The 57671-nt window shown below is 52.6% G+C and carries 49 protein-coding genes, 1 tRNA gene and 1 pseudogene (2 of these 51 only partly in view); 20 read left to right on the top strand and 31 right to left on the bottom strand.

The genetic code is table 11. From position 1 onward, the window contains the following. A protein-coding gene (locus VE954_RS03125; protein ID WP_324949563.1) for a hypothetical protein crosses the window boundary here: on the bottom strand, window positions 1-693 show its 5' portion. It extends 588 nt beyond the left edge of the window; 693 of the gene's 1281 nt are visible here — the first part of the coding sequence; the start codon lies at window positions 691-693; its stop codon lies off the left edge, out of view. Between the two features lie 127 nt (window positions 694-820). Further along, window positions 821-3640, bottom strand: a complete 2820-nt coding sequence (locus VE954_RS03130) for a 7TM diverse intracellular signaling domain-containing protein (protein ID WP_324949565.1) — start codon at window positions 3638-3640, stop codon at window positions 821-823. A 181-nt stretch (window positions 3641-3821) separates the two neighbouring features. Between VE954_RS03130 and VE954_RS03135 the strand changes: the two genes are divergently transcribed. The 5 genes from VE954_RS03135 to frr all read left to right on the top strand — a co-directional run bounded on the left by VE954_RS03135 (window position 3822) and on the right by frr (window position 7828). Then, complete coding sequence (locus VE954_RS03135; RefSeq protein WP_324949567.1) at window positions 3822-4385, top strand: DUF177 domain-containing protein; 564 nt, start codon at window positions 3822-3824, stop codon at window positions 4383-4385. Window positions 4386-4544: 159 nt separating this feature from the next. Continuing rightward, complete coding sequence (gene rpsB, locus VE954_RS03140) at window positions 4545-5336, top strand: 30S ribosomal protein S2 (RefSeq protein WP_324949569.1); 792 nt, start codon at window positions 4545-4547, stop codon at window positions 5334-5336. 198 nt (window positions 5337-5534) lie between these two features. Continuing rightward, window positions 5535-6431, top strand: coding sequence for a translation elongation factor Ts (tsf, locus tag VE954_RS03145; protein WP_324949571.1), 897 nt, complete (start codon window positions 5535-5537; stop codon window positions 6429-6431). 100 nt (window positions 6432-6531) lie between these two features. Continuing rightward, window positions 6532-7248 (top strand): UMP kinase, encoded by a 717-nt coding sequence (gene pyrH / locus VE954_RS03150; protein ID WP_324949573.1) that lies wholly within the window; start codon window positions 6532-6534, stop codon window positions 7246-7248. A 25-nt stretch (window positions 7249-7273) separates the two neighbouring features. Continuing rightward, window positions 7274-7828, top strand: coding sequence for a ribosome recycling factor (frr, locus tag VE954_RS03155; protein WP_324949575.1), 555 nt, complete (start codon window positions 7274-7276; stop codon window positions 7826-7828). Between the two features lie 241 nt (window positions 7829-8069). Here frr and VE954_RS03160 read toward each other — a convergent pair whose 3' ends face one another. Further along, the gene (locus tag VE954_RS03160) at window positions 8070-9233 is read right to left on the bottom strand and encodes a sigma-54 interaction domain-containing protein (protein ID WP_324949577.1); all 1164 of its coding nucleotides are present in this window, start codon (window positions 9231-9233) and stop codon (window positions 8070-8072) included. A gap of 329 nt (window positions 9234-9562) precedes the next feature. Here VE954_RS03160 and VE954_RS03165 point away from each other — a divergent pair, with 329 nt between their 5' ends. Then, window positions 9563-10654: a glycosyltransferase gene (locus VE954_RS03165; RefSeq protein WP_324949579.1), complete on the top strand. Its 1092-nt coding sequence runs from the start codon at window positions 9563-9565 to the stop codon at window positions 10652-10654. Continuing rightward, a complete protein-coding gene (locus tag VE954_RS03170) occupies window positions 10651-12066 on the top strand; it encodes an undecaprenyl-phosphate glucose phosphotransferase (RefSeq protein ID WP_324949581.1) in 1416 nt (471 codons plus the stop codon). Before VE954_RS03165 ends, VE954_RS03170 begins: the two co-directional genes overlap by 4 nt. A gap of 60 nt (window positions 12067-12126) precedes the next feature. On the opposite strand, the gene VE954_RS03175 is transcribed toward VE954_RS03170, so the two are convergent. Continuing rightward, the gene (locus tag VE954_RS03175) at window positions 12127-12651 is read right to left on the bottom strand and encodes a matrixin family metalloprotease (RefSeq protein ID WP_324949584.1); all 525 of its coding nucleotides are present in this window, start codon (window positions 12649-12651) and stop codon (window positions 12127-12129) included. Between the two features lie 479 nt (window positions 12652-13130). Between VE954_RS03175 and VE954_RS03180 the strand changes: the two genes are divergently transcribed. From VE954_RS03180 to VE954_RS03195, 4 genes are all read left to right on the top strand, one after another. Beyond that, window positions 13131-13850 (top strand): response regulator transcription factor, encoded by a 720-nt coding sequence (locus tag VE954_RS03180; RefSeq protein WP_324949586.1) that lies wholly within the window; start codon window positions 13131-13133, stop codon window positions 13848-13850. Between the two features lie 23 nt (window positions 13851-13873). Next, window positions 13874-14254 (top strand): Hpt domain-containing protein, encoded by a 381-nt coding sequence (locus VE954_RS03185; RefSeq protein ID WP_324949588.1) that lies wholly within the window; start codon window positions 13874-13876, stop codon window positions 14252-14254. A gap of 95 nt (window positions 14255-14349) precedes the next feature. Next, window positions 14350-15162, top strand: coding sequence for an N-formylglutamate amidohydrolase (locus tag VE954_RS03190; RefSeq protein WP_324949590.1), 813 nt, complete (start codon window positions 14350-14352; stop codon window positions 15160-15162). Next, window positions 15159-16550, top strand: coding sequence for an amidohydrolase family protein (locus tag VE954_RS03195; RefSeq protein ID WP_324949592.1), 1392 nt, complete (start codon window positions 15159-15161; stop codon window positions 16548-16550). The genes VE954_RS03190 and VE954_RS03195 overlap by 4 nt, the downstream gene beginning before the upstream one ends. On the opposite strand, the gene VE954_RS03200 is transcribed toward VE954_RS03195, so the two are convergent. The 17 genes from VE954_RS03200 to lipA all read right to left on the bottom strand — a co-directional run bounded on the left by VE954_RS03200 (window position 16540) and on the right by lipA (window position 38223). Beyond that, the gene (locus VE954_RS03200; RefSeq protein ID WP_324949594.1) at window positions 16540-16893 is read right to left on the bottom strand and encodes a hypothetical protein; all 354 of its coding nucleotides are present in this window, start codon (window positions 16891-16893) and stop codon (window positions 16540-16542) included. The genes VE954_RS03195 and VE954_RS03200 overlap by 11 nt on opposite strands. A gap of 23 nt (window positions 16894-16916) precedes the next feature. After that, window positions 16917-17177: a hypothetical protein gene (locus VE954_RS03205; RefSeq protein ID WP_324949596.1), complete on the bottom strand. Its 261-nt coding sequence runs from the start codon at window positions 17175-17177 to the stop codon at window positions 16917-16919. A 9-nt stretch (window positions 17178-17186) separates the two neighbouring features. Next, entirely contained in the window at window positions 17187-18485 is a 1299-nt protein-coding gene (locus VE954_RS03210; RefSeq protein ID WP_324949598.1) for a tetratricopeptide repeat protein, read from the bottom strand. Between the two features lie 17 nt (window positions 18486-18502). Next, on the bottom strand, window positions 18503-21652 hold the full coding sequence (locus VE954_RS03215) for a tetratricopeptide repeat protein (protein WP_324949600.1): 3150 nt from the start codon (window positions 21650-21652) through the stop codon (window positions 18503-18505). A 31-nt stretch (window positions 21653-21683) separates the two neighbouring features. After that, window positions 21684-23300, bottom strand: a complete 1617-nt coding sequence (locus VE954_RS03220) for a hypothetical protein (RefSeq protein WP_324949602.1) — start codon at window positions 23298-23300, stop codon at window positions 21684-21686. A gap of 32 nt (window positions 23301-23332) precedes the next feature. Further along, the gene (locus VE954_RS03225) at window positions 23333-24031 is read right to left on the bottom strand and encodes an outer membrane beta-barrel domain-containing protein (protein ID WP_324949604.1); all 699 of its coding nucleotides are present in this window, start codon (window positions 24029-24031) and stop codon (window positions 23333-23335) included. A gap of 275 nt (window positions 24032-24306) precedes the next feature. After that, window positions 24307-25518 carry a proline dehydrogenase family protein gene (locus VE954_RS03230; RefSeq protein ID WP_324949606.1) on the bottom strand — a complete coding sequence of 404 codons (1212 nt, stop codon included), beginning with the start codon at window positions 25516-25518 and terminating at the stop codon, window positions 24307-24309. 68 nt (window positions 25519-25586) lie between these two features. Further along, window positions 25587-26351, bottom strand: coding sequence for a slipin family protein (locus VE954_RS03235; protein ID WP_324949608.1), 765 nt, complete (start codon window positions 26349-26351; stop codon window positions 25587-25589). A gap of 2 nt (window positions 26352-26353) precedes the next feature. Continuing rightward, window positions 26354-27679: a nodulation protein NfeD gene (locus tag VE954_RS03240; protein ID WP_324949610.1), complete on the bottom strand. Its 1326-nt coding sequence runs from the start codon at window positions 27677-27679 to the stop codon at window positions 26354-26356. 181 nt (window positions 27680-27860) lie between these two features. Beyond that, a tRNA-Val gene (locus tag VE954_RS03245) sits at window positions 27861-27937 on the bottom strand. Between the two features lie 45 nt (window positions 27938-27982). Further along, window positions 27983-31051, bottom strand: a complete 3069-nt coding sequence (locus tag VE954_RS03250; RefSeq protein WP_324949612.1) for a hypothetical protein — start codon at window positions 31049-31051, stop codon at window positions 27983-27985. Window positions 31052-31060: 9 nt separating this feature from the next. After that, on the bottom strand, window positions 31061-32473 hold the full coding sequence (locus VE954_RS03255; protein ID WP_324949614.1) for a hypothetical protein: 1413 nt from the start codon (window positions 32471-32473) through the stop codon (window positions 31061-31063). Window positions 32474-32617: 144 nt separating this feature from the next. Further along, window positions 32618-32905: a hypothetical protein gene (locus VE954_RS03260; RefSeq protein WP_324949616.1), complete on the bottom strand. Its 288-nt coding sequence runs from the start codon at window positions 32903-32905 to the stop codon at window positions 32618-32620. 332 nt (window positions 32906-33237) lie between these two features. Further along, window positions 33238-35547 (bottom strand): tetratricopeptide repeat protein, encoded by a 2310-nt coding sequence (locus VE954_RS03265; RefSeq protein ID WP_324949618.1) that lies wholly within the window; start codon window positions 35545-35547, stop codon window positions 33238-33240. Between the two features lie 194 nt (window positions 35548-35741). Then, complete coding sequence (locus VE954_RS03270; RefSeq protein WP_324949620.1) at window positions 35742-36449, bottom strand: hypothetical protein; 708 nt, start codon at window positions 36447-36449, stop codon at window positions 35742-35744. Beyond that, complete coding sequence (locus VE954_RS03275; protein ID WP_324949622.1) at window positions 36377-37300, bottom strand: lysophospholipid acyltransferase family protein; 924 nt, start codon at window positions 37298-37300, stop codon at window positions 36377-36379. The genes VE954_RS03270 and VE954_RS03275 overlap by 73 nt, the downstream gene beginning before the upstream one ends. After that, window positions 37297-38223, bottom strand: a complete 927-nt coding sequence (gene lipA, locus VE954_RS03280) for a lipoyl synthase (protein ID WP_324949624.1) — start codon at window positions 38221-38223, stop codon at window positions 37297-37299. The genes VE954_RS03275 and lipA overlap by 4 nt, the downstream gene beginning before the upstream one ends. Before the next feature lie 158 nt (window positions 38224-38381). Between lipA and VE954_RS03285 the strand changes: the two genes are divergently transcribed. Beyond that, the gene (locus VE954_RS03285; protein WP_324949626.1) at window positions 38382-39785 is read left to right on the top strand and encodes a small ribosomal subunit Rsm22 family protein; all 1404 of its coding nucleotides are present in this window, start codon (window positions 38382-38384) and stop codon (window positions 39783-39785) included. Between the two features lie 42 nt (window positions 39786-39827). On the opposite strand, the pseudogene VE954_RS03290 reads toward VE954_RS03285, so the two are convergent. Together VE954_RS03290 and VE954_RS03295 are read right to left on the bottom strand one after the other, a co-directional pair. Continuing rightward, window positions 39828-40691, bottom strand: a pseudogene (locus VE954_RS03290) (RluA family pseudouridine synthase); the annotation flags it as partial. Window positions 40692-40821: 130 nt separating this feature from the next. Further along, complete coding sequence (locus VE954_RS03295) at window positions 40822-41961, bottom strand: transposase (protein WP_324949628.1); 1140 nt, start codon at window positions 41959-41961, stop codon at window positions 40822-40824. Between VE954_RS03295 and tnpA the strand changes: the two genes are divergently transcribed. Then, on the top strand, window positions 41924-42322 hold the full coding sequence (tnpA, locus tag VE954_RS03300; RefSeq protein WP_324949630.1) for an IS200/IS605 family transposase: 399 nt from the start codon (window positions 41924-41926) through the stop codon (window positions 42320-42322). The two genes, VE954_RS03295 and tnpA, sit on opposite strands and share 38 nt — an antisense overlap. On the opposite strand, the gene VE954_RS44060 is transcribed toward tnpA, so the two are convergent. Beyond that, on the bottom strand, window positions 42319-42579 hold the full coding sequence (locus tag VE954_RS44060) for an abortive infection family protein (protein ID WP_414698962.1): 261 nt from the start codon (window positions 42577-42579) through the stop codon (window positions 42319-42321). The genes tnpA and VE954_RS44060 overlap by 4 nt on opposite strands. Window positions 42580-43551: 972 nt before the next feature. On the opposite strand from VE954_RS44060, the gene hrpB reads away from it, so the two are divergent. The 3 genes from hrpB (at window position 43552) to VE954_RS03315 (ending at window position 49101) form a co-directional block, all read left to right on the top strand. Next, on the top strand, window positions 43552-46101 hold the full coding sequence (gene hrpB, locus VE954_RS03305; RefSeq protein ID WP_324949632.1) for an ATP-dependent helicase HrpB: 2550 nt from the start codon (window positions 43552-43554) through the stop codon (window positions 46099-46101). A 140-nt stretch (window positions 46102-46241) separates the two neighbouring features. Beyond that, window positions 46242-48269 carry a methionine--tRNA ligase gene (gene metG, locus VE954_RS03310; protein WP_324949634.1) on the top strand — a complete coding sequence of 676 codons (2028 nt, stop codon included), beginning with the start codon at window positions 46242-46244 and terminating at the stop codon, window positions 48267-48269. 16 nt (window positions 48270-48285) lie between these two features. Further along, on the top strand, window positions 48286-49101 hold the full coding sequence (locus tag VE954_RS03315; RefSeq protein ID WP_324949636.1) for an RNA methyltransferase: 816 nt from the start codon (window positions 48286-48288) through the stop codon (window positions 49099-49101). Here the strand turns inward: VE954_RS03315 and VE954_RS03320 are convergent, their stop codons facing one another. Beyond that, complete coding sequence (locus VE954_RS03320) at window positions 49102-50646, bottom strand: serine protease (protein WP_324949638.1); 1545 nt, start codon at window positions 50644-50646, stop codon at window positions 49102-49104. 172 nt (window positions 50647-50818) lie between these two features. On the opposite strand from VE954_RS03320, the gene VE954_RS03325 reads away from it, so the two are divergent. Then, window positions 50819-51424, top strand: a complete 606-nt coding sequence (locus tag VE954_RS03325) for a tRNA (adenine(22)-N(1))-methyltransferase TrmK (protein WP_324949640.1) — start codon at window positions 50819-50821, stop codon at window positions 51422-51424. Between the two features lie 34 nt (window positions 51425-51458). Here VE954_RS03325 and VE954_RS03330 read toward each other — a convergent pair whose 3' ends face one another. The 4 genes from VE954_RS03330 to VE954_RS03345 all read right to left on the bottom strand — a co-directional run bounded on the left by VE954_RS03330 (window position 51459) and on the right by VE954_RS03345 (window position 54674). After that, a complete protein-coding gene (locus VE954_RS03330) occupies window positions 51459-51695 on the bottom strand; it encodes a hypothetical protein (RefSeq protein WP_324949642.1) in 237 nt (78 codons plus the stop codon). 208 nt (window positions 51696-51903) lie between these two features. Next, the gene (locus VE954_RS03335; protein ID WP_324949644.1) at window positions 51904-53307 is read right to left on the bottom strand and encodes an aldehyde dehydrogenase; all 1404 of its coding nucleotides are present in this window, start codon (window positions 53305-53307) and stop codon (window positions 51904-51906) included. An 87-nt stretch (window positions 53308-53394) separates the two neighbouring features. Then, window positions 53395-54147, bottom strand: coding sequence for a PilZ domain-containing protein (locus VE954_RS03340; RefSeq protein ID WP_324949646.1), 753 nt, complete (start codon window positions 54145-54147; stop codon window positions 53395-53397). Between the two features lie 299 nt (window positions 54148-54446). Continuing rightward, window positions 54447-54674, bottom strand: a complete 228-nt coding sequence (locus tag VE954_RS03345) for a hypothetical protein (RefSeq protein WP_324949648.1) — start codon at window positions 54672-54674, stop codon at window positions 54447-54449. Between the two features lie 200 nt (window positions 54675-54874). On the opposite strand from VE954_RS03345, the gene VE954_RS03350 reads away from it, so the two are divergent. Together VE954_RS03350 and VE954_RS03355 are read left to right on the top strand one after the other, a co-directional pair. Then, window positions 54875-55369 (top strand): hypothetical protein, encoded by a 495-nt coding sequence (locus tag VE954_RS03350; RefSeq protein WP_324949650.1) that lies wholly within the window; start codon window positions 54875-54877, stop codon window positions 55367-55369. 152 nt (window positions 55370-55521) lie between these two features. Then, the gene (locus VE954_RS03355) at window positions 55522-55908 is read left to right on the top strand and encodes a hypothetical protein (protein WP_324949652.1); all 387 of its coding nucleotides are present in this window, start codon (window positions 55522-55524) and stop codon (window positions 55906-55908) included. Window positions 55909-55911: 3 nt separating this feature from the next. Here the strand turns inward: VE954_RS03355 and VE954_RS03360 are convergent, their stop codons facing one another. After that, on the bottom strand, window positions 55912-56133 hold the full coding sequence (locus VE954_RS03360; protein ID WP_324949654.1) for a hypothetical protein: 222 nt from the start codon (window positions 56131-56133) through the stop codon (window positions 55912-55914). Between the two features lie 81 nt (window positions 56134-56214). Between VE954_RS03360 and VE954_RS03365 the strand changes: the two genes are divergently transcribed. Next, window positions 56215-56637 (top strand): ATP-binding protein, encoded by a 423-nt coding sequence (locus VE954_RS03365; protein WP_324949656.1) that lies wholly within the window; start codon window positions 56215-56217, stop codon window positions 56635-56637. 4 nt (window positions 56638-56641) lie between these two features. Here VE954_RS03365 and VE954_RS03370 read toward each other — a convergent pair whose 3' ends face one another. Next, a protein-coding gene (locus VE954_RS03370) for an MFS transporter (protein WP_324949658.1) crosses the window boundary here: on the bottom strand, window positions 56642-57671 show its 3' portion. It continues 371 nt past the right edge of the window; only the last 1030 of its 1401 coding nucleotides appear in the window; its start codon lies beyond the right edge, outside the window; its stop codon occupies window positions 56642-56644.

The raw sequence follows: 57671 nt of genomic DNA on the forward strand, positions 1-57671 counted from the left end.
CCGGTTTTTACGATCCTGCGCCACACGGCGACTGTTGGCCATGCGGGCGAGTTCATTCATGACCTTGGAAGACGGGCTGCCCACACCGATCTGCTGGGGAATGCGACCATCTTCGGCCAGTTCTTTCAGGCGATCGCCCGAATAGCTCGATATAAACTGGGCAATCGGTATGGTCTTCTCACTGCCGATCTTTTGCACCCGGACTTTTTTATTGAGCATGCTGCGATTGTAAAGGGATTGAATTTCAAGGGCGCTCAGCGGCCCCAGAACCTTTTCGCGATCGATCAAATAATAGCGTTTGGCTGAGTTGCGTGTGCCCGTATCGTTGCGATGAGCAAAGTCCTCGGGGTCATCCGATTCCTCATCATCATTATCGGTCGTGGGCTTGGGGTTGGCCTTGGAACCTGTTCCTGCCGATTTGCCGACATTCATCGCGTCCATTAGAGGATTGCGTTCGGCGACAACGGTACCTTCAGGTTCAGGACTATGGTCTGGCGCGCTTTCGGCCGGACTTTCGGCTCCTTCGCGGAAAATTTCATCAACTTCGATCAAATCTTCACGAATATTGGAACCTTCGCGGGATACTTTGTCGAACGGATCGAGGGTGCCTTGACGCAAAGCCTCCCTTATCTCCTTGGCCGTCTTGAGGCCTAGGTAGTCATTGCCGTGGTAAACGTTCCAACGTTTTTCCATACGGATCGACCGTCTCCATCCCTGGATCGTTTTGATTCCGGTCTGTCATCGGCCGCTCCGTAAGAAAGTAGAGTCCTTTCTTGTATCATTCGGGAAATAAAGAACTTATCCCCCCAAAGGGGTCGCCCTACGCGGGCTTACCCAGGGCCCAGGGCATGAGGCCCGCCTCTTCAAACAGGACAAAGGGCAACTGGATCACCAAACGGAAAGCGGTATGATCCGGTGCGGTTCGCGCATGCGGGTCGAGTTCGACGGCGATGAATCCCTGATTGTCCTCGATAAACGCCTGCACCGCATTCATACCGATGCCACGGCCCGAGATATCACTCAGCTCGCGAGCTGTGGTCATGCCGGGGTGGAAGATAAGAGCCGCGACGGCCTGGGGATTGTTAACCGCAAGGTTGGGCAGAGGTCCGCCTTGGACCGCCACATCCTGCAGACGCCGCAGATTCAGGCCGCGCCCGTCGTCATAGCAGCGAAGCTCCAGATGATCACCCATCCTTTGCATGTGCACATAGATGGTGCCGACCGGATTTTTGCCCAGCAGCTTGCGTTCGTCGGCTGTCTCCAAACCATGATCCATGGCATTGCGTATGAGGTGAATGAACACCTTCCGGAAAATCTCCTCGGCCCGTCGACTCAGGAATATGTTGCGCGTATCCAGTCGAATCTGTGGGTTTTCCTTGCCCAGATCCCTGGCCAGAAGGGGAATGGAACTGAAGAGATCCTCGAAGACAAGGCGCGCATCCTTAAAGATCTTTCCGTAAAAGAGCGCCCGGACCTTCTCAACCACCGACGCCGCGGGTCCTGAAAATGCCTTGAGTTCGCGATAGAGGGGCTCGATGTCCTCAATGCGATACTCCACCATGTGAGCCTGCTCCGGGTTGCGCCCCAGACGATGCTGCGCAATAAACTTATAAAAATCGAGCAGCTTTTGCACATCCTCGATCTGCCGCTGCATGGTGCTGATATCCCAAGCGGTGTTGTCTTGCAAAAGAACGTAGCCCTGCTCCACTTCATGAAACATCTGGCTGAGCTGCTTGAGATAGAGACTGCGCGCGGAGCCTTTTAAGGTATGCATGTTGATAAAGAGCAGCTTGAGGATTTTGCTGTTCTGACCCTTGCGCCTGGCGCTATCGAGGAGCGAGCGGCTTTGGTCCAGCAGTTCGTCACTGGTTTCGAGGAAATGCTGAAACCGATCCGCTGGAATATTGATGATCTCAGCAATGTATTCCAATTCCTTCTGCTGGTCGCGGCTGCGTTCCTGCAGTTGGCGCAGATCGGTGACGTCGCGCATGGTTACCAGAATTTTATCAATGCTATTGTCCGCGGCTACGATCGGGTCCCAGGTCAGTTCCACGATTCTTTGCCGATCAGGCCCATCTTGGCGCAATATTTCCGAGGGGAGGAGATGCTGATTCATGACGAAATTCACAGCATCTTCGCCGAGACTGGCGCTGAGGCAGCTCACGGCCTGGCTGATTTGCTCGGACTCCAGGTTGGACGCTGCAAAAACCAGATCGGTGGCTTCCGCCGTTTCCAACTTGGAGCGGTCGAGGAACTCATAAATTCGCTTGGAATGATCCTTATGAACCTTGCGATTCCGGTTGATCATCAGGATGCCGAGCGGGATGTGTTCCATGATGGAGCGGATATCGCGGATTTTTTCTTCAACCAATTTTTCCAAATTGTTGTTCAGAGCTTTTAAATCTTCTGACAGGGTTCGAATCTCTTTTTCAGACTGCTTGACTCGCACGAAAGCATTGGAGAAGCGGCGGGCCAGGAAAAAGGATTGGAAGAGGATAAAGGCAAACACACCTCCCGCGGTTATCAGCGGTGAGGAAATAATTTCACGAATGGCAAGAAAGTCATGAAGAGCCGCCGCTATAGGGATGCCGATGCCCATCAGCATGAGTTGGGAACCTTCTTCACGCCGGCGCCAGGCACGAATCACGGTATACATGGAATAGAGCATGATCAAAACCGAGAAGAAATGAAAAATGTTCGCGAGGCTCACGAATATGCGTGGTGACGTGACCGCCATGACAGCCACGAAAGCAAGCGTGATAGCCGAGAAGCTCCAGGCAACCCAGCGTGCGAAAAGGTTACGGAAAATAAAATGAAAGTACCAGGCAAAGGAGCCGACTCCGACGATCCACGCCGCATTATAAACCCTGAGACGGGTATCGAATCCCAAATCAGGAATGAACAGCATGGCCAATCCATTGCGGGATGCTGCATGCCACAGAGCTGTGCCGCAGCACACGGCACCGAACCAGAAAGTGGAAGGGTCTTCACGCCGTAAGAGGAACAAACAAAGATGATAGATGCCCATGATGATGAGGGCTCCGACCAGAAACACATCGATCGCAATTTTCTGGTTCCGGTCCCGAACCACAGTTTCCAGCGTTCCAAATTGCGGCGCGATCGTGATGCCGCAAAGAAAGATTTCAAAATTACTGACCTGGATGATGAGGTCGAACTCCGGGGCCTTGGGTTGGAATTCAAAGGTTCTGGTCGCCACGCCACCGGCCGATGTCTCAGGCGTGGTTCCCACTTTCCCAAGTTCAGCCACCTCTTCACCATCGATGAAAATGCGCGACGCTGACCAGGTCGAGGCATCGGTGAAGAGGGCCAGTTTTTTGCCCGGATCGACCAGCACGCGAAGGCGATAGGTCGCATAACCCATCGTTGGGTATTTCCTGGAATCCTGGGACCATAGACCGGGGACTTTAATGGATTCCTTCGGCAGATCGGGATGACTCAGGTCAGCCGGTGTGAGCAGCTGATTCCAATAAAAATCCCAGATGCCGTCGGCACGGATAGGCTGCTCCAGATTCTGGCCGCGCAGATCGAGAACCCCATCACGGGCTGTGACGTTGCCCAGGGCCTGCGGTGTTGCCGGACAAAACCACAAAAGCATGATGATGGCCAAAACGCTTTTCACGGTGCCTCCCGTTGGAATCCAATCAGTATTTGAGACTCTATATTATATTGACTTAGCCAGGGTCGTCATGCTCCTTCTGCCCGAGTACAGTCTTTTTTACTTATTGCCCCGGCCGCCAGTCCGGGCATATAGATTCAGCCAGCGATCGGCCACAAGGGGCTTGGAGTAAGGAGTTTTATTCATGAAGCTGAAGGCAGAAGAACTGAGAAGCCCGCTAACCGTTACAATTTCCGGTGACGAGCCCTGGCTCGGCCTTATTTATCAGTCTTTCGACATGAAGGGCCCAGCGCCGTCAGAGCGCCGTATTACGGGTTCTTTGAAAGTAACTCCCACTAACTACGGGCTGTACGATATCGAGGGCGACGTTCAGTTTACCCCCAGCGTCTCGTGCAGCCGCTGTGAAGACCAGATTGCCTGGCCCATCCAGCGCAAAATCAAGGTGCGGTACCTGGAACAGACGCCCTTGGACGAAGAGGAAATCAAAGAGGAAATCGAACGCGACCTGGAACCGTCCGATATGGATGCCTATTACATTGATCCGCAAGGCATGATTGATCTGGAAGTGGTCGTGAATGACTTTATCCAAACGGCTTTACCGACACGTTTGGTGAAAACTTCGGCCGATGGCAAATCGTGTCTGATATGCCATAAGGATGTGAGTGAGAAGACTGTGTTCAAGGATGCGGTAAAACCAGAACATAGTCCTTTTGCCGTGCTTAAGAATTTAAAGTTGCCAGAGGAATAAAACCCCTTGCCCTGAAAGGCCTGCGGGTATAGCTTAGTTCAGCTTTTTTCGAGGGAATTCGTTCCCCAAAAAACAGGTAGCGAAAGCTGGAAGGTCAGTCCAATTCGGACTGGAGTTGTTCGCTTCCGAAGTAAAACCTTCTCACTTTTTGGAGTCCCCATGTCTGTTACGATCAACATGAAGCAGCTGCTCGAAGCTGGTGTCCACTACGGTCACCAGACCCGTCGTTGGAACCCTAAAATGGCTCCCTTCATCTTCGGTCAGCGCAACGGCATCCACATCATCGACTTGCAGAAGACGGTGAAAATGTTCCAGCGCGCCTGTGACTTCCTTGAAGCCACAACCGCTCGCGGCGGCCACGTGCTGTTCGTTGGCACCAAGCGTCTGGCTCGTGACCTTGTGCAGGAAGAAACCCGTCGCACCAATCAATTCTTTATCAATCACCGTTGGCTCGGCGGCACGCTGACCAACTTTCAAACCATTCGTGTTTCCATCCACCGCTTGCGTAAAATCGAGCGTATGTCTCAGGACGGCACCTTCGCGAAGCTGACCAAGAAGGAAGCTCTGAACCTGACCCGCGAGAAAGAAAAACTTGAGTTGGTTCTTGGCGGTATCAAAGACATGCCTGGCCTTCCTTCGGCTCTTTTCGTTGTGGACGCCCACAAGGAAACGATCGCGATCAAGGAAGCCAAGCGCCTTGGAATCCCTGTGGTGGCCATTGCTGATACCAATGCTGACCCCACTCTGATCGACTATCCTATCCCAGGTAACGACGACAGTCTGCGTTCGCTGCAGCTCTTCATTGGCACAGCGGCACAAGCTTGCGCCGAAGGCAAACAGCGCGGCAAGGACAAAGACTACGACGGTGAAAAACCAGAACGCGGCTTTCACGTTCAGGAAGGCAGCTTCCGCGACGACAAAGGCAACCGCGTCAACGTCGAGAAGAAGTAATCTGCACCCAGGCTGCTCCGCAAGGGGCAGCTTTTGTACGTCCTCCCGCACCCAGACGCGTGCCCTAAAAATGTCATAATGGCATTTGTCCTGACCTCTGACTTGAGCTAGGATGCCGATGCGCTAAAGAGGGTGCGGGCCATTCGGTCTTCATAAACTGCGATTTTAATCTTCAAAATATTTTTGGGAGGTTTCCCCGTGACAATTTCAGCGAGTATGGTGAAAGAGCTGCGCGAAAAAACAGGCGTCGGCATGATGGAATGTAAAAAAGCGCTGGAAGAAAACCAAGGCGATTTGGAAAAAGCCATCCTTTGGCTGCGTGAGCGCGGCCTGTCACGTGCGGCGAAAAAAGCCGATCGCGTGGCTTCGGAAGGTGTCGTCAAGGTCCTGGTCAGTGAAGATCAGCGCAGTGGTGTTGTGATCGAACTCAACGCTGAAACCGACTTTGCCAGCAAGAATGCAGAATTCATCAAATTCGCTGATGATCTGGCGAAACTCGCTTTGCAAAATAAAGTGGGCGACCTGGATGCACTGAATAGCCTGAAAATGGGCAGCGACACCGTTGATAACAACCTGAAAGGCCTGATCGCCAAGATCGGCGAGAATATGCGCGTGCGCCGCGTGGCTCTCTTGACCACCAACAAAGGGACCGTTGCTGGTTATACCCACATGGGTGGCAAAATCGGTTCGCTGATTCTTTTGAACGGCGCTGAAGGTCCTGAAGTTCAGGAACTCGGCAAGGATCTCGCGATGCATGCCGCTGCTGCCGCGCCGCGCTACCTGAAGTCGGATGAAGTGAGCCCTGAAGAAATCGAAACCGAAAAAGACCTGGGCCGCAAAGCTTTGCTCGAGCAAGGCAAGCCTGAAAATATGCATGAGAAAATCCTGCAGGGTCAGATCAATAAGTTCTTTAAAGAGATCTGCTTGACCGAGCAGGCCTTTATTAAAGACCCTTCGACCACCGTCAGCAAGCTGGTCGCGGAAAAAGGCAAAGGCGCGACCTTGTCTTCGTTCCACCTCTTCAAACTCGGTGAAGGCATCGACAAGAAGAAGGAAAACTTTGCGGATGAAGTGGCCGCAGCTCTTCGCTCTTAATGAATGAAACCCCGAGGATATCGGGGTTTTTTTTGCCTTCTGTCTCTTTCTTTTCATCGTATTTTTTCCCCGCAATGAAAACCTGCCGCAAGAGGCGTCCATGAGTGAAGCACAGTACAAACGAGTCATGCTCAAACTTTCCGGTGAAATGTTGGGTGGCGAACGTGGATTTGGCATCGAGGGCGACGCTCTGCAATTTGTCGCGCGTGAAATCGCTGATATCCAGAAGCTGGGCATCGAAGTCGCTATCGTGATCGGTGGTGGCAACATCTGGCGAGGATCGCGAGCAGCCGGCTGGGACATGGATCGCGCCAATGCCGATTACATGGGGATGCTGGCGACTGTCATCAACAGTCTGGCATTGCAGGGTATTCTGGAAACCAAGTACAACGTCTACAGTCGGGTGATGACAGCCATTCATATGCAGGAGCTGGCGGAACCCTATATTCGTCGGAAAGCGATCAAGCACCTGGCCAAGGGCCGCGTGGTGATCTTCGCTGGCGGGACCGGCAACCCTTATTTTACCACCGACACGGCAGCCAGCTTGCGGGCGCGTGAGGTGAGCGCAGAGGTTATTCTGAAGGCGACCAAGGTTGACGGTATTTATGACCGCGACCCGCACAAAGATGCCAATGCCGTGAAATTCGATGAGCTGACCTACTTCGATGTTCTCAGCAAGAAATTGAACGTCATGGACGCCACAGCGATTACGATGTGTATGGAAGCCGGAATTCCGATTCGAGTGTTCAAACTCGGTGAAGTCGGCTGCGTACGTCGAGCCATCACAGGTGAGCTGAACGGAACCCTGGTTCGTTGATCATTTTGTATTCGAGGATGATGATATGAGTGAGTTTATTACCAAATGCAAAGACGAGATGCAAAAGCGCGTGGTGGGCTTTGAGAAGGACCTGACCCGCGTGCGGACCGGCCGTGCTTCCATCAGCATGCTGGATAACGTGAAAGTCGACTATTACGGCACGATGAGCCCTCTGAATCAGGTGGGAACGCTGTCCACGCCGGACGCGCGGACGATTCTGGTGGCGCCTTTCGAGAAAAAGCTGATCGGCGAAATCGAAAAGGCCATCATGAAGGCTGACCTTGGCGTGCAGCCGAACAGCGATGGTGTGGTTGTTCGGATTCCGATTCCTCAGCTGACTGAGGAGCGGCGTAAGGACATCGTGAAAAGCTTGAAGAAGATGTCGGAAGAAGCCAAGGTTTCGATTCGTCTCATCCGCCGTGATTTGAACGATGAAGTGAAGAAAGCGGAGAAGGATAAGAAGGTCACGGAAGACGAAAGCAAACGCATTCTGGATGAGGTTCAGAAGCTGACCGACAACTTTATCAAGGCTGTTGATGAGCGTCTGACGAAGAAAGAGAAAGAAGTGATGACGGTGTAACGTCATCGTGGTCGCGCTTCGTGCCCCCCTGCGGGGGTAAAGCGCGGGGCTGCTTGATGCTGGTGCGCGGGCTGCTTGATGCCACACCTGCATTGGGGCGGAGCAAGGGGCCTTTTGGCGCTGAAGCAAGGGGCAGTTCGATGGCGGCCCCTTCGGGCTGATGTGAGAACGTACGAATGACGCAAAAAAGCCCTGTCATCCCCCGCAGGGGGACAGGGCGTTCAAAACGTCAAGACGAGTCTTAAAGTTCTTTGGAAGGCAGGTTCAGAGCCACGAGCTTGCGCTTCTTGATCCGTTCCACCAGCGTGGTGCGGTTCAACCCCAGAAGTTTCGCGGCTTGATTCTTATTGTTTCCGGTACGTTCCAGGGCCTGCATGATCAGGCTGTTTTCCAGCCGTTCGATGTAGGTCTCCAGATCGATGCCTTCCACGGGCAAAAGTTCCATCGCGATGTTGGGCGCGATATCCTGACTCCAATCCGGTTCCACCGCGTCCTTTGGTACTTCGACCAAGAGCTCGCGATCGCGGACCGTGGCGCCCGCTTTGAGGCGACGGTATTCGGGTGGCAATGAGTCCAGCGTGATGGCTCCACCGCCGCTCATGACGACCAGACGTTCGATCAGGTTCTGCAATTCACGAACGTTGCCCGGCCAAGGGTATTGCTCCAGGCACTGATACACTTCGCCCTGGAAATAACAAAGATGATTCAGCTCATGCAACTGGTTGGAACGCTGCAGGAAATAATCAAGGAGCTGGCGGACATCACCCTTACGCTCCCGTAAAGGGGGCAAGGTAATCGGCAGTACGTTCAACCGATAAAAGAGGTCCAAGCGGAAACGATTCTGCGCTACAGCCTCTTCAAGATCCACGTTGGTCGCTGTAATCACGCGTACATCCGAGATCTTGACTTCGTTGGAACCGATCGGGCTGTACTGCTTTTCCTGCAAAACGCGCAGGAGCTTGGCCTGAAGTCGAGGCGGCATCTCCCCGATTTCATCCAGAAAGAGTGTGCCACCGGCGGCTTCTTCAAAATAACCCTTACGGCTTTTGTCAGCACCGGTAAAGGCGCCTTTTACATAACCAAAAAGCTCGGATTCCAGAAGAGTTTCTGGAATGGCACTGCAGTTGACAGCCAGAAAACGGCGGCTGGCACGCTGCGAAAGGCGGTGGAGGGCACAAGCGACCAACTCCTTGCCTGTCCCGCTTTCCCCGTGGATTAGGACTGGCGAATCTGACCGTGCGACTTTGCCGATGGTTTGAAAAACCTTTTCCATGGCTTCGCTCTTGCCAACGATGTCGTCGAGGGCCTGACGCAGGGTCCCAACAGGAAGAGGCCCCTCCTTGTCAAGAACCTGGGGAATCAGATCCGAAGCGACGTTGCTGTCATAGAGATTGCGTTGATTCATAGCGAAGCTGAACTCCTCATGGCGCGCTAAGATGGGAACGGGGAAGCGCTTTTTCCGGTGGACTCTGACAAAGTCATAATCAGTCGTAAAAAGGGAGAGAGCCCGAAAGGCTACTTTCGAAATCCGGAAACCTGTGATGCATGGGGTCTACACTTTTATATTAACAGACGGTGAAAGAACCTCGCAAGGTACCCAGTCTTTCTGGTAGGCTGACGGCAACCGCGCTGGACGGGGCAGGCATCGAGTACGACATCGTTTTTTTGCTGAGTTTTTTAAGACTGCAGCGCATAATTTTTAGTTCACGGAGCCTAAAAAAGGCAGGGGGTTGAATGCGTGTCGCATTTGTGCATGATTGGCTGGTGACCTGGCGCGGCGGGGAAAAGGTTCTCGAGGCTTTGCTGGAACTCTATCCAAATGCTCCCATTTACACTCTGTTTTATGATGAAGCGGAAATGCCGGAATCGATAAGGCGACGTCAGGTGATTGTTGATCCCTGGCTGAACGCATTGAAGCGTTTTCGCAAAATACTTCTGCCGCTTTTACCAGCAGCAATCGAAGCGATGCCCTTGGAAGATTATGATCTGGTCATCAGCACTTCGTCCTGCGTGGCGAAGGGCGTTTTGGTTGGAGCCGAGGCTCGCCACATCTCCTATATTCATTCACCCATGCGATATATTTGGGATCAGCGTCGATATTATCTGACTCCTCACCGGCCGCTGTCTTGGGTCGAAATGATCAAACATATCCTTCTTTCGAAATTGCGCGTTTGGGATGTCGCATCCAATCATCGCGTGGATCGCTTCGTTGCGAATAGCAGCTTCGTGCGTTCACGCGTCAAACGTTACTATGGACGCGACGCGCAGGTTGTGCATCCACCGGTTGCCATTGAACGATTCAAACCGCAAAACCCAAAAAAAGGTGGATATTTCCTGGCCGCAGGAGCCTTTGTGAACTACAAGCGTTTTGATTTGGCTATCGCTGCCTGCGAAGCGCTTGGGAAAAAATTAATCGTGGCAGGATCCGGTCCTGATGAAAAGCAACTGCGACGATTGGCTGGTAAAATGACCGAATTTCGGGTGAAGCCATCAGCGGATGAATGGGTCGCGCTTTTTCAAAATGCCGATGCTCTCCTCTTTCCCGGTGTCGAGGATTTTGGCATTACGGCCATCGAAGCCCTGGCTGCCGGAACTCCTGTCATAGCCTTGAAAGCCGGTGGGGCACTGGATTTCATCCAGGAAGGAAAAACTGGACTCTTTTTTCAGGAAGCCACCGTAGAATCCTTGCGGCAGACATTGGAGAATTTTCAAAGTCAAGCCTTCCATCGCGACTACCTCACCACCTTCGCAGCGACTTTCAGCCGTGATAATTTTCAAAGAAGAATGCGTCAGGAGATCGACGCGATCGTGAAGGATCGAGCATGAATCAGAAGACCAGTCAGCTGCTTTTTTCCATGCGACTGCTCGGTGATCTCGTCATGATCACCCTCGCCTGGGTGCTGGCTTTTTTGGTGCGTTTTTATTCCTGGATGGACATCCCTTTGGGTGTTCCGCCCGTTCACCTCTACAGCAAGCTGATTCCCTTTATCTGGGGCATTTGGCTGGCGACGTTTGCCTTTACCGGCGGCCTGAAAAGGCTGGGTCAACAGAAGCGATTTCGTTATGAAGTCTTCGATATCATTCCCGCTTCCATGGTCGCGCTGCTAGCCTTGATTGCTTTCACTTATTTTTATGAAGAATACCGCTATTCGCGCCTTACCCTCTTGATATTCGGTGCCTTGCAGCCCTTCGCTGTCATCCTCGGTCGCGATATGGTTCGGCGTACGATTCGTACCTGGCGTCGCCGTCTCGATCCTCGGCGGGTGCTCATCATTGCCCGTGGTGATGGCATTCTGGAGGCTCTTTCCATCAGCAGTAAACTGGGTGTGGAACGATCCCTCGTGGCCGGAGTGATCATGCCCGGCGGCCCTATTCATAGCCATGAGGAAGATATTCTACAGGAGCAAAAGCTCGTTCGGGTCACCGAACCTTTGGACTGGGCCCACTTCTTTGTCGAACATCCGATTCAAACTGTGGTCATCGCCCTCCCCTATCAGTTCCATGGCTTTCTTGATCAGCAATTGGAAAAGATCGTGGATCAGGTAAACGATATTCGCATTTTGCCCGATATCAAACGCTTCAGCCGCATGTCACCCGGCATCGAATTGATCGATAATGCACCCGTGATCAGTATTCACGAAAGCCCACTTTCGGGATTCAATTGCATCCTGAAACGAAGTCTGGATATTCTCGGTTCATCGGTGGCCTTATTGCTCCTGAGCCCCGTGATGCTGGCGATTGCCTTGCTGGTGCCCTTCAGTTCCCGCGGCCCTATTCTTTACCGCCAGGAACGAATGGGACTTGATGGCGTTCGGTTCAACTGCCTGAAATTCCGATCGATGCCGGTGGATGCCGAACATCAAACCGGGGCCGTCTGGGCCAAACCGGGTGATGCTCGCGCCACCAGACTTGGTAGTTTTCTGCGTCGCACGAGCCTGGATGAATTGCCACAATTTTTTAACGTCTTGCGGGGTGACATGAGCCTCGTTGGACCAAGGCCGGAACGCCCGGTGTTTGTCGATAAGTTTCGCAAGGAAGTCCCGGGCTATATGCTGCGGCACAAGGTCAAGACAGGGATTACCGGATGGGCCCAGGTCAATGGCTGGCGTGGCAGCACCAGCATTGAAAAGCGTATCGAATGCGATCTTTTTTATATTCAAAATTGGTCGCTGTGGCTGGATATCAAGATACTCTTTTTGACCCTGGATGAAGTCATCCGCGGGCGCAATGCCTACTAGCTGAAAAAAGAAAAGGCTCTCTGCCATGCAGAGAGCCCAAGTTGCTGTTACAGGCCTTTGTCAATGACTCTTGCTCAGAAATGAGCGAGCCCGACTGAAGTAAGCCTTATAATCGACATAACGAATGGGTTTATCCGGAATCGTGGGATACATGACGTTGGCATGTTCCGGGCTATGCTCCATCTGCAAACCGTGACCGATTTCGTGACAGAAAAGATGATAAAGATGCTGGGCTTCATCACTGCCTGAATTCTCAAGCGCGGCCAATTTCGTTTCAAAATTTTCCTGATCAAATTCAATTTCCATGGCGTAGGCTACCGTTTCGGTATTCTTCTCGCCTTTCAACGTTAAAGTGGATTGCTGTTTCTTGGTCGTAATCCACTTGCCGAGTCCCAGTTTGTGTCCATCGTTATGCAATCCGCGCACAAAGCGAATCCGGGAATTACTGTCCTCAGGCTGGTCAACAATGGTCAGCGCCTGGGAACCCATGTCCTTGTTATAGCGTTTTGCGAGAATTTTGATCGCGTTCTGCAGGTCGGGGTCCTGGGTTTCCGCATAGATACGGAAATCTTTGACAGTAACCACGTGATATTCCTGGCAGGCAAAGAGGAAAACCAACGAAAAAAACAGAGGAAGAGTGCGGCCAATCATAGAATAAACCTCAAAAGCAGCAACAGCATTAGGAGCAACAGCAGCAGGAGTAAGAATCCCCGGGGTTGCCGGGTTAAGGGAGTTATATATGAGTCATAGTTACGCAGTCAAGTCTGACTTGGCCCCCTTTTTTCGCTTTTAATAAATGCCCACCTTTGTCTGGTACTTAGGCGCCCTTCCCCACGAGAATCAGCCGCAGGGGACTTTTCGGACCCCCGAACCGCGGGAAATAGCTGCCCACTTAGGGACCAGGCAAAAAATTCCTGAACTCTATTTCAGTAAGAATTTAGAGATCTTACGCTCAAGGAGGAACTTTCTGCCGGGGAAAAAACATTCGCGGGTTAAAAATTGCCCGGTCGGGACCGATTCTTTACCTAGATAAAGGTTCAACGCTCTACGTGAAGGATGCGGAAATGAAAGGCAACCCAAGTGATACGTATACGATTACCCTGGATGACGATGTCATGGTGCATCAGATCATCGAACGGTCGACCAAGATTCGCACCGTTGGGATGAAGGATCCCGAAGAGCTGCTCGCTCGCGTGGACGAACTGCACCCAATCGCTGTCTTCATCGACATCCATTTGGGTAATGGCCGGACTGGATTGGATATTTTGCCCAATCTGCGCGCGGCATGGCCCTTCTGCCCAATTCTTGTCATCACTGGAACGCCAGCTGAAACAAGTATTGTCAAAGCCTTGAACTCCGGCGCTGATGATTTCATCCGCAAGCCCTTGATTCCTGATGAAGTCGATGCACGTTTCAAACTGCGCATGGCGGATGCGGCTCAGAAAGCTGCCAAGGAAGTGGTTGAATTCGGTGATATCACCATCGACTCGGCCCATCGCACGGTCGAAGGTCCATCGGGGAAGCGTTTCGCTTCGCCAATCGAAGTCAATCTTCTGGCCTGCCTCGCCAACACCGAAGGCGCGATCGTCGAGAAAGATGCTTTGAAGATGCGTTGCTGGGGTCAGATCAAGGTTACGGACAATGCTTTGCACCGTAAGCTGCACGCTGTGCGTCAGCTTCTGAAGGATGTGTCCGACAACGTCGTGATCGAAACCAAATACGGCGTCGGTTTTTACCTAAAATACCTTGGTCAGGGTCAGCAGCATTTGGATGTTGCTTCCTAATCGTTTGCTGGAAAGGTTGAGACATGGGTGCAGCTCCCAAGCTGGATGATGCCTGCCCGATTATTGATGCGCAGAAACTTCAAGCCATCAAGAATCTCGGCGAGCCTGATGATGAAGACGACTTCTTTAAGGAGCTGCTCAACATTTTCTTTCAGCGTTGTCCTGCACTGCTGGCCGAGCTTGATGCGGCCGTAGCAGCCAAGGACCCGGTGAAGCTCGAACGCTCCGGTCATGCATTGAAAGGCACTTCAGGAAACCTGGGTGCCATGATGATGATGAAATTGGCCGAGCAACTTGAAGTGATGGGACGCAGTGGTAAAGTCGAAAATGCATCGGAAGTCCTGGCGGAGTTGCATAAGACCTATCCTGTCACGAAAAAAGAGCTTGAGACCCATTGGTTGTAAGACCGTGAGCCTCAATCAGTGTTAGCCTTTGCAATCTTGCTGGGCCTCGCGCTAAGATAGGACCCTAAAAAGTTCCTCCGAAGCCGAGGCCCGTTATGTCTTTCGATGTTTTTTCCATAAGGTCCGCCCAGGCTGCCTTGAAGCCTATCATCGTCAGCGTTCCCCACGCCGGGACCGACGTGCCTGATGAAGTGGCGCAAAAACTACGACCCGAGATATTAAATCAATTGCCGGATACCGATTGGTACGTTCCGGAACTTTATGCATTCTGCCAAAGTCTGGGTATTCCCATGATTCAGGCTCGTTTGAGCCGTTACGTCGTGGATCTGAATCGACCCATGGAAGGGCCCGCTCTCTATACGGATCAAAGACGACAGACCGATGCCATGCCGCTGACCACCTTTGATGGTGTGGAACTTTACGAGGCTGCCCAAAGGCCGGATGACGCCGAACGCGAGCGTCGTGCGCGGCTCTACTATCGGCCTTATCATGCTGCGGTGCAGCAGCTCCTTGCAGAAACACAGAAAAAATTCAAAAACGTCCTCCTGTTTGATGCGCATTCCATTCGCCGTTCCGTGCCGTCCTTGGCCCGCGATCCCTTTGCGGATATGATCGTCGGCGATCGCGATGGCATCAGCGCGGATAAAAAGTTAAGTGAAACCCTGCTGAGGGTTCTCAGGAATTCGCCGTATCAGATCGCGCATAATCAGCCGTTCAAAGGTGGACAGATTACCCGCGCCTTTGGCCATCCGGAAGCCAAGGTTCACGCCTTGCAGCTGGAGATGTCACAGGATGTGTATATGAACGCAGAACGCACGCAGCTGGATCCAGACAAAAGCGCCCAGGTGCAAAATGTTTTGCAAAAGGCCCTGCTGGAATTGGCGAACGTGCTGGAGGCCATGGGATGACACAGGTTTTGCAATTTAAAGCTGGCTACGTTGAGAGCCAGTGGCTGGCACCCTGTTTTGTGATGTTGGATGAGCTGGGTCGTATCGTCGAGATTGGAGCGGATCAACCCGATCATCTGGTCACGGAAAAGAATGATGGCTATCTGATGCCTGGTTTTGCCAACGGTCATTCCCATTCGTTTCAGTATCTGATGTGTGGGATGGCCGAGCGGCTTGAGCCTGGGCATGAAAGCGATGATTTTTGGTCCTGGCGCGAGAAAATGTATCAGCTGGCCGCGGTGCTGGATCCTGAGCAGCTCACCGATCTCACGACCCGCTTTTATCAGACGCTTTTGGAATATGGTTATACTTCGGTTTGTGAGTTCCATTATCTGCATCATGATAAGTCAGGCCATCATTATGCACAGCCAGCCACCCTCTCCATTTCCATTATGGAGGCCGCAAGACGGGCTGGCATTCGCTTGACCCTCGTGCCTGTCTATTACCATCAGGCGGCTCCTGGCAAACCCATCCAGCCTCGACAAAGGCGGTTTTATTCCAAGGATACCGACGAATATCTGGGCCTTTTGGAACACATTGCCAACGCCAATCGCAAGCAATATCCCGAAGTGCTGGTAGGATATGGCGTGCACTCCATGCGAGCGGCGCCTCCACGTGATATCAAAACCATCTTAGGCACGCATTGGGCCCTGGGACCCGCGCATTTTCACGTGTCGGAGCAGTCCACCGATGCCATCGCCTTTGAACAGGCCTATCACTGCCGGGCTGTGGACTGGCTTTACGATAATATTCCCCTGTCCGATCATCATAACCTTGTGCATGCGACCCATATCAATACAGTGGAAATCAAAAAGCTGGTGGCGTCCAAAGCCACGGTTGTGCTCTGTCCTTCAACGGAAGGCAACCTGGGTGACGGCATCTTCCCCTTCCCGGAATTCTTTGACCAGGGCGGGAACTTTTGCATAGGCACCGATTCGCATGTCAGCCTTTGCCCATTTGGGGAAGCGCGGTATCCGGAGATCGTCCATCGCCTGTTTATGGAAAAGAGAAATCTCCTCTGTGATGCGGAGCACCTGGACTCGGGACAATTACTCTTTGATCACGTGCAGAATGCAGGACGGAAGGCTTTGGGTTTGACAGGGGACGCGTTTGCGGTGGGACAGCCATTCGATGGCATCGTGCTCGATAGCAGCCATGATCGCCTCGTGGAGCGGCCACTGCACAACATTATGGGCATTGCCATGTATGCGGGTGATCAGAACTTGATTGAAACCGTTTATGTGCAGGGGAAGAAACAGGTCAGCGCCGGACGGCATGTGAAAAAGCACCAGACTGTGGAGGCCTTCCGTAAGCTCATGAAGCAGGTGACCGCGGACCTTAGTCATTGATCCGGCAGCAGCGGGCTTCCACGGTGCATCCATCACCGATGCACCAAGCCTTGCAGCCGCGTTCGTCACAGATGAAATCATTGACATGAAGATTGGGGCGGTTGTGATCGCCCTGAAGGTCGATGCGGCCCAGTCCCGTGACCTGGTAGCCACTGGGGCAGGTGGAAAGGGGCGACCAACGATCGACCTGGCCTGTGACCTTAAGACCAGCCGTACATTCCAATTTGAATTTTGGGACGGTCTGTCCCTGGACAGATGTCGGCTGTTCCATGCCAGCCTTCGCCTGTCGTAGGACAGGCGTTGCCTGTCCTACGACAGGCGTTGCCACAAACAACAAACTCAAGACCATCCCACGCATGATTCGCCTTACTTGATGAGCGCTTTCACAGCAGCTTCGGAATCCCGAAGTTTGCCGCTGAAATTGGAACGCAATTTCACCATGTTACTAAGGCTCTGACGGTTGCGGCCCTGCAGGAAGAAGCCCGACGGAGCCTTCATTTTACCGTCGATCATGGACGAATCGAAGTCCATGGTCGTCGAGTAATTACCTTCCTTCGGCTTGCCTTTTTCAGCAGCCTGAATGTTGACCGCGAACAGGGCTATGATAAGTCCAAGTAGCGTTTTCATCGCCTGGCCTCACTTAAGTTGTTTCTCCAGATCATCAATTTCTTCTTCATCATTGCGATAGGATTTTTTCTTTTTGGCTTCCACTTTGGGCGCCAGAGCTTTTTCAGCCTTGGCCGCTGGTGCGCTGGTGGTCGTACCATCGCTGTTGATGGCTGCTTGCGACGGAGCTGGAGCTACTGGAGCTGCAGCTGCTGGAGCTGTAGCTCCAGCTGCCGGCTGACTCGAAGCAGGTGCCGGTGCTGCCGCCTGAGTTGGGACCGCACGATTCTTATCCGGACGATTCTGATCCGCTTCCTGAATGCGTGGATCGGCGTCCACGAATTCCTTATCCTTGGTCGTGGCTGGAGCGCCCACGCCACCCGCCTTGGCTTTGGCGGCCAGTTTCATGATGTCATCATCCGAAACACGTTTGCCGGTCATGGCTTCTTTTTCCGAGCGCACTTTTTCAATCAGAGCAAAGACTTCCTGATTGTTCTTCTTCTTGGCAAAATCGGTATCCAGGTAGCGCTTCAGGTAATCGATCGATTTATCAAAGTTCTTGCGACGCTCTTCCACCACGGCCATGTTGAAGATGGCCACAGGGTTGTTCTTGGACATGCCCAGCACCTTCTCATAAAGGTCTTCCGCACGCTCCAGGTTGCCGCGATTCGATTCAATGATGGCCATGTGAAGGTTGGCATCAGGATGCTCGGGCATCACCTTCAGGATGCGTTCAAATTCCACCGCAGCCAGACCCAGCTGACGATAGTGAACATAAAGCACACCCAGGTTCATCCGCACAGCAATGTCCGACGGATTGCTTTTCAAAGCTTCCTGAAAGGCTTGCAGGGCGAATTCAGGCTTGTTCTGGCGCAAGGCGATCATGCCCAGAAGGTTTAGAATCTGGCTATCCTTGCTATGGATCGCATCCAAACCGTTCAGAATGATATTGGCCATCTCAAGGTTGCCACGGCGGTAATAGATCTGGGCCAGGATCTTACGCGACGTTTCGTTGCGCGGATCGATGCGCAGAGCGTCCCGGCAGGACTTTTCCGAGCGATCATAGCGACCCATGGCCAGATATGTCTGGGACAGGTTGATATGGGCATTCAAATCGCGAGGATTTTCCTGAAGACGCTTTTCCAGCTTGATGACGAGGGCCCCCGTAGTGCCTTCTTCATTGGTCTTCATGGATGATTTGGTATCGTCCTGGCTTTGCAGCTCGAACTTACGCTTTTCCTTATCGATCCGGGCGACCTGACCTGTGGTGCTACAGCCCAGATTCAAGCCGAGTATGCCTAAAAGAGCGACGGATATCAGTTGTTTCATAAGGCTTCCTCCAGCTTTCATTTCGCGATATCAGCGATAGATTCGTCCCAGACCATAACGTGCGACATATATGTGGGCGATGTGGTTTTCTCCACCACAGCCGGATACTTATCGGGCTGCAGCTCCACCATTTTCTCATAGGCCTTACGGGTCCATTCGGTAAACGTCTGGACTTCCTGCGAACGTTTGAAGGCGGCTTCAAAGAACTTGTTGCTTTCATCACGAAGAGGGAAAGCGACTTTTTCGATGGAGCTGCGATAATCGTCGATAGCTTTCTGATTCGCTCCCTTGGGGGCGGGTGCATCAAACAGGACCTTGGCAAAGTTTTCGTGCATCACACCCAGGTGATAGAGCGAAGACACGGTATGTTCACCGCTGCCGAGTTCAATCACTTCCTGATAGCGGCTGACGAGACTGACCAAACGTTCCTGCTTGCTGGCCATTTCCTTTTCGATCCGCGCCGCATCGGTCACGCGAATTTCAGTAAAGTTCTTATAGTCGTTCTCAATGTCATCGATCAAAGCCGCGGCGGCGATGCGGCGAGCTTCGAGAGCCGGCGGAGCGTTCTTGGTAATCAGATCCTTCTGCAGGCGACGGATTTCCTTCACACCGTTGGCGCGATTGCCACTGAGCAAGGCGATCTTGGCCAGACGGGCCCGGGCCACCAGGTTCTGCTCCGAACGATCCGGCCAGAGACCGGCATACTGATTGTAATACTGGGTGGCTTCACCCCAGGTTTTGTTCAGCTCATTCATCTCGGCGATCTGCAGCACCGCGGTGCGGGCCAGATCATCCTTGCCGTGGAGCGAAATGAATTTCTTGTAGAGGCTGATCGACTCATTGTAGTCCTTCAGACCGCGGTAAAGGGTCGCCGCATTATAAAGAGCTTTCACCGAGTCGGCTTCCTTGCTGAAGTTCAGGCCATAGTACTTATAAAGCTTGGCAGCCTGATCAAAGTCAGCCAGGGATTCATTGGTCTGGGCCATATCCAGCGAGACCTTGGGGGCCAGCTTGGATTTGGGATATTCCTTGAGCAGAAGGTGACCAACCCGCAGGGCGTCTTCCACCTTGGCCAACTTGTAATAAGCGGTTGAAGCGTTGTAAAGAGCGGCGTCCGCACTTTCATCGGTGGGGAACTGCGACTGGAACGATTCAAACGTCTTGGCTGCTTCAGCCAGCTTGTTTTCCTTGTTCTGCTGCAGACCCAGGTTGAATACACCGGTTTTCATAGCCTTGATCAGATCTTCTTTCAGACTGGTGGCCACGATTTTTTGATTATCGTAGTACTTCTTCGAGTACTTCACCAGGTTTTCCCAGTCCTTGCGCTCGGCATAGAAGGTCAGGATCATTTTGATGGAACTCTTGCCTTGAGTCGTGTCCGGAATATCCATCCCGATATTCTCAAAACGCTTCAAACCCTCGGGGTAATGACCGTATTCAAACCAGGTCATGGCCGCGGTGTAGCGCATGGGAAAGCCTTCCTTCTCTTTAGGCAGAAGGGCTGCATAGTTGTCGATCATGGTGACCATCTTCTGCTTCACACGGGGCAGTGGCACGGGCTTGGAAACCTGGCCCAGAGGTGGCAACTTCTGATAGGTCGTGGCTTCGTCGATCTTCTTGATGGCAACAACCGAGTTGAATGCGGATTCTTTCAGGTATTTGCCGTCCTTGGGACGTTCCTGGGTCACTGTGTAGTATTCGTCCGCAGCATTTTCGAATTGTTCGAACTGGAAGTAGATATCCGCAAGGTAATAACGGAGTTCATAGGCATCTTCCGTTTTGGGGAAGGTGGCCAGATAGAGTTTATAGAGTTCAGCCGAGGTCGCCAGCATGGGCTTCTTCTTGGTCTTCTGACCCTGCTGATGATAAAGAGTTCCGTAGCGGTGGATGTTTTTTCTGGTTTTCTCGACAGCTTCGTCCAGAACATCTTTCTTGGTCGCGTTGGCTGCAATCCACTTGCTGCCTGCGTCCACATAAAGGGCGCGCATGCGCTTCATGTTATCCACGAGTGCCGCGGAGTTCATGGTTGTATCGTAGAGTTTCGCTAACTTGGAATGAATCTCAGGATTGCGCGGACGTGTAGGCGATTCCGCCAGCAGGCGACCGAAGACGTCAATAGCCTTGCTGTTTTCCCCGTTGTCCTCATAGATGTTGCCGAGGCGCTCGAGCATGTCATAGAAGGATTCTTTTTCGCCGATGCGATTGAAGTATTCCATCGCTTCGTCGATTTTTTCGGTTTCGGCATAGACCATGATCAAATCGTTGATAGCTTCCTGGCGCAGGTTGAAGTTACCAGGATTGTTCTTATCCTTTTCCGCAATCTTGATGGCCAGTTTAAAAGCGGCAATGCCCTTGTCCACGTTTTCCATGGTTTCTTTTTCGTTGGCAACCTTGGAATTGTAGTAGGCCCAGCCTAGCTTATAGACGGCGAAGGGATAAACCTTGGATTCCTTGTCAGGATTGCCTTTGGAAGCATCCATGGCGTTCTTGTAGTTGTCCTTGGCTTTTTCCATGTCGTGCTTGTAGAAATAGAATTCGCCGAGGGCCAGATAGGTATCCGCCAGCAGCATGGAATCCTTGTGTTCGCGCACGAGCTGGTTGAAGTAAAGAACCGCATTGTCATTTTCAAGCAGCAGCAAGGTTTTGGCCAGGGAATACAGCGCCGCATCCGTGCGAGGATGCTTGGGGAATTCCTTGACCAGCTTGCGGAAGGCTTCGGTACTCTTCAACAGTTCGGCCTGCGAGGCCTTGGTGGTCAGCTGCGGCTCGGCGCCTTTTTTGGTCTTCTTCCAGCCTTCGTATTTGGTTTCGTAGTCCTTCATTTCCAATTCGCGGATGTATTCCGCGCGCTCGGAATGAAGTTCACCCAAACGTAGGTAGAGTTCGAACTTGCGGTTCGCCTGCATGTTGGGGGTCGCCAGGAGCTTATGGATGCTGGTGACGGTCTGCATGCGCAGAACATCGGCTTCCCGCAGCCTTTCCGGTGACACGCCCTGCCGGCTTTCGGCAAAGTAGCTGTTCATATCAGCTTTGTTAGGCGCCGCATCCTTGGCCATTTTAGGCTTTTCTTTTTTAGCTGCGGCGGCGAATCCGACGGATCCGTTTCCAGCCATAGCCAAGGCGAGGATAGGCAGGATCAAAATTCTTCTGATGTGTCTCAAATTCATGCTTTCCCCTTTGCCAGAAATCGATGTTGGCTTAGAGCTTACACTCTGGTTCTACGTCGATGATCTGGTAGCCAATCTCATCCCACCAGTATTCAAACTTGTTATCTTCCCAGCTCTGAGTCTTGCGACTCCAGCCATTCACGGCGTCCTTATCCGTAACCTTCGACAGCTTGCTATCCCCGTGCAACTCCTTGCCCAGGATCTGATCCTTCTGGCTCATGAGAAGTTCGAGGTAGAGGAACTGCGATTGATCATAGAGTTCATCGAAGTGATCTTTCAGGTTACGAAGTTCACCCAAAAACCGCGTTCCGATGTCGCTTCGCATGATGGCCGCACGACCCAGGAGCATCTGCTTGTAAGGCTCGATGTCAGGCAAGGAGCCGTAGATGCCATAGGTTTCGAGGGCGTTCAATTCCTCGATAAGCGTGGCATACTGATCGCGAACCAGCAGCATCACATCGCTATGAGCAGCCGTATTCAAAACGTTGATGGGAATGCCGATCGCCTGACCCGATACACCGGTGATCAGGTTTTCAAACAGCTGATACGAAGCATCCGGACTGAGGCGCTGTCGATCGAGGAAAGTTCCCAGGTTGGCAACCGCATCACGGTGCTTTTCCGCGAAGTCAGCCAGCGCATTCCGGGCATCATCGTAACGGCAAACCCAATAATAGATCATCGATTCCAAAACCTTGCCTTCAGCATTGAAGCGATCTTCAAAGTAAGGCGAGTGCGCGGAATAGAGAGCACCTAACGCATGCTTGACGCTACCGGCCATGAAGAGGGCCCAGGACTGTTCAAAGATCGAGTCATAGAACAGCACACTGCTGCGGCGGATCAAACGGTATTCCTGAGCCGACTCGATGAAACGGCGTTCCTGATAATAGAGTCGGGCCAGAGCCATGTGTGTGTAATTCAGCATCTCGGCCATCTCATAGCGGCGAAGTTCCGCCAGATCCTGCGCCGTGGGATTCAAAATAGCCCGGAAATAGGCTTCGGCCTGTTTGGGTTGATTCTGCTTGATGGCGATCAGACCGAGCTGATACTGGGCCGGCATGAAATAGCGGTCCTGCATCACGATCTTATCGTAAGCCTGCTTGGCTCCAGCGTAATCATTCTTGGCTGCCAGCGCATTGGCCAGGATGTAGTTCCAGTTGTTCCCAAACGAAGGAGGATTGCCCTCGCGTGGCCCCAGGTTGGCTCCCAATTCTTCGAGAAGATACTGAACAGGTTTGGCCTTGGATGTTTTCCAAAGGATTTCCCAAAGGGGCTTGTGCTTCTCATCATAAGGCGATTGGGCAATAGCCAACGCGCGAATTGCATGTTCCGATGCCAGCAAAGGATAACCGGCGAGGAAGAGCAACTCGGAACGCACCTGCTCATAAGCCAGGCGGTTGTCGAGAGTGAGTTCACCCAGTTTAGGAACGAAGGTATCCAGAGCATCCCAGGCCGGACGCTTTTGGAGTTCGCCGCGACGATATTTTTCGAACACGGCGATCAGGCGCCTATTCGTGGCGGTATTCACCTGTCCTTGAACAACGGCCTGTTTCGCCGCTGGTTTTTTCGGGACTTTGCCGGTATTTTTTTGGGCCAGCAAAGGTGTCGCCACCAGGCCGGCCATCAACAGTAAGCTATGTATTGTATTCACTAACATCACGCTCCCACCCCAGGCTTGGACTATTAAAACAGGTAGTAGCTCAGACCAAAGTCGATGCTATAGGTATTCTTCCGATAGTCCGCACCATTGCGTGTTTCGGTATACGATCGGGCTCGGAAGTCGATTCGCATCGACAGAGCTTTCGCCCAATAGAACCTTTGACCGGCGCCATAGTTCAGGGCATTCAGGTCACCCTGATCGGTGCTGACCCGTGAAAGTCCGGCTGTGAAGTACACATCGGAATACACGATCAGGAAGTCCGCGAGGTTAAGCTTGCCGTAAAACGGAGCAAGAATCGCAGTGGTATCGATGATTTTCTTGATCTGATTGACTTCCGGATCCAGGATCCCTTGCACAAACGATCCATCCGATTCACGGCGATAGTATGTGATTTTACGAAGGGCCTTGCGGTCATCTGAATCGGCGACCTTGGCATTCATGGATTGGAGTTCGATACCAATCCACTCATTCAGGAACATCGCACCGCGAAATCCAAAGAGAGTGGTATCGGTATAAGCTTCATTCGTAATGGTGCCGTAGGAAAGCCCCAGCTCCGGACGCAGCGCTTTGGTAAAATAGCGATTCTGCAAAATCGTCACAGGAGATTGCTGCCCTTTGCCGCGAATCTCATCGGGCTTAAGGTCGATGGCGAACAGCGAAGGCGCCAGGCTCATCAGCAGGGTTGTCAAAAGAAGACGCGGACGAACAGATCGTAAATTCATAGGTTGACCTCTAATCAAGTCTCCCTGCACGGGAAACCTTCCTATAACGAAATAGTTCGGTGAATCGGATCGAAACCTTAAACATGGGACTCAAGCAATTCAGACTCGCGCGTAATTATCGATAACTACGGGATTATTTCAGTGCGACAGAATTAGATTCGGGAATCGAATTCGTGCGCACGCGACCTAACGAGCCTTGTAAAGAGTGTAACATGGGGAATGGGTAGGATAAGGAGGGCAAGAATTGCCCTCTTCGACGATGAGACTTGCGGGAATTACTTTGCGGTTTTGCGTCGTGCGTATTCTCGATTCAGAAGGTCGAGTTCACGACTGCTCTGGCCCAGGACGGACGAGTTTTCCTGAGCCCGACGCGTGAGGTAAGGCAGCAGTTCACCCACTGTTCCATAAGGCACGTATTTGGCAACCAGATAACCGGCGGCCGCGAGATTGAAGCTAATATTATCACTCATGCCGAGAAGCTGCGCGAAGTGAATGCGTTCATCGTGGGGCTCGATCTGGTGCTGGGCCATGAGATCCACCAGGAGGCGAACGGAGGCCTCATTATGGGTTCCCGCACAGAATGCAATGCGATCGAGGTTCGACACGCAGAACTTCAGGGCTTCATTATACTCGCGATCCGTCGCTTCCTTGGTGGGGTTGATCGGTGATGGACGACCTTCCTCGGCGGCGTGGTCGTTTTCCTTTTCCAAATAAGCACCACGTACCAGTTTAAAGCCGAGATAAAAATTCTGGGCTTGGGCCGTTGCCAAACATGACTTGATAAAATCCAGTCGATCGTGGCGATAGAGCTGAATCGTATTGGAGACGATGGCCTGCTCTTGATTCAAGCGAGCCATGAGTTCCATAGCTAAAGTATCCACCGTTTTTTGAATCCAGGATTCCTCGGCATCGATCATGATCCGCACACGCTTTTTCGCAGCATGCTCGCAGATGGCTTCAAAACGGCCCTTCACGCGGGCAAAGGCGGCCTGTTCATCGATGGTCAGCACATCGCCGCGATCTGTTTTCGCAAGGAGATCCAGAGAGGCCACACCCGTGGGCTTAAACACTGCGAATGGAATCAGCTTGCGATGCTGCGCTGCCATGTCGATGGTTCGAATGATTTCCTTGGTGACCAGGTCAAAGTCCTCTTCCTGGCCTCCCCCTTCCCGCGCAAAATCCAGAATGGTGCCAACGGATTTGGTTCCCAGCTGTTCGATACGCGGCAGACAGTCGGGTATGGTTTCACCGCCACAGAAATGCGAAAAGATGGTTTTTTTAATAAGGCCTTGAATCGGCAGGCGCAGCTTCAGGGAAAGATCAGCGAAAGTCGGCCCGAGTTTGACAACCAGGGGACTGCCGATGACTTTAAAGAGAAAAATCGCTTGCCGCAGCTGCTGATCGCTGAGCGATGCAAACGCGATCGCCGTATTGTTCAGATCAAGTTTCGCAGCAGGCGTCTCGGGCTGTCGTTTGGCTTTGGACATGGCGTGGCTCTCCGTAGGATCCGATGGGCGAGAACACCCTAGCAGAAGAGCCCGTAAAAGTCATGGCTTCACTGCTGTTTAGGCCTCAGGTTCTGGAAGGCCTCCAGCAAATCAATCGGCAATGGGAAGAACACGGTTTTGGCATTGGGAGATGCGGCCATATCGGCCATGGTCTGCAGGTATCGAAGCTGCAATGCTGTGTAATTATTGGAAATAAGATCAGCGGCATCCTTCAGCATTTGGGCAGCCTGGAATTCCCCTTCCGCCGCAATGACTTTGGCTCGACGTTCGCGCTCCGCTTCAGCCTGGCGAGCCATAGCCCTTTGCTGATCAAGGGGAAGGTCAACATGTTTAACTTCGACAGCGACCACCTTGATCCCCCAGGAATCGGTATTTTGATCGAGGATCCGCTGCAGGTGCAGATTGATCTTATCCCGTTCGGCCAGCAGCTCATCCAGAGAGTGCTCGCCCAGGACGGAACGCAAATGCGTCTGGGACAGCTGGGCTGTCGCATAAAGATAATTTTCAACATTGATCACAGCGCGCATGCTATCGACCACTTTAAAATAAACCACCGCATTCACTTTCAGTGAAATATTATCCCGGGTGATGACATCCTGAGGGTCGATATCCATGGTCACGATCCGTGTGGACACACGCGCTTCGATACGATCAATACCGGGAATCAAAAAGATGAGGCCTGGCCCTTTCGGTTGGTCGAGAGCCCGCCCCAATCGGAAGACTATGGCTCTTTGATATTCGGGTATGATGCGGACTGTCGAACTGATGATCAGAAGAATGCCGATAACCAGCAAAACCAGCATGAATTCCATATTTAATCCTTTCGTGTCGGTTGCAGGAGCCTGAGTTTCAGATTCAATCCATCGATAGCTTCAACATGAAGCCGGTCGCCCGGTTTCACGGTTTGGTGATTCACTTCTGTGGCATTCCAGTATTCGCCGAAGATACGGACGCGGCCGTGGCCATCAATAAAATATTCCACGGCTTCCACTTCCGCGCCCAGCAGAGTTTCCACGCCGGTTTTGGCTTTGGCTCGCACGTTGCGTAACACCAGCCAGCCGAGTCCTAGGAAAAAAGCCAAAAGGAAGAGGGACGTGGGAATGATCAACCATCGTGAGATGCGCATGGCGGGTTCGGCTTTGTCATCAATCAACAGGATGGATCCCGTGACAAAACCAATCAGTCCGCCAACGCCTAGAGCTCCAAAACTCGGCAGGAAGATTTCCGCCACCATAAAGACCACGCTGGCCAGAATCAGGAGCATGGCACCGAAGTTGACAGGCAGCATCGAGGATGCAATTAAAGCCAAAATCAAACTGATGGCTCCGATCACACCTGGTGCCACCACGCCGGGATGCGTGATTTCAAAGGCAAGTCCCAAAAGTCCCACAATGAACAGGAGATAAAAAAGATTGGGGTTACTGATGATTTCGAGCAGCTCATGGCGAAAGTTTCTTTCAAAAGGAACCAGCTCCGCGTTAGCTGTTTGGAGCTTCCGGGTCGTTTCGCCTATTTTAACGTCGCGGCCGTCCAATCCTTTCATCAGGGTTTTGAGATCAGGTGCGATCACATCGATGACCTTGTTTTCCAGGGCTTCCTGCGCAGTGATCGACAGGGAGTTGCTGACGAAGGAGGCGGCCATTTCACGGTTACGGCCACGGGCATCGGCAATGGACTGCATAAAGGCCACTGTATCGTTTTCAATTTTAGACCTGAGATCAGACTTATCATCAATATTTCGGCCGCTGATATCAACAGGATGGGCGGCACCGATATTGGTGCCTGGGGCCATGGCCGCTACATGTGAGGCGAGCGTGATGAATGTACCCGCACTGCCTGCGTGAGCGCCATCAGGGCCGACCCAAACCACCACTGGAACCTTGGCCGCCATCATATCCTGGACCATGGTCCGTGTGGCTTCGAGAGAGCCGCCCGGCGTATCAAGGATGATCAGGAGACCGTCCATCTTGTCTTTATCGATTTCGTTGAGGGCGCTTTTGAGGACGTCGGCGGAGGCAGCCCCGATGGTGCCCAAACGAAGCTCAAGCCACTTCGGAGGTGCATCGGCGCCATGGGCAAGATTGGGGAGCAGCAAGGCCAAGAGGAACGTGATCAGAGTCCGTAAAAAGCTGTGCGCCATGGATGAGACCCTCCCGTCATGCAGACCCAGGCTACCTCGGTTCATGGCGTGCTGCAAGTCCATCTGCGGCGGCTGCCGGGGAAGTCGTGGTGCGGGAACACGGGAGACGCGGGTGCGACACGCGGAGCGGACTTTCAACAAAATTAGAAACCCCGCAGCTGTTTCCAACTGCGGGGTTGCATGGTGGGCGTTCACAGATTCGAACTGTGGACCCTTAGCTTGTAAGGCTAATGCTCTAACCAACTGAGCTAAACGCCCGATCCTCAAACGAGGAATGCGTTATCGCAGAAATCGGAAATACTGTCAACCGACTTCTTCCTCATCCTCTTCGTCGTGGTCCGACGCGACTTGATCGTTCAGGTTCCACCCATCTTCCGTCACAGAGGCGTTGCGCTCCTTGGTCACTGGCCCTTGGGGAGCACGGCGGACAAGGTGTTGCGGTCCCTGGGTTTCATTGAGCAGACTGTCCCGTTTAGGTTCGGATCGCTTGGTGGCTTCCGGTGCCCAGTCTTCAGACTCGGCTGGCTCATCGTCGTCCTTGTCAGCGACCGGATCGGGAGCGGATTTTTTGTTGGATGCAACGGTCCAATCTTCACCGTTTTCCAGATCCTCATCCTCTTCCTTTTCCTTGCCTTTTTTGCCTGTGGCTGATTTCCAGGAACCTTTGTCGTCACCATCATCACTCTGATCATCATCGTCGTCGGTTTTTTTCCGCCAGAAGAGACCTTTGCGTTTCGGTTTGCTTTTTTCGATCGTGCCCGCTTTGGGAAGGATTTCCGACAGACGCGCTTCTTCTGTCATTTCTGGTTCATCATCAATGTCTTGCGTGCGAGGCTGCTTTTTCATCGCTTGATTTTGCATCTGACGCGAAGCTGTGACGGGTTGTTCCATCATCGGTTCAGCTGCGGGTTCAAATGCTGGCATCGCGGGCGCAGAGGCTTGGGGTGCCAAGGTCTGGATCGCAGGCGCGGATGCAGAAGCCTGCGCGGCATAAGCCTGCATGGGAGCCGCTGGAGCCTGGGCATGGACGTAAGCAGGTTGTTCGGAAACGGGCGGTTGAGAATGCGGCTGCTGATGCGCAATATTTTGACCATATTGGGCCGCTTCCGCAAATACGTTGGGCTGTGCCATTCCAGGTGCTGGCAGAGGCTGACCAGGAACAAAAACAGGCTGGCCATCGGCTGACATCATCGGCGGTTGAGGAGCAAAAGTCTGCTGAGGCGATGGCATGGAAGTCTGCTGGGCCATCGGCGCAGGATTTTGCGGATGACGTGCCTGAGGCCCACTCGAATGCTGAGAGGCAGGCTGTTGATCATGCGGGATACCTGCAGGAGGCATGGCTTGCTGATGAACAGGTTGCTGCGCGTACGAAGATGGCGGAGATTGCATGCCTTGATGAGGCATCGTTTGCTGGGATGATGGCGCACCCTGAGGATATGTCAGTTGCTGCGCGAAAGGTTGCCCTTGATGCGACGGTTGAGGATGGGAAACAGGCTGCTGTTCGTAACCGGGCATGGGTTGACCCATCGGCTGTTGCATGCCGTGCTGCAGTATCTGTTGTCCCATGGGTTGTTGCATGCCCTGCTGTGACATCGGCTGTCCCATGGGTTGCTGCATACCTTGCTGTGACATCGGCTGTCCCATGGGTTGCTGCATGCCCTGCTGTGACGTCAGCTGTCCCATAGGTTGTTGCATGCCCTGCTGTGACATCGGCTGTCCCATGGGTTGTTGCATAACCTGTTGTGACGTCTGGTGGGCTATCGGCTGCTGAGTAGCCTGCTGCGGCATGGGTTGCTGCATGCCTTGCTGAGCCGCGGGTTGATTCATTGGCTGTTGCATGCCCTGCGTTGGCATGGGTTGCTGCATGCCGTTCTGAGGCGTGGATTGACCCATTGGCTGTTGCATGCCATGTGGTGGCATGGGTTGCTGCATGCCTTGTTGTGGCATGGGCTGTCCCATAGGCTGCTGCATGCCGTGCGGTGGCATGGGTTGCTGCATACCAGGATGTCCCATTCCCTGTGTCGGCATAGGCTGCTGAATCACGGTTTGTTCCTGGTACACAGGTTGATGCTGCGCCATCGGCTGATGATTCGAAATCGGTTGTTGATTCGACACAGGCTGAGGGGGGAAATGCAAAGGCTGATGATTGGAAACCGGCTGTTGGCTATAACCCTCCTGCGGCATGCCCGGATGTTGCGCCTGCTGCTGGCCCATAGCCTGAGGTTGCATAGGCTGCTGCGCGAATGGTTGGCCCATAGGCTGCTGACCTGATGGCATTCCTTGTGGCGGCAACGGCTGTTGCGCCTGCTGCTGCATCATAGGCTGCGGCACGACCGGCGCCTGGGCTTGCTGGGCCTTCGCCTGTTCCTGACGACGTTTGCGGCCAGGGTGCAGGGACTTTTCCAACATGGAAATGGGTACGACGTCAGACACTTCCGGTCCTTCATCATCGTCATCAAAATGCGAACTATGGACCTGCGAGACTTTGTCCGTATGCTTTTTCGCCGAAGTTGATTTCGCCTGTGACTTCGACGAAGCCCATTCGTCGTCGCCCACATGCGACTCGGCGGCAGTCGCTGGTGCATGGCGGCTGTAATGCTGCGATTCCTCGTCGCTGGTGATTTCCTTATTATCCTCATCTTCAATGCGTTGACCGAGCTTGGCCAGACGGTGGGCTCGCATAAAGCGCATGGTAAACCAGCTCATGATCAGCAGCAGAATCACGATGCCTGCGATGGCAAAGCCACGCCATCTCCAGGGTGGCCTTGTCGTCAGTTGAGACGAATGCATGGATGTATAGGCTATGGCGAGACCGGGTGAACTCTCGTCATCAAAGACCTTGGCCAGATCCGTATAGGTCATCAGGAAGTGATTGGTCGCCGACGAAATCAGGATGTGCATCTGCATGATGGGCACATCATCGTATTGAAATTCCGTGTAAAAGAGAATGGCGGGATCGCCGGTCTCGAGTTTCTGGAAAGCTGCATCCCGCAGACGATAGCCTGTCACACGGTTGGAGATTTTGCCAAACTTCTCGACGATCAAATCGCCATATTCCTTCATGGTCACTTCATCGATATAACGAAGTTTGCTGAAGACCATGACCTGAAGCGTAGGCTGATACGTTTGATTCGGCTGCTTCGGCGATTCAAAGAGCAAGGAAGAACCGTGCGAGTTCTTGTGCACCAGCCAGCCATTCGGCGGAACAATGCTGAACCCCACATCGGGAATTTCAATGCGTTCGCCGGTGGAGACCTTGGGCGGCTCCGGAGGCAGCTCCGCTTTGGCCTGAGGTGGACGCGGTGGTCCCTCGGCCCAAAGTTGGGGAACCAGACTGCTGAAAAGCAGACAAATCAAAATCAGCTGTTTCATAAAAAACCCTTATACGGAGCGAGCCAATTTCAGCTCGGCAAAGACCTGGACAAAGGCCTGATCATCCAGTGTGAAGGTACGCACGCTGTCTTCAATCCAAACCATGGCTGAGTCGTCGATTTCGTAAAGTCCGTAACGGTGGGGACCGTCATCGGGCAGACGTTCCTTCTGATTCCCTTCAATCTCCAGCGGGATCGACACTTCCATGCGCATCTGAAGTTTCAATATGGTCTGCCACCGGTGGGTGGGATGCCATTCAGGATCAGAAAGGGCTTTATAAATCGCATTGAGGCGCCAAATTCCGACATCCTGGTTGTCGGCTACGCGGCTTTCCGAAACGAACATGCAAACGTCGCCGGTCTTCACATAAGGACCCATGGCCCGGTGCAGGTACTCGATGCGGTGTTCAGGCTTTTGATAAAGATCGTAGCATTGTTTCGCGGAGAGCTTAACGATCCAGTGACGACCAGAGTTTGGCACGTCTTCGTTGTCATTGATACGCAAGAGGAGCTCCGTAGGATAATCGGTTGGCAAGCCTTGGGATTTCAGACGCAAGCGCGCCTTTTCCAAATAGTATTCACTGCGCTTGCGAAGCTTGTCCGACATCGTCTTACGCCCGCTTTGCAGAAGAGTGGCCCCGATCATACACAGCACATCAGGATCCCCTTCCTGCGCGCGACGATTCAGCTTCAAGAACTCTTCAAGAGCCGTGCGATTGCGATCAATCAGATAAGATGTATAAGCGAAATAGAATTGATACTGGCTATTCAAGGGATAGACTTCACGCAAGAAGCGGGCAAACTGCCAAGCCTTGCGGTACTGCTTCACGCTGAATTGCTTATGGAAGCCGATTTCCGCACCCAATGGACTTTCGCCAATGCGGTCCTGAAGAGTGTCCATGACTTTGCGACTGAAGGTGGCATCCTGCAAGCGAACGCCCAGCAAAGCGGCCCGACGCAGCACGAAGTAGTCAGCCGTGACTTTGATCATGCCTTTGGCGATCTGCAGCTGATCTTCGTCAGGCAGTTCGGGTCCCAGAACCAGCGACAACTCACGACTGTAGGGATCGGAGGTATGGCGCTCCAGCTTGCGCTGCAGAATACGTCCAGCTTCAAGCTCGCCCAGTTCATAATGAATAAGGCCGGTCAGAGCATAAAGCCCGATCCAACTTGGATGCTGATAGTTGATATGCCTTTGAATATGCCGCTGCAGAATGCGAAGACTGCTTTCGTCCTGGTCTTCGGCCAGCGATTCGATCCATAGTCGGTAGTAAAGATGAGGTTGCTGTGATTTGCCATCGGCAAGGCGCTCACTCAGCAGCGAAAGAGCTCCCTCTTTCTCATTTTGCCAATAGAGCCGGAGGGCTTGCAGATATTCCTGATCAGGACTCTGGATCCTGCTATTTTTCTGACTCTTGACCATCCGAACCTCCTGGGAACTGTCCTGCGTAAAGCACGCAGGAGTCGTATCGGACCAGGAAGCCGGAACTTTAGCTTTAACAGTGCGGAATACCTGACTAATTTTTGCCCATTCCCAGGCGATTTCTGCCTGGTGCTTGAGCTTTATTTAGCTGGCGATCTGCGCTGCAGGCGTCTCTTGACTCATAAAGGGCATTTCCAGAACGCTGGCGTAATCAGGCTGCGTTACGGGCATGGCATGCAATTCTGCGGAACGCTCGATCAAAAGATCGCGCAATTCACGGTAGCAGCCTTCACAAATGGGTTGATTGAAGGTTCTTTGTTCGACCTCTCCCCACATGGTGAGCGCTTTCCAGGCATGTGTACTGAACTCACGTGAACGACTCTTGCGCGACTCGCAACATACACTGCACGAATTGGTAACTGATTTACGCATGCCACCCCCCCTTTTCTGGATTATCAGGTAATAGAATCCGACTGCTCCACCATCAGCATGAACTGATGATGTTCGCTCTGACGAAACCAGACATGGTCCGCAGTCTGGAGGTGCGAATGCCTCAAGGTGCTGGGCTACATGCGCTAAGCCGCATCAGAATTTATAGATATGTGTTGTGCTCGTGCTTCATTTTCCACATCCCGAATTCTGTGTCAACAAAAAATATCTCAAGGCACGATTCACTCGTGTTGAGATTTCGTTGGGATAAATCCGAAAATGAAGATGGGAAGAAGAAGCTATAAGGCCTTGTGAAACACAAGGCCCTGGCTGGATCAGTTAATCCCGCGGTACGGTTCCTTGTCGAAGTAATACCGCATAATTTCCTGCTTGATATTATGGAAACGAAGATTTTCAATCCGGTGGGTCAGGAGCGGTTTCCAGACTTCATTGGCCTGCTGATAGGCTCCGTTCCGATATTTGACCAGCCCGCGCAGATAAATGACTTCAGGATCCCTGTCGCCTTCATTATCCTCGAGATAGACTTCTGCCTGCCGTACTTTACCCAATTTCAACAGTCCATGCGCCAGCACTCGCAGGGGACGCTTATCATGGGTAAGTCCCAGGTCCAAAGCGAGTTTCGCATATTCAACTGCTTTTTCGAGCTGCGTTCCTCTCCAGATGTAACAATCAGCCTGCTCCAGGTAAGCCTTGGCTCTTTGTTTATCTTTGAGGGACGGGATCATCAGCATCTGATCAAACCACATGCTGGCTGTTTCCAGCTGCCAGAGGTCTTTAAAGAGAACCCCGAGCGACCAGTAGATTTCAGGGCTATCGAAATTGGTGTTCAGGAGCTTTAAAAGGTCGTAAATCGCCTGCCGGGCGTCGAAAGCGGAAGCGGCCTGGACCAGACGCATGAGGACCAGGTCCTGTCCATCACCATACAGAAACCGGAGCTTTTCCCGGGCATAGACCAAAGCGATCTGCCTGGTTCCCGCCAGGGCACGAGTCTTGGCATCGTATTCCTGCCAATTGAGTTCCGACTCATCACTTTCAGCGAGCTTTTTCAGGGTTGCGTCGGCGACTTCGAACTCCACCTTGCCGTGGGCCAGCTCGGAAAGATTACGGACCTGCAGAACGAGGTACGCAATATTCCAGGGATCGCGTTGCAAAACCTGATGCAGCTGATCCAGACTGTTTTGGAATTGTCCCTTGCGGAATTCATAGTTGGCGTGAAGCCAATGCAATTCGCAAAGTTCCTCTTCGCTCATCTTGTCGTTGCGGTCGATGTTCGTCAGGATCTTTTTAGCCTGATCCGGATCACCGAACTGCATGATAAACGCTGCGTATTTCAAGGTTGTGATGCGGCTTTGCGAGTCCAGCTCGTACATGCGGTTAAAGTGTTTTGCCGCCTTGTCCTTGTTGCCAAGGCGCAGATAAACCTCACCCATATGACCTTGTACATCAGGATCTTCAGGGAATTTGGCCACCAGGGAATGGAGGAGGCTCAAAAGCTCCACTTTATCCGAAGGGCTGTCGACCAGTTTCTTCAAACGCTCTTTGTTGATCAGATAATCTTCCACGTTCACCTTGCTGAGACGCAGCTTGGAGACGAGAAGGCAAAAGCGAATCTCGGGTTGATCCGGATGAGCCTTGTAAGCTTCCGTGAAGAGTTCGTGGGCCAAAGCCACTTCACCCATCGATAGGAATTGGCCACCGATCTTTTGGATCACTTCCGGACTGGCTGCTTCGGCTTTCAGAATCTTGCGATACATGTCGAGCGACAGGTTGAATTCGCCAAACTCTTCCAAAACCTTGGCTGAGAAGTAAAGCACACCTTCGGATAGCATCTGGTCATCCAGAATGCGATGGGCCACCAGGCGCGCCTGGGAACGTCTCTGTTCGGCCAGTGTTTGATCGCCGCGCAGTTCAGCGACCTTGGCTGTGGCCAGGCGCTCGAAGAGCTGAATTTCAGGCGGACACATGCCTTTATTTTCCATCCACCATTCAGAAAGCGTTTGAATGGCCATCTCTGCAGAATCAAAGTCATTGCGATCAATGAATTCATTGGATAGGCGTCGATGCGTTTCGAAGTTGCCATACACGTTATACGGGGCCATGTCTTCAAAGAGGAAAAAGTACTGATCCCCTTTTTTGTCATCATTGGCCTGATAACAGATCTGGCTTAAACCAAAGTATCCGGGATACCAGTTGGGATCCAGGTTCACGCACTGCTCGTAGTTGAAGCGGCTGCGTTCCAGATTGTTTTCAATTTCCATGCAGAAGCCGATGCCATAATAAATGGCCGGATGCGGTCCCACCGTGCGCAGCAGCGCCTGCAGGCGGATCATGGCTTCTTTGTTTTCAATGAATTCACCATGCTGCTCGACGAAGATGAGGGCGATGCGGTAGGTCACGCTTTCCGCGTCCTTTTCCAGCGCCTCTTCATAGACCTTGCGCAAGTGAGCAAGGGTGTCGAGTTTGGTGGCGAGTTCAACCCGCCGCAGGTGCAGAAGAAGATCATGGCGATAGGCATCGCTATTCACAAGATCTTCGATCATTCGTTCGGCTCGTTCGTAGGCCTTCACAAATATGTATTTGTTGGCTTCATCGAGCTGTGGATTACTGGAATGCGTTGGCGTCATACGGCTTACCTCACCCGCTTTCCAGGCTTATCGACTATGGTTTTTGAAACTAAAACAGGCTGGACCAAGCGGTCTTTACCGCAAAGGCAAGATTGATTTGGCAGCTAAGCGAATCAGGGACTTGGCAGGGGCTGATCAAGGGGATTTCAGCCAAAACACCAGAAAAAGGAAAAATGTTTCGCGAGATTTCGTTTCTACGAAAACACCAATCGAAGAGTCTTACGGTGCAGAATGGTGCGGATCACCAGGAACACAAACCACAGTCCGGCTGCAATCCATGCGCCGTTTGCTGGCAGAATATGCCTTTCCAGAAGCATGATCACGATCCAACCGAGCACCAGCCGACCCAGACGGCGCCGCACGCTGCGATCCGAACCCACGAGTCCGCCGCGCCAGGAAAAGGGCACCGAGACCGCTTCACGATGATAGGGAAAAATCGTCGGCACCAGGGCTGGAACGAATTTCCCATAACGAAAAGCCGCGAGATTCTGCCGGCGCCGCAGCGCTTCCTCACGATAAAGATCCAAGAAATAGAGCAGGGGCAGGATGCCCAAACTGAAAAGGAGGCCGGCAAATGAGCGCGCGGCGAGACTGAAACCAATGGCCAGTAGCCAGAGGCTCAGGCGCAAGGGATGCCGCACAAAACGAAAGGGTCCAATCACAGCGGGTTCCTGCCAGCTGGCGGTATAGCCCTGGACCCAAAACAGCAAAGCCAAGGCTGCGCCTGAGATGGAGCCGCCAATCCATAGCGAGCGGGCATCCGGGGCAGCCCCGATCAGCGTGATGATCAAAATGAGATCTTCGATACAAAGAAAGGGAAGACCGGTCCCTAAACGCTGCTGAGCGTGGAGGAAGCGTTCACGGAAGGATTTGCCGAAGGACGCCAGCGTTTGTAATTCCATAGCCACTGCTCAGGGTAGAGGCGGATCACGGATTCGATGGAAGTTGCCATTCTCTGTGTCAGCTCAATTTCATCGATGCAACCATGATCAGCGGGGACAATCAGCTTCTGGATTATTCTATATTGCAGGAGCCCGGTCCGCATACAAAAAACCGCGAGCACAGGGCTGCCCTGCCGAATCGAAAGCTTGGCCGGGCCGCTGACAAACTCTGTGGGCTGCTGAAAAAAACGCACCACAGGCCCCACCCGTCCTTCAGGCTTTTGATCCATCACAAAGCCGAGGCACTCGCCTGCTTTCAGAAGTTTCAGCATGTCCTTGAGAATACTTTTGCTGTCCGTCCAGAGCACAGCGGTATTCATCCGTTGCCGCAGATCATCCAGGATCGCGGTCAATTCTGGCAATTTGGACGGTTTGGCCAGGGCATGAAAGCGTCGCCCGCTGGCCCGAGCCGTATAACGGGCCACGAATTCCCAATTGCCGAGGTGGGCTGTGACAATGATAAGACCCTTGCCAGCGGCCTGAAGCTCCTGGGTGGTCCCAGCGAGTTCATCGAGACCTTCGACTTGAATAGGATCCTGCTGAGATAGGTTGGCCCGCAGGGTTTCCATCAGCACACACCACTGCGAGCGGAAGACCTGCTGTTCAAAGGATTTGGCGAATGAGCTGTGAGCCGGCAGCGCATAAACCCGCTGCACGTTGCTGGCTATGAGCTTTTGATCGCGTTTCGAAAGCCTGGGTGCCCAAAAGCCTATGACTCGGGAAGTCCAGGGAATCCAACTGGCAGGCATGGACGCGATGGAGCGCAGCACGGCTTTGAGCAGAATCGTGATCAGACGGGAGCGGGCACTCACGCGCGCTCCGCTCTTTTTTGCAGGGCTTTGGCATAAAATTCACTGGCGCGATACGAAGAACGCACAAGTGGACCCGAGGCGCAGGACAAAAAGCCAAGCTCGTCAGCGATCCGGGCCAGTTCATCAAACTGCTTGGGTTCGACAAATTCCTTGATGGAAAGATGCTTCTTGGAGGGCCGCATGTACTGACCGATGGTGATGAAGTCCACTTGATATTCACGCAGATCCTTGAGCGCCTGCACCACTTCATCCATGGTTTCACCGAGGCCGAGCATCAAAGCGCTTTTGGTGAAAACAGGATAATCGGCGAGTTGCTTGACGCGCTGCAGAACTTGAAGCGATTGCCGATAGGATGCCCGGGCATCACGCACGCGTGGCGTCAGACGGTCCACCGTTTCGATATTGTGCGCAAAGACTTCCATTTTTGCGCTCAGAACGACTTCCAGTGAACTGTCCTTGCCCTGAAAATCACCGCCTAGAAACTCCAACAGAGTCGCGGGAGATTGAGACCGAATGGCTTCGAAGACGGACTTGATATGAGCCGCGCCGCCATCGGCCAAATCATCGCGATCGACCATGGTCAATACAGCATATTTGAGTCGCATCATGGCCACGCTCTGGGCGGTTTTTTCGCCTTCATGAGGGTCGAGCCAGCCGTTGGGATTGCCGGTTTTTACATTGCAAAAACGGCAGCCTCGGGTGCAGGTATCGCCCAGAATCATAAACGTTGCGGTATTAGTGGCCCAGCATTCATTGATATTCGGGCACTTGGCTTCTTCGCAAACGGTATACAGATTTTTGGAGCGCAGATCGCGCTTGATATCGAAGAAGACGTCCCCGGTGGGGATTTTGGTTTTCAGCCATTCCGGCTTATTAATATGCAAAGGTGCTGGCTTTTGCAAGGCATCAGCATTATCAGTCACGGCATAACCCCTTGATAGATGGGCTGCGGGCAGCGTTGGCACGAACAGCCGCACATTAACATTGTACTCTATCGATTGCCAGTGGAGGATGGTCGCCTTTTGGCTCATTCCATGTTAGAAGCTGTCCTCCCTGGTATTATCAAATAGGATACTGCTTCATGGCAAAATTTTCCCGCCCCACAAGTCCGGATACTCTGCTGACCAGCAAACGGAGTTATTCCATCTGGGCAGCAACGGTGGCCAGCCTTGCCAGGACTCCTCGCAACCTTGATCGTCCGCGCAACGACGTCTCTGATTTGGATCTGACCGCCGCCGTGATTCCTGAAATGCGTAAGGAACTCGTTGAACTTTGGGAAGCCTTTACGCTCAACCGTTCCGAAGTTTCCCGCTACCTGATGGACCCGAAGAAGGAAGCGTTGACTTATCTTTTGGGTTTTCACCTTTCGAACCTCGCTCGCGCGCAAGGCATGCTCCGGCGTAGCGAACACCATATGGGTCTATTCAGTTGGCTCCGCCAACAGCCACGGCCTTTGCATATCGAAGACCTTGGCTGCGGCACGGGAGCCTTGAGTTTGGCAACGCTGGATACTCTCATGCGTGATGAGAAGAAGGTCCCGTGTTCGATTGAACTCGTCGATAAATCGAGGGCGTTTTTAGACGCTGCCCTGCATGGTTTACAGCAGATCGATCCTCAGGCCAAAGTCGTGACGCGGCAACAGCGTCTGGACGAATATCTGGGTTTTGAAAGTCGTAAAACGGATGAAGCGAATGACAGCATCGTCTGGCATCAGCTCGGTTATGTTTGGAATGAAGTCAGCCATAATCCCAAAACAACACAGAGCCTGTTAAAGCATCTGGCGCAGGGTTTGAAACAGGGTCGACGCCTCATCACGCTTATTGAACCTGCGAGCCAGGATATGGCGCGTGGGGCTATGCAACTGCGCGATGAACTTTGTCAGATGGGCTATCAAGCGCTTTACCCTTGTCCTCATAATGGCAACTGCCCCATGCTCGAACGCACACGGGATTGGTGTTATAGCGAATGGGAATGGCAGCAGCCCCTTCTGATGGAGAAGATCGATCGCATTCTCGATATCGACCGCAGGCGCATCGGTGCCTCCGCCTATCTGTTTGCGAGTCCTGATATTGCCATGGCTCTGCGTACCTTTAAAAATGCCGAAGGTCACCAGGGTGATGCCATCGTGGTGGGACGCCCCTTGGATGAAAAAGCCCATCGGAGCGATACCCGTAAGTTTAACTATCTGCTGTGTACAGCCGCAGATGGGCTTGTCAAGGAACCGACGGATGCCGGTCCCGAGCGTTTGCGCGGCGTTGTTTGGGAGAGAATGGAAAAACCGGTGGTGACACCGGTCGGTCAGACCTCAAAGGCTGTCGGTAAGACTGTCAGAAGCAGCGACAAACCCGCTGGACGGACTGGCAGCAAACCCGCTGGCAGGACCAGCAGCAAGCCCGCTGGCAGAGCTGGCAGCAAGCCCGCTGGCAGAGCTGGCAGCAAGCCCACTGGCAAGACCGTCAGCAAGCCGCAAAAAACTCGCAAATGATTCTGGATAAGGCGCAGTCACTTCCACAGGGGCTGCGTCCTTTCCTGGTTGAAACCGAATACTGTGGGCATGCAGCAGCTGATGCGTGACGACCTGCATCATTTCATCCGGCAGCCTGTGCCGCTTGCCTTCGCCGTAAACTTTATCGCCAATAATTGGATATCCCGCTTCGTCGAGATGCACACGAATCTGATGACTGCGGCCCGTGATTGGACGACAGTTGACGAGGGTGACCCGTTGATTCGGATATGCTTTCAGGACTTCAAAAAAGGTCTGTGAGGATTTGCCGCCCGACTTCACAACCTTGACTTTACCGGTATTAGGCTGGATCGCACTCAGCGAGCATTTAATTTCGAAGGGCTTTTCAATCAGGCCCCAGGTCAGAGCGTGATAGGTTTTCTGAATGGTGTGCTGGCGGAACTGATCGGTCAGGAAAGTCATCATGTCCTTGTTGGTGGCGATGACAAGGGCTCCGGTGGTGTCCTTATCCAGTCGATGGACGAGCTGCAGATCCATTTTCTTATGGTCCATTTCCATCAGCAGCTTTTCGAGCACTGGAATCACATGCAGCACAGCCTGATCGCGGGTTGCCTGAGACGGCAGGCCTGCGGGCTTATTGATGATGATGATGTCATTTTCAAAATACAGGATATCCTCGGGCTTCAGACTCAAAGAGTCCTTGCTGCCGGGCTCAAAGAGTTTTTCGTTATATTCCACATCGATGCGGTCGCCTTTGCCCACAGTTTTGGAGGCAATGCGGACCCGCTTCTTATTCACATAGGCCCCGCCCATATCGACAATGGCTTTGGCGCGGCGCCGGGAAAGACCGGGAATGGAATCGGAAATGGCTGCATCAAGACGCATGCCGTTCAAACGGTAACTGACCTGAATGGAATGCCTTTCCATGACTTTAAACTCCTCGGTGGTCCTCTCAAAGGGCAGCAAGTGTTATCATTCTGGCTGGGAATAGTCAAGGTTGTGGATTTTAAGGCGATCTTCCATTGATGCCCCCTCCGCGGCTAAAGCCTGGAGATTCCTAGCCCACTTCAGAAGCTAGCGTATCGCACCCGATACGGAGAATGTTCATTGCTGCGTTGACGTCTCTATCGTGGATAGCTCCGCAATCACAGCACACCCATTCCCTTACCGAGAGACCTTTCGCTCCTTTCGGAGCGCTAGCTGGGATTGTCCGACAGCTAGAACAGGTTCTCGTTGTGTTGGTCTCATCGACCTCCACATACCAACGCTGACGCGCACTCGCTTTGTATTTCAGCATTGTTTTGAACATTGACGTTGCGGAATCGAGCAAAGACTTAGCCATTTTGGTTTTGATAAGTTTCTTTACGGACAGGTTGCCGACGACAATAAGTTTGTTTTGCTCGACGATCTTTGTTGAAGCTTTATGCAGATCATCCATACGCTTGTTTCGGACCTTGGCATGGATGCCCTTGGCTTGCCTTTTCTTTTTACCCTTCTGGGCTCTGGCAAGTTTTCGTTCCATTATCCGATAGTAGTGACCATTGGAAACCTTCTGACCGTTCGAAAGGGTCGCGGTTGACTTCAGTCCAAGGTCAATACCAACCGAAGCATAAGCGTCGCTTGTTTGCACCTCATAGCTCATAGAGATGCAGAGATACCATCGACCACGGGAATCCTCGCAGAACTCTCCTGCTCCATACTCGCCCTTGGCTGGAAGCCTTTCAGGTTGAAAAAGTTTGAACCCATGTCCAGCATAGTATGCCATGCCCTCTTTGAATGATATGCCCGTGCTCTTGAAAGGAACCCAGCCAAGTGACTTTTTGCCACGCCAGCGAAGCTTTCGCTTCCTTGCATTTTTCCTCCGCAACGCATACTCGGAGCAAACCTCCTGGACCGTTGTTGAATTGATTCCGAGGTCTTTCCCTACGCCTTTAGTCAGCTTTTGGAGATCAAAACCGGAGAGCCAGTGACTGTTATAGCGGATAGCATAGAGAGAGGTCTCATTGCAGTAGTTCCACACATAGTTGACAGCTCTCGACATCTTCTTAAGATGCTTTGCACTGACAGAGTCTTTGATGCGGATTTTTACTGTTTTCGTTGCCATTAAGCCTACAAATTGATAATCACACATGTTATACAGATTATAGGTATATAACACAATGAAAAAGCACCAAGGCAATGTCGTCAACTTCTGCACTTATCATGTCGTGTGGGTGACAAAGTATCGGAAAAAATACCTAGCCGGAGAAATTGGAACTCGGCTCAAGCAGATCTGCAGGGACGTTGCTAATGAGTGCAGTATCGAAATAAAGGAAATTGAATGCGACGGGGACACCATTCGCTTGCTGTTGGATGTTGATCCTCAGTTTGGAGTTCACAAGGCAGTTAAACGTATGAAAGGTATATCTTCCAAAGTTCTTAGGCAGGAATTCGCCATACTCAGGCAAAGACTACCCACGCTATGGACTAACTCCTATTTTGTCTGCACGGTTGGACGAGTATCCTCTGCATTGGTTCGGCAATATATCGAATTACAGAAAGAGCGTATAGTTCACTAGAAGCACAAGGGAGTTTTACTCATCTTGTGATAAAGGTAGGAAATGAGGGTATGAATTGTATTAATAACTAGAAGGGCCTCAGGTGGATCAAGAAGAATTGGATTGGGATGGACAACACTGGCCTTGTTTCTAATCGGATTTAGGGCATCAAGGGTTGCTCCATGAGTTCTTAAAATCATTCCTATATCTTGAGCACGATGGCCTTTCTGTATAAACGCTGGATGATGGTCTCCGAGATATTTTAGCATCTGGGTCATGGACGTTTTGGCGGTAATCTCAAGTCCTAGAGCCTGACTCTGATCCCTGAGGTAACCATGAAAAGCTGTGTGTACCCTGTCATGGGCACTGACTGCTCCCTGAGGGCTGGACAAAAGCACCTTTGCGTCTTCAAGGGCCGCATAACGGTAGCGCAGGAATGTTCAAAATTTAGCGGAACTGCGGTTGAGCTCAATTCAAGCTGTGAAATCCAGACATTTATCTCATCGTACATGGATCGACGATCGAGGTTGAGGTGGGCTGGCGTTTCCGCTTCGGGAGGGAATCTTTTTAATATTCCGCGGAGTATTTTGGCTTGTGACGTAGGGTTAGCCTCTTCCAGAATCCTTGCAAATCGCTGACGTGTAGTTCCTTCCATAGCATCTGGTTCAATATTGAGACCGCAGTACACAGGGTAGAACTCAGAATGCGTGTTGTAGGAAAAATCGGCGAGGTAGCCGCCACTTGATCCGATGTAACGAGTGATCACTTGCATAATCTGCTGTCGGGAAAGCTTTTCCATTCAGTCCTTTCTGTTTTATGAGTCAGATGATTGAAACTTTGGCTTGAGTTAATGTAGCGACAACTCAAATTCGCAAGCGAATTTCGACGATCGAGCTTTTTTGCCTTTGGGTCGCCCAAGCAATCGCAAATTAATACAACAAGCATAGCCGACATCATAAGGTGATTTGGTTCAAACTATTTGGCATTGGCCCATTTGACACCCATGGTAGGAATTTAGTTCGGCTCCCAAGATAAATCTACCCTTAAGTGACCGATACCTAGTTGCAATTCCTTGAAGGCGATCTTTGAAGCATTGGGCTATCCTTTCTCCAGCTACTATTCGGTATATTCGCGTGGAGAAACAACCTTTCCATCAAACAGCTTTTCATTCACTCAATTACGAAAAAGTGAGCTTCTTTTCTGACTGCTTTTGATATAACCGGGTGGATAAACTTTTATTTGAGTCAGTCATGCCCTCGTTTCCGATAGACCCCTTTCTCAGTGATATCGCTGCCGAGCTCCAGAAAAATCCGGCTGTTCTGCTTAAAGCCGAACCGGGAGCAGGAAAAACCACACGAGTGCCGCAGGCCCTTTTGGAAAAGTTTCAGCGCATTTTAGTTGTTCAGCCAAGGCGGCTGGCAGCAAAGTTGGCCGCGGAACGGGTGGCGGAACAGGCCGGTGGTCCTTGCGGGCAGCTGGTCGGCTATCAGATTCGCCTGGAGAATAAAAGCTCGCCCTCCACCCGGCTCCTGTTCGTGACGGAAGGGGTTTTAACGCGCAAGTTGCTTCAGGATCCTGAGCTGCGGGATTTTGATGTTGTGATCCTCGACGAATTTCATGAAAGGCATATTCATACCGATATTGCCCTGGCTTTGCTCCGTAGCATTCAGACCCGACGTGCGGATCTGCGACTCCTGATTATGTCAGCGACTTTGGATACCGGCGCGTTGGAGCAGTATCTGGATGGGGCCCGGGTCTTTAATATCCCCGGCCGTACGTATCCCGTGACTTTGGAATATTTACCAGGATCGAATCTGGCTTATCTGGAAGATCAGGTTTATCACGCCACGGCGCGTATGCTGGAAGACGAGCGTTGCGGTGGCAACATCTTGATCTTTCTGAGCGGGCTCGCCGAGATTCAACGCTGCACGGAACGACTTAAAAATGGATTGGGGACGCGGGCCGATTGGATCCCTTTGACCGCGGACCTGGCTGGCAATTATCGTCTGTTGCTGCAAAACGAGGGCGTGCCGAAGGTGGTGCTGGCCACCAACGTTGCGGAAACCTCGGTGACCCTGCCTGGCATTCGAGGCGTGATTGATACTGGCAAGGCGAAAATTTCAGGCTATGCCCCCTGGAGTGGTCTGCCGACCCTGGAAACGCAGAAGGTCAGCCAGGCGTCCTGCATCCAGCGTATGGGCCGTGCTGGTCGTATCGCTCCCGGTATTTGCTATCGTCTGTTTAGTGCGATGGATTTCAGCGGTCGCAGTAAATTTACGGAACCTGAAATTAAACGCATTGATCTGTGCCAGACGCTGCTCGAGATCCAGGCGATCCTGCCTGAGGAAAGCAAGGCCTGGGAAACGCTGCCCTGGTTGGAAGCGCCTGATGAGGCGATCCTTCAGCATAACCTTCAGCTCCTGACTTCGCTGGGTGCCCTCGATGCCGGAGGGCGTTTGACGGCCGAGGGTCGATTCATGGCGGAATTCCCCCTGCATCCCCGCCTGGGCCGCATTATTATTGAAGGGAAAAAGCAGGGCATTGCAGGAGCGGCTTTGCTCGCCGCGCTTTTGATCAGCGAAGGTATGCTGCTGCGTGGGGATGAAAATGCCCGGGATCATCTGGAGTGTGATGTTACCTATCAGATGGAACTTTTCCTGCAAGTGATCCAGAAGAGGAACGGAGCGAGACGCGATCTGGATTTCGCTCGCATGCAGCGGCTGCGGCAGCTGTATGATAGTTTGCGCCGAAGTTGCAACGCCGAGAGTCTACACGAACTGCAGACGCTCGATGGGATGCGTATACGTCGTGCGATCTTTGCTGGATTTGCCGATCGTGTGGCACGCCATCGCCCTGCGGCGAGTCAGGCGGGACACCGGAAGCAGCGACACTTCAACTTTTGCCTCGGTCGGGGTGCGGTTCTGAATGAATCGTCTGTGGTTCGGGATCGGGAATGGCTTGTCGCAATTGATGCGCGGGAAACTCTGAGTGAAGAGGCGGATACGCAGCGCGGCCGTATTTTTGTTGCATCTGCCGTGGACATAGCCTGGCTGAAAGAGGACCCCTTTCATCTGGTGCAGAATGCCCTGGATATCCGTCTGGATGAAAAGACCGGACGTGCGCGTAAAGTTACCAGCCTGAATTATGGACGACTTCTGCTCGAAGAGACGATTGAGCAGGCCGATGCGGCGGCTATTCAAGAGCTGCTTTTCGCGACGGTGAAGGGACGCTGGCCTGAGGCTTTTTCGGATCTCACGGACTTTCATTCCTATCACCGGAAGGTGGAAATATTGGATCGGCATCAGTTCCCGCATAAGCTGCCACGTTTTGAAGGCGACATGCTGGATCTTTTGCTGTCCCATCTTTGTGAGGGCGCGCGCTCGCTAGCTGATGTCACGGCGCGGAGCATGAGGCAGGCGATTGAAGAGCAGCTGGATTATAATGATATCCTTCTTCTGCAGCAGCAGTGCCCGGACCAGATCACTCTGAAGAATGGGAAAAAATTTCGTATCCATTACGATGAGCCAGGGGAACCTTTTATCGAAGGTCGGATTCAGGAGTTTTTCAGTCAGCCGACCACGCCCCGTATCTGTTCCGACCGGCAACCCCTTTTGCTCAAGCTCCTGGCCCCCAACCGTCGACCGGCGCAGATTACGCAGGATCTTGCCGGCTTTTGGCAGGGCAGCTATCACGACGTGAAAAAGGAGCTGAAAAGACGCTATCCCAAGCATGCCTGGCCAGAGGATCCGGTGCATGAGAAGCCTGACGACCGGCCCCCAAGGAGGACGACGTCTTCCTAGGTGAGCGTGTCCCTTCCTTCAAGGAGGACGACGTCTTCTGAGGTGAGCGTGGCACTTCCCACAAGATTCCTCTATAGTAGCCGCCTGGCCGCAGGACTTATGTGGCGATGTGGCATATATGCTGGAAGGAGAGGTCTCGAATGTCCGGAAAACGCAAAATAGTTATCACAGCGGCGCTTCCCTATGCGAATGGCCCGGTTCATATCGGTCATTTGGTGGAACATTGCATGGTTGATTTCTGGGCGCGTTTTCAACGCATGCGGGGCCACAATTGCTATTTCATCTGTGCCGATGATACCCATGGGACACCGGTGATGGTCAACGCCCGTAAACAGGGTGTGACACCAGAGCAGCTGGTTGAGACGGCACGCGTGGAACACGTCCGCGATTTGAATGGCTTTGAAATTCTTTATGACAATTACGGTTCGACCAACAGCGCGTCAAACAAGAAAATATCGGATCGCATTTTCGTCGCGTTGAAGGAAAAGGGTCATATTGAAACCAAGACCCTGCAGCAGGCTTACTGCGAAACCGATAAAATGTTCCTGCCCGATCGCTTTGTGAAGGGCACCTGCCCCCGCTGCGGTACGCCCGATCAGTATGGAGACGGCTGTGAATCCTGCAGTGCGGTGTATGGGACCGATGAATTGAAGAATCCTCGCTGCGTTCTGTGCGGTACGACCCCCGTGCAGAAAGCGAGCGAGAACGTTTTTGTCAAACTCAACGACTTCAAAAACTTTCTGAAAGCCTGGGTTCCTGAGCATAATAGTCCGGAAATCACCAAGAAGCTGAGCGAATGGCTGAAAGACGATTTGCAGTCCTGGTGCATTTCGCGTGACAAACCCTATTTCGGTTTTGAAATCCCAGGTCATCCCGACAAGTTTTTTTACGTCTGGTTTGATGCGCCGATCGGTTATCTGGCCTCGCTCGATGACTATGCCCGAGCCCGGCAGAAAACGTTCGAGGACTACTGGAACAGCCACGAGATCTATCATTGCATTGGCAAGGATATTATTTATCACCACAGCCTGTTCTGGCCGTCGATGCTCCAGGCGGCTGGCCTTAACACCCCGACTCAGGTGATGGTCCACGGCATGCTCCAGGTCAACGGGGCGAAAATGAGTAAATCGCGCGGCACCAATATTTCGGCCGGAACTTATTTGAAGCACCTGGATCCGAATTACCTGCGCTATTACCTCGCCTGCAAGATGTCGTCGTCGATCGATGATTTCGATTTGAACTTCGAAGACTTTGTCTCGCGCGTAAACTCGGACCTGATTGGCAAGATCACCAACGTGGCCTCACGCGGGGCTTCGATGCTGCAAAAGCTCGGCAGCAAAATGGGCGAGCTGTCCGAGGAAGGCCGTACACTTGTAACTCAGGCTCAGGCTCTGAGCGAGCCGATTGCCACGCATTACGAAGACCGGGACTTCTCCAAAGCGATTCTGGCTATCCGTGGCATTGCTGATGAAGCCAACAAGTACTTCGACAAGCATGAACCCTGGAAGCTGGTGAAAACCGATGAAGCGGCCACCGTTCAAATCCTGACCGGGATTTTGAATCTGTTCCGCATCATGACGGTTTATTTGAAACCGATTCTGCCAGGCTATGCGAAAAAAGTGGAACGCCTGTTTCAGGAGGACCCTTACACCTGGACCAGCGCGCAGCAGGTCCTGGAATTCCATGAACTGGCGCCTTACGAGCATCTGGCCAAACGAGTGGAAATGGGTCAGGTTCAGAACATGCTGGATGAAGCCAAGGCCTTGGCCGCTGCTGCCATGGAACAGCCAGCGCCAACCGGGGCATCGGCTGCGCCTACAGACTCAGCGTTGAACCTTGCTCCCACCATTGGGATCGAGGATTTTCAAAAGATCGATCTGCGCGTTGTCAAAATCATCGATGCGAAACTGGTGGAAGGTGCCGGTAAACTCCTGCAACTGACACTGGACCTTGGCGGTGGTGTGACCCGGAATGTATTTTCCGGTATCAAGTCCACGTACAAACCCGAAGATCTGGTCGGTAAATTGACCGTGATGGTGGCCAACCTTGCTCCACGCAAAATGAAATTTGGCGTGAGTGAAGGCATGGTCCTGGCGTCGGGTGATGGCGAAAAATTGGCTCTGCTGTTTCCTGATACCAATGCCGTCCCTGGTCAACGTATCAGCTGAAACGCCGAGGAGAACCATGGAGTTGCGCCGCTTTTTGGAGCTGAACGAAGCCATGGCTCTGCGTGAGCTGCTGGACCAGATTCTGCGTGTGGAAGCAGTCTGGGAACAGGAGACGGAACGCCAGCAGTCCCTGCAAAAACTCTTTGAACTTTTGGATGGCGCGGCTTTGCACAGGGGTCCCACCCTGCGCAGTCTCGCCAGTTTACGCCAGCGTATTCCAGAGAACCCGACCTATCATCAATTCATGAGTCTCGTTGTTCCCATCGAGCGTCAGCATAGTCGTGCGATCGCGGACGGAGATTTTCCTGTGGCGTCGGAGGATCGATCCGAACCCAAAGCAGCTCAGCTGATGCCTCTGGTTTTGGTGCTGGATAATCTGCGCTCAGCGTTCAACCTGGGTTCCATCTGGCGTTTGGCGGAATGTCTGGGGGTGAGTCATCTGCATCTGACCGGCTATACCGCAACACCCGATCAGGCCAAGGTCAGCCGCGCGGCTTTAGGAACCGAGCAGCTGGTGTCCTGGGAATGGCATGCGCATCGCGAGGCCTGTTTGGAAAAGTTAAGGGCCGATGGCTTTGCACTCTATGCCCTGGAAACCAGTCCATCCGCGCAAAGCCTCCATGGATTTTCCTTTCCCCAGCAGAAGACGGCTCTGCTCTTAGGGAACGAACGCTATGGTTTTGAATCCGACCTTTTAAAAACCTGCGACGCCGTGATCGAAATCCCCTGCTGGGGCCGCAAAAATTCCTTGAACGTTGCGGTCACCGCCGGGATTGCCGTGCATGAAGTCAGGCGGCAATGGCTGGCGGCTGGCTTTATTGCCCCGTCGTAGTTATTTGGCTTTTGACGCCGGCACCCGCGCATCAGGCGGCGTCGCCCAGCGGGCTATTGTGGTGGCTGGAAAGCCTTCATGCTTGTCTCCTGATACCAGAATCGATCGGACATCCACCGGCATCTCGCCTGGCTGTGGCCCACGCTTTTCGGCAAACTCCACGGTATTCGAAGCCAGATCTGCATAACTCGCACTGGCTTTTTGCAGGGCTTTTTCCAACCGTTTGGTCAGTTCAAATTTCTCGCGACTCGTTTCTGCATCCCGATCCGCCTCGCGCAGATCAAAGGTGGCCACACTTTCTTCGCGCAGGGCATCGAGCAATTTATCAAAATGTTCCTGAGTATCGGCTTCAAAATCCGCCCATTTATGAAGTTTCAGTCCCTGGCGATTGCCGATCCAGATCCGGCCCATCACTCCAAAAATGCTTTCATTGGAACTGGGCATGTCCTCCATCACGAGGACGGGATAAACGCGCGTGGGAAAACCACGATTGAGCAATTCATAAACCAGCACACCATCGTGACGATAACGGACGGAGGCAGTCATGTTGCTTAAAGGAAAGAAAGGTTCCAGATTATTTTTCGTTCCCGCGACGACCCGCATCCGCGCGGCATGATCGAGGGCCACCCGGACCCCTCGAACCTGAGGTTTGCGTTTGAACGTGGTCATGAGCTCGCGCACCTGATCAATGCCGATCACAACATTCAGGGCACTGCCTTCCGTATAACCGGCATGATAAACCCCGACCAATTCGAATTCGCCTGTTTTACACGACACGGCAAAAACGGGCGAGCCCGAGTTCCCTGGAGACAGGAGCGCATCAATCACGAAGTCGACATGATCCCATTCTTTGTATTCATCATGATCGTAAGCAGCAATGACCTTGCCGGCATTGGTGGCCTTAAAAACCCCTAGTGGAAAGCCGCGAACGTCGACCACGTTACGCTCCTTGAGACCTGAGCTGTGGCCTATCTTCCACGGCAGCACAGGCAATTGGTTTTTGGTCTTAAGAATTGTGATATCCAGCTGCGGATCGGCGACAACCTGTGTCAGTGTAATATCATCGCGATCAAAGCTATCACTTTCATCATCCACGATTTTGATGGCATCAGACACACGTTTGCAGCCTGCTGGAACATCATCGGCCGGGTTTTGTTCATCTGTAACAGTGGGCCAGTCCGTGACATGTTGATTGGTCATGACATAGGTTTCACCGCCCTGCACGCGATAGGCAAAGCCGGTCCCATGACCCACGACCTTACGTTTTTTCTTACGTAGATTGCCATCAGGTCCATACGATGGACATTCATAAGTGGCCATGGTCCGGATGCAAAACGTATAAGAAGGCAGGCGCTGTTCCAATTCTCGCGCTTTAGGATTCAGAGCGGACAGATCATCCGCATATTCATTGGTGCAATAAGGTCCTGGCGCGACACCGGCTTCAGGTTTAACTTCAACCTTGGATTGCGGCGCGTCCACCGCTGCGAATGAAAGACCAGGCACGAGAAAAGAAAGGACGCAGAGCCATCCACCAAATTTTGCCATTATTTTTCTCCTCGCGAGTTGCATCGACGCTATCATGGTTTTATACCACAATTGCGGCGGCGAGGCTGGTTTCACTTCGTGTCCTCGTCAAATGGACTTGGTCTGACAAGCTTGTCAAATGAGTGAAAAGCGGCTAGACAGGAGCTCGCCGTTTTTTTGGGGAAATAGCCTCATGAGTGATCGTATTCACCGACTTGCCTCCTTCGTTCGACCGCAAAGCATCCTCTATGATTTGTGCTGTGACCACGGCTATATTGGTTTTGCGGCCTGGGACCACAAACCTTTGGCTGGTCTGGTTTTTGTCGATCAAAGCACCAATGCTTTGCGGGCGGTGCGGGAAACATTGCGGGAGCGTAACCTGATGGACGACCCGCGGATTCAGGTCATAGCAGGTGTCGCCGAACAGCTGCAGATTGACGACAGGCCCAGTGATTTTGTAATTGCCGGTGTGGGCATTCGCACGATCGTGACCATCACACGCACGCTTTTTCCCCACGGATTGGGTCCGCATCGCTTGATTGTATGCCCCGAGAAGAATTCGCTCGAGCTGCGTAGTTTTTTAAAGTCTCAGGCTTATGGATTGGTCGCCGAAGATGTGGTGATGGAAGCGTCACGCTTTCGTGAGATCATCGTTTTGGAAGAAAAAGGCGGCCCCATTCACCTGCTCGGTGAAGGTTATGCCGATCGAGCGGATCCACACGTGCAAAATTTTGTCGCCTCACTGCGTGCCTGGCACGCATTAGTGACAAAAAAGAGAGAAGCCCGCCCCGCCCCTTGAGTCAGGGGTCCATGAATGTTGAGTCAAGAGCTCATTATTCCGCTGGGGCCTTGTCCTTGGACTCGCTTTTGTCATTGGCTTCGAAAGCGTCATAGACCTGCGAGTTCAAGCCACCCACATAACTCATCGACCGGGTGATCCCGATGATGGCTCCGAGGATGATGATCACGGCCACACCCATGGCGATCATTCCACGGCGGCGCCCGGCAGCGCCAAAGTTTTTTTCGTAGCGGTCGATCAGTTCGGCTGAATCTTTGGATTCGGGTTGCATAAGCATCCCTCCCACAAAGGTTGTTGGTTCCCGTACTCTGTATCGGTGATGATTGTGCAGAAAGTGAAGGATGGCAATTTTAGCCTATAATTTCCGGGAGCTAATGGAGATCATTTCTGTTTCGTGACTTATGCAAAAAAGTGCAACCATAACCGGGAGTCATGGCTGCGGTTCCGACGCTTGAGCGATATCAGGGATTTAGATGACGCTATTTGAGCAGAAGGCGGAGGACCTTATCCTTGGACTTGATCCAAGGAAAGTAGCGAACTGGCAAATCAAAGAAACTGCTATTCATCACGACCGACTTTTTGTGGGAAAAGGCATCGAATGAATGCTCGCCATGATAGGCCCCTGCACCACTGGCGCCAACCCCGCCGAAAGGCAGATTGGGATTGGCCAGATGCATGAGAGTATCATTGATACATCCGCCGCCAAAGCTCACGGAATTGATCACATCGGTTTGTTCCTGCTGACTATCCGAGAAAAGATAAAACGCCAGAGGCTTTTCAAAACCCAGGATAAACTTTTTCGCCTGGCTGAGATCCTTGACCGGAATGATCGGCAGAATCGGGCCGAATATTTCTTCCTTCATCACGGGATCGTGCATCTGGACGCCGGTCAGCAGGGTCGGCTCGATCAGGAGTTGACCCGCATCAGCGCGGCCACCAAAATTGACCTTGCCGGGTTCGATCAAACGCATCAAGCGTTGGAAGTGACGCTCGTTGATGATGCGGGGCAGCTGCTCATTGCCCAAGGGATTGGATCCAAAGCGCAGCGTGATTTCCCTACGCAGGGCTTCAATCAAGGCGTCATGAATCGTATCTTCCACCAGAATATAATCGGGTGCCACACAGGTCTGACCTGCATTCAGAAACTTGCCGAACACAATCCGCCTGGCCGTGACCTCGAGATGGGCATTGCGCGTCACAATACAGGGACTTTTGCCACCGAGTTCAAGCGTGCAAGGAGTCAGATTTTTGGCCGCCGCTGCCGCTACTACTTTGCCAATGGCCGTGCTGCCGGTGAAAAAGATGTGATCCCAGCGACACTCCAGCAGCTGCTGACTGAACTCGACACCGCCATTTTTCACATGAACATATTCAGGAGCAAAAGCTTGATTGATCATTTGCTCCAGGAGGGCCGCCGTATGGGGCGCCATCTCCGAAGGCTTGATCACAGCCACATTGCCAGCAGCAATCGCGCCGATCAACGGAGCAATGGCCAGCTGGAAAGGATAATTCCAGGGACTGATAATCAGAGTCCGACCCAAAGGTTCGGGAACGATGCGGCTCTTTGCAGGCCATAGAGCCAAGGGGGAAGCGACCTTCCGCGGTTTCATCCATTTTTTCAGATGCTTGATGGAATCGGAAATTTCTGCGTAAGTAATTCCCACTTCCGCTAGATAGGCTTCCGTTTCATGTTTGCGCAGATCACGGCCCAAGGCCTCCAGGATGGCCTTTTCATGCTGGCGAATGGTCGCCATCAGCGTTTTAAGCTGACTCAAACGAAAGTCATAGCCGCGGGTTACGCCGGTTTGAAAGTATTGATCCTGGCGCTTAAGGAGTTCGTCCAAGGATATGGAGGCGGTCGTGGCCGGTAAAGCTTGCGACATACGGTATCCAGTTTGAGTTGAATGCCCTTTGTTCAAGGGTCGAGAGGCCCTCACTCTAGCATGCGCACGCCGGTTCGCAAAGTGCCGTTAAATCGGCATGGGAAGCTTCAGAGCCCGGAAAACCTGACGGTTTTTACTGTGTTCCGTGTCCTCGATATAAGAAAAATACTTCTCGCGATCGTCGACATGGATGTCACAGATATTGATGCCGTAGCGCTTGATTTTCTTTTCGAAATCCACTTCGCAGCGGATGACCTTGCCCAGACAGCGGATCGGTTGATCCTCGAGAAACAGTGTGAGTTCGAGCAGTGTCGATTCATGGAAGGGAACACGGAATCCAGGAGGACTGGCCAGAAGAAAGCCGGTCTTGGAGACGTTGATGGTTTTCATGTGATAAGGCTCTTCCGAACCAAAGGTGCGGGCTTCCACCCGCGTCGGGATCTCGGTATTGAAACGGGCAAAGCGCACATGATAGTGATGCCGCGTGGAAAACGAAACCTTGCGATGCGATGACTCTGGCAGTATGCGTTCAAAATTAATTTCGGGATCGGTGGTGATCAAACGAAAACGCTTATAGCCTGGCGGCAAATTCTTCTTGGGCACGATCTGATGAACGACCAAGGGAATGCGCTGATTGTCGCGATATTCAACGTGCACGATCGTCCCGACTTCGAGCGGATCGCTTGAGATGATACCGATATTGTGATGCGAGACTTCATAGAGTGCATAGTCGACAGACTTTTCCCAACCGGCCACCGACATCAGGCCGAAACCGATACTCTGTTGGGCAAGTGCCTGGTCCAAAACCTGTTCTTCTCCGATGACTGCGGTGGCCGCCATAACGCTTCTCCAAGACGAAATTCCTCACGTTAAGACTATCGGCGAGCCTTCAGGGGAGTTGAAAGAAATTTATAGCCTACGAAAAGAACAGGCCTAATTTTTAAGCACAACGGAACTTTGACGATGATTTTCCTTGAGAGTCTGCGCCGCTCTGGTCGATCCTTACTTCGAGGCAGAATATTAAAAAAGTAAAAGAGGACCGGAGGGACAGTCTCCCTCCTTGTCCTGGTCCCATGACAGTTCGAATCTTTCTACCGACAGGCGCTCCTACAAGTCTGGTTGGCCTAATTGTGACTGGACTATTTGTCCTTTGATCCCAGATCCGGCTGTCCCGCATCATTCATTTTGTCGGAAAAACGTTGAGGATCGTTGCCAGGATTGGATTGCGGCGGATTGCCTTTACCGAGCTGCGCTTTGCGTCCAGCTTCGTCATCGAAACGTCCCGACCCTTTGCCCGTCTTCTGCTCGGACTGGGGTTGCGCATGTTGACTCGATTGGTTTTTCTGCGTGTCGTTGCCCGTACCCATGACTAACCTCTCATTCGTTGGACTTGTCTTTGCTGAGCTCACACTTCGTGAGCCCTTGCCTAATTTCATAAATCGTACCAATCCACGTGAGCAAATCTTCTAACTCCATGCTGTCCTGGTTGGATCAGGGTTTGATCTTAGTGGACCCTATCCTATTTTTGCATTAGGAAGGGGATGGACGTTGCTAAAAGGAGAACACTATGATGAAGTTTCCAGGATACACCCTTGCCGCCATGGCTTTACTGAGTTCAGTCGCCGAAGCCCGTTATATCGGTCCGCTGCTTGTGAAAGAAGCCAGCACGGGTTTCGTGATGCCTGAGTATTCCAAGACGCAGAAGTGCGAGATCTTTGCCCAGAAAACAGTTCTGACCACGACCTTCGGTGGAGGCGGGCAGCTGGCTAGCGTTCAGACGATCAACCAGACTCTGGATGGCGATTATATCGGCCTGATGCAGAAAGCGCAGAAAGTCAAATTGGTCAACCAGCCTGGAGCTGTTGATGGGCCCTCGGTCAAGTACTATGGTTATCTGATCAATCCTGATGATTCGGTTCGCAAGGTGACGTTCTATGATGAGAACGGTGGAAGCGGAGCCATTCTCAGCAATCCTTCCTCGGAAGCGTTGGTCTTAAAGAATGTGATTGAGTCCCTCTGCCCCAATACCATGCAAGGCATTGGTCCCGCACCTATCGATTGAAGCTCAACTCGGGCGGCCTTGGGCCGTCCATCACTCATGCTGACCCATTCCCTAACCTCACTCATTCATTGACTTCTCATCATTTTAAAAAATTCAAAATACGATCAACAAACTCAATCCTTTCCCTGCTGCGTGCAGCACTGGGCAGTGACATGCTGAGCTGGGAGCTCAATAGCGGGCATGTGCCTATCGAGATCCATATCAAAAGGCAGGATCGTGAGCATCGGATTGCTATCAACTGGGTTCCTTTGATCAATAGGAGCCAGCAGATCGAAGGTTTCCTGCTTGGCTTCCGGGATGTCACAGAACGCCGCCAGCTCGAAGCCAAGGTCCGCGAAGACAAACTCAAGAGCGATCGCCTGACGAATATTCTGCGCGAGCTGGCTCAGACCGATCGGAAGCGGGCGTCGGACCTTGTGGCTCAAGTCATTGAAGTCCTCGCTCCTGAGTGGGAATCGCCAAGCTCCCGAGTTTTATCGAACGATTTCAAACGCCATATCCATACTCATAAGGGTGTGGCACGCAGTCTGGGACTTTAGGAATTAAGCCGTTTCCTGCACCTTCTGGAAGACGGATTCTCTCAAAGCCGGGACGGCACCTGGGCTACCCTGCGTCCGACCTGGCAGAATCTTGCCCATGACTATGGCAAGCTCCTGAGTGATCTGGGGGAAGGTCAAGCGGCTCAAGAAAGTCAGCATCACAGGAGTCTGCTCGGTCTTGTCAGCCTTAAATCGCATCTGCTGGCTGAGCATTTGGGGCAGCATGGGTTTTCAAATTTTACTCTGACCGTGCAGGACAGTGTCCATGCGTGGCCGCGTTCCATCGGTGACGTCCTGGAGAAGGTTTTGATTCATAGCCTTATTAATGCGGCTGATCATGGATACATCCTGCCGGCCCAAAGGGCGCGTGCTCACGAAGAACCCGCGTTCCGTATTGAAGCCCGACTTGTGGCCGATCGGGTGCAGATCAAAATCACTGACCATGGCGCTGGTGTCGACCTGGCCAAAATCCGCAAGTTGGCTGAAAAACGCCATATTCCGATCGAGAATGACCAATCCGTGATGGAGGTTCTGTTCTTTGACGGTGTGACAACGGTCGAGCAAGTGACGGCCACCAGTGGTCGTGGTGTGGGTTTACCGGCCATACGCTCGCTGGTCATGGCCGCTCATGGTGAGGTTCGCATCCAGAGCAATCAGAATGAACCTGGTACGACCCTGATTTTGGAATTTCCTTCATCCCATTTCTTCGCCACTGCCGACGCTGCCTGAGCTCTCAGGAACAGTCCTTCAGCCATTGCTCGTATCGCGTCCGACTCTGTCGATAGCGGGGAAGACCCCAGGCCAGAGCGAAAATGCCCAGGATGGTGGCCGTTGTCGTGGTCAGCAGCAGAGAATAATGGATCTGTTGATCATCTTGAAAAACATAATCCGTGACCAAAGCCAGGACCATCGGTCCCAGGCCCAGGCCGATCAGACTGATGACAAACAGATAAAGGGCCGAAGCCTGGCCTCGCATTTGGTTGGGCATAATCTCCTGAATCGCAGCTGGCGCAATGCCCCAATGCATAGAGGAAAAAAACAAAGCCGGAATCATGCATAGATATGCCAGCTCACCCGTCGCGACCAATGGACCAAGGATACCAAACGGAAGCCAACCCAGAGCCGCGTACATGGAGACTCGCATTTTGGAATCGAGCCGACCTCTTTGGGCCAGCTTGTCGCCGAGTATGCCTCCCAGGATAATACCAAGCGGTCCGGAAATAATGGTCGCCAGTCCGATCAATGTGCCCGCGCGCGCCGGACTCCACCCATGAATACGAATAAAGAATTCCGGCATCCATGCCGCCGCCCCATATCCGCTCAAGGCCAGACAGGCAAAGCCAAAGGTGTGGCAAAATAAGGTACCGCGGTTTTGCCAAACGTGACTGAGAAACATCGAAAAGGGAACATCCAGGACCGTTTTTTCACCTGCGGCATTCACCGCCATGACCTGGTTCTTGCGACTGGGCTCACGCAGAGTCAGAAGCAGGAGGGTCAGAGGAATTGTCGGCAAGGCGACAACAAAAAATATAATTTGCCAGCCCAGATGGGTGCCGATGAAGGGCAGACTATGGGTTTTGTCCAATTCGTATCCATGGGTTAACATGCCGCCAATCAGCGAGGCCAGACCCGATCCTATGTAAATACCCATTCCATACACGCTCATCGCGCGTCCTATCTGGTTCGATGGAAAAAGGTCGGAGATCAATGAATGCGCCGATGGTGTGAGGGTGGCTTCGCCGATGCCGACGTTACACCGGGCG

The organism is Oligoflexus sp., from assembly GCF_035638955.1.
Lineage (GTDB): Bacteria > Bdellovibrionota_B > Oligoflexia > Oligoflexales > Oligoflexaceae > Oligoflexus.

Excerpts from the sequence above, each read along its gene's own strand:
- VE954_RS03235 (WP_324949608.1), bottom strand. The coding sequence starts at position 26,351 with ATGGAATTCATGCTGGTTTTGCTGGTTATCGGCATTCTTCTGATCATC.
- VE954_RS03255 (WP_324949614.1), bottom strand. The coding sequence starts at position 32,473 with ATGGTCAAGAGTCAGAAAAATAGCAGGATCCAGAGTCCTGATCAGGAA.
- VE954_RS03285 (WP_324949626.1), top strand. The coding sequence starts at position 38,382 with ATGGCAAAATTTTCCCGCCCCACAAGTCCGGATACTCTGCTGACCAGC.
- VE954_RS03240 (WP_324949610.1), bottom strand. The coding sequence starts at position 27,679 with ATGGCGCACAGCTTTTTACGGACTCTGATCACGTTCCTCTTGGCCTTG.
- VE954_RS03170 (WP_324949581.1), top strand. The coding sequence starts at position 10,651 with ATGAATCAGAAGACCAGTCAGCTGCTTTTTTCCATGCGACTGCTCGGT.
- VE954_RS03180 (WP_324949586.1), top strand. The coding sequence starts at position 13,131 with ATGAAAGGCAACCCAAGTGATACGTATACGATTACCCTGGATGACGAT.
- VE954_RS03350 (WP_324949650.1), top strand. The coding sequence starts at position 54,875 with ATGATGAAGTTTCCAGGATACACCCTTGCCGCCATGGCTTTACTGAGT.
- hrpB (WP_324949632.1), top strand. The coding sequence starts at position 43,552 with ATGCCCTCGTTTCCGATAGACCCCTTTCTCAGTGATATCGCTGCCGAG.
- VE954_RS03215 (WP_324949600.1), bottom strand. The coding sequence starts at position 21,652 with ATGAATTTGAGACACATCAGAAGAATTTTGATCCTGCCTATCCTCGCC.
- VE954_RS03185 (WP_324949588.1), top strand. The coding sequence starts at position 13,874 with ATGGGTGCAGCTCCCAAGCTGGATGATGCCTGCCCGATTATTGATGCG.
- VE954_RS44060 (WP_414698962.1), bottom strand. The coding sequence starts at position 42,579 with ATGACCCAGATGCTAAAATATCTCGGAGACCATCATCCAGCGTTTATA.
- tnpA (WP_324949630.1), top strand. The coding sequence starts at position 41,924 with ATGAAAAAGCACCAAGGCAATGTCGTCAACTTCTGCACTTATCATGTC.
- VE954_RS03315 (WP_324949636.1), top strand. The coding sequence starts at position 48,286 with ATGGAGTTGCGCCGCTTTTTGGAGCTGAACGAAGCCATGGCTCTGCGT.
- frr (WP_324949575.1), top strand. The coding sequence starts at position 7,274 with ATGAGTGAGTTTATTACCAAATGCAAAGACGAGATGCAAAAGCGCGTG.
- VE954_RS03270 (WP_324949620.1), bottom strand. The coding sequence starts at position 36,449 with ATGGAATTACAAACGCTGGCGTCCTTCGGCAAATCCTTCCGTGAACGC.
- VE954_RS03205 (WP_324949596.1), bottom strand. The coding sequence starts at position 17,177 with ATGAAAACGCTACTTGGACTTATCATAGCCCTGTTCGCGGTCAACATT.
- VE954_RS03325 (WP_324949640.1), top strand. The coding sequence starts at position 50,819 with ATGAGTGATCGTATTCACCGACTTGCCTCCTTCGTTCGACCGCAAAGC.
- VE954_RS03190 (WP_324949590.1), top strand. The coding sequence starts at position 14,350 with ATGTCTTTCGATGTTTTTTCCATAAGGTCCGCCCAGGCTGCCTTGAAG.
- VE954_RS03195 (WP_324949592.1), top strand. The coding sequence starts at position 15,159 with ATGACACAGGTTTTGCAATTTAAAGCTGGCTACGTTGAGAGCCAGTGG.
- VE954_RS03340 (WP_324949646.1), bottom strand. The coding sequence starts at position 54,147 with ATGGCGGCCACCGCAGTCATCGGAGAAGAACAGGTTTTGGACCAGGCA.
- VE954_RS03135 (WP_324949567.1), top strand. The coding sequence starts at position 3,822 with ATGAAGCTGAAGGCAGAAGAACTGAGAAGCCCGCTAACCGTTACAATT.
- rpsB (WP_324949569.1), top strand. The coding sequence starts at position 4,545 with ATGTCTGTTACGATCAACATGAAGCAGCTGCTCGAAGCTGGTGTCCAC.
- VE954_RS03355 (WP_324949652.1), top strand. The coding sequence starts at position 55,522 with ATGCTGAGCTGGGAGCTCAATAGCGGGCATGTGCCTATCGAGATCCAT.
- VE954_RS03360 (WP_324949654.1), bottom strand. The coding sequence starts at position 56,133 with ATGCTGCCCCAAATGCTCAGCCAGCAGATGCGATTTAAGGCTGACAAG.
- VE954_RS03265 (WP_324949618.1), bottom strand. The coding sequence starts at position 35,547 with ATGACGCCAACGCATTCCAGTAATCCACAGCTCGATGAAGCCAACAAA.
- VE954_RS03225 (WP_324949604.1), bottom strand. The coding sequence starts at position 24,031 with ATGAATTTACGATCTGTTCGTCCGCGTCTTCTTTTGACAACCCTGCTG.
- VE954_RS03160 (WP_324949577.1), bottom strand. The coding sequence starts at position 9,233 with ATGAATCAACGCAATCTCTATGACAGCAACGTCGCTTCGGATCTGATT.
- metG (WP_324949634.1), top strand. The coding sequence starts at position 46,242 with ATGTCCGGAAAACGCAAAATAGTTATCACAGCGGCGCTTCCCTATGCG.
- VE954_RS03260 (WP_324949616.1), bottom strand. The coding sequence starts at position 32,905 with ATGCGTAAATCAGTTACCAATTCGTGCAGTGTATGTTGCGAGTCGCGC.
- VE954_RS03210 (WP_324949598.1), bottom strand. The coding sequence starts at position 18,485 with ATGAAACAACTGATATCCGTCGCTCTTTTAGGCATACTCGGCTTGAAT.
- VE954_RS03320 (WP_324949638.1), bottom strand. The coding sequence starts at position 50,646 with ATGGCAAAATTTGGTGGATGGCTCTGCGTCCTTTCTTTTCTCGTGCCT.
- VE954_RS03345 (WP_324949648.1), bottom strand. The coding sequence starts at position 54,674 with ATGGGTACGGGCAACGACACGCAGAAAAACCAATCGAGTCAACATGCG.
- pyrH (WP_324949573.1), top strand. The coding sequence starts at position 6,532 with ATGAGTGAAGCACAGTACAAACGAGTCATGCTCAAACTTTCCGGTGAA.
- VE954_RS03335 (WP_324949644.1), bottom strand. The coding sequence starts at position 53,307 with ATGTCGCAAGCTTTACCGGCCACGACCGCCTCCATATCCTTGGACGAA.
- VE954_RS03165 (WP_324949579.1), top strand. The coding sequence starts at position 9,563 with ATGCGTGTCGCATTTGTGCATGATTGGCTGGTGACCTGGCGCGGCGGG.
- VE954_RS03250 (WP_324949612.1), bottom strand. The coding sequence starts at position 31,051 with ATGAAACAGCTGATTTTGATTTGTCTGCTTTTCAGCAGTCTGGTTCCC.
- VE954_RS03230 (WP_324949606.1), bottom strand. The coding sequence starts at position 25,518 with ATGTCCAAAGCCAAACGACAGCCCGAGACGCCTGCTGCGAAACTTGAT.
- VE954_RS03330 (WP_324949642.1), bottom strand. The coding sequence starts at position 51,695 with ATGCAACCCGAATCCAAAGATTCAGCCGAACTGATCGACCGCTACGAA.